At 66.6% G+C, this 56842-nt stretch carries 51 protein-coding genes and 1 tRNA gene (1 of these 52 cut by a window edge); 26 read left to right on the top strand and 26 right to left on the bottom strand.

The features are described from left to right. The 4 genes from AB4Y79_RS00260 to AB4Y79_RS00245 all read right to left on the bottom strand — a co-directional run. On the bottom strand, window positions 1-459 hold the 5' portion of the coding sequence (locus AB4Y79_RS00260; RefSeq protein WP_441857620.1) for a Ppx/GppA phosphatase family protein. The gene continues 531 nt to the left of window position 1, outside the view; the window shows 459 of its 990 coding nt (coding positions 1-459); it begins with the start codon at window positions 457-459; its stop codon lies beyond the left edge, outside the window. Between the two features lie 7 nt (window positions 460-466). After that, window positions 467-886 (bottom strand): SseB family protein, encoded by a 420-nt coding sequence (locus tag AB4Y79_RS00255; protein ID WP_441857618.1) that lies wholly within the window; start codon window positions 884-886, stop codon window positions 467-469. Between the two features lie 52 nt (window positions 887-938). Further along, window positions 939-3665, bottom strand: a complete 2727-nt coding sequence (gene topA / locus AB4Y79_RS00250) for a type I DNA topoisomerase (RefSeq protein WP_441857616.1) — start codon at window positions 3663-3665, stop codon at window positions 939-941. A gap of 123 nt (window positions 3666-3788) precedes the next feature. Next, a complete protein-coding gene (locus AB4Y79_RS00245) occupies window positions 3789-5426 on the bottom strand; it encodes a DUF7059 domain-containing protein (RefSeq protein ID WP_441857614.1) in 1638 nt (545 codons plus the stop codon). 43 nt (window positions 5427-5469) lie between these two features. On the opposite strand from AB4Y79_RS00245, the gene AB4Y79_RS00240 reads away from it, so the two are divergent. Together AB4Y79_RS00240 and AB4Y79_RS00235 are read left to right on the top strand one after the other, a co-directional pair. Next, the gene (locus tag AB4Y79_RS00240; RefSeq protein ID WP_441857613.1) at window positions 5470-5940 is read left to right on the top strand and encodes a hypothetical protein; all 471 of its coding nucleotides are present in this window, start codon (window positions 5470-5472) and stop codon (window positions 5938-5940) included. A 51-nt stretch (window positions 5941-5991) separates the two neighbouring features. Further along, the gene (locus AB4Y79_RS00235; protein ID WP_441857611.1) at window positions 5992-6552 is read left to right on the top strand and encodes a hypothetical protein; all 561 of its coding nucleotides are present in this window, start codon (window positions 5992-5994) and stop codon (window positions 6550-6552) included. Between the two features lie 8 nt (window positions 6553-6560). Here the strand turns inward: AB4Y79_RS00235 and trhO are convergent, their stop codons facing one another. After that, window positions 6561-7457 carry an oxygen-dependent tRNA uridine(34) hydroxylase TrhO gene (gene trhO / locus AB4Y79_RS00230; protein ID WP_441857609.1) on the bottom strand — a complete coding sequence of 299 codons (897 nt, stop codon included), beginning with the start codon at window positions 7455-7457 and terminating at the stop codon, window positions 6561-6563. A 104-nt stretch (window positions 7458-7561) separates the two neighbouring features. On the opposite strand from trhO, the gene AB4Y79_RS00225 reads away from it, so the two are divergent. Both AB4Y79_RS00225 and AB4Y79_RS00220 read left to right on the top strand, forming a co-directional pair. Beyond that, a complete protein-coding gene (locus AB4Y79_RS00225) occupies window positions 7562-8254 on the top strand; it encodes a GNAT family N-acetyltransferase (RefSeq protein WP_441857607.1) in 693 nt (230 codons plus the stop codon). A gap of 73 nt (window positions 8255-8327) precedes the next feature. Next, entirely contained in the window at window positions 8328-10703 is a 2376-nt protein-coding gene (locus AB4Y79_RS00220; protein WP_441857605.1) for a DEAD/DEAH box helicase, read from the top strand. A gap of 79 nt (window positions 10704-10782) precedes the next feature. On the opposite strand, the gene AB4Y79_RS00215 is transcribed toward AB4Y79_RS00220, so the two are convergent. The 7 genes from AB4Y79_RS00215 to ssd all read right to left on the bottom strand — a co-directional run bounded on the left by AB4Y79_RS00215 (window position 10783) and on the right by ssd (window position 16060). Next, a complete protein-coding gene (locus AB4Y79_RS00215; protein ID WP_441857603.1) occupies window positions 10783-11250 on the bottom strand; it encodes an Rv3654c family TadE-like protein in 468 nt (155 codons plus the stop codon). Then, entirely contained in the window at window positions 11247-11651 is a 405-nt protein-coding gene (locus AB4Y79_RS00210; protein WP_441858289.1) for a TadE family type IV pilus minor pilin, read from the bottom strand. The genes AB4Y79_RS00215 and AB4Y79_RS00210 overlap by 4 nt, the downstream gene beginning before the upstream one ends. 110 nt (window positions 11652-11761) lie before the next feature. Then, complete coding sequence (locus tag AB4Y79_RS00205; protein ID WP_441857601.1) at window positions 11762-12145, bottom strand: DUF4244 domain-containing protein; 384 nt, start codon at window positions 12143-12145, stop codon at window positions 11762-11764. Window positions 12146-12322: 177 nt separating this feature from the next. After that, window positions 12323-12931, bottom strand: coding sequence for a type II secretion system F family protein (locus AB4Y79_RS00200; protein WP_441857599.1), 609 nt, complete (start codon window positions 12929-12931; stop codon window positions 12323-12325). After that, on the bottom strand, window positions 12928-13725 hold the full coding sequence (locus AB4Y79_RS00195; protein WP_441857597.1) for a type II secretion system F family protein: 798 nt from the start codon (window positions 13723-13725) through the stop codon (window positions 12928-12930). The genes AB4Y79_RS00200 and AB4Y79_RS00195 overlap by 4 nt, the downstream gene beginning before the upstream one ends. Next, on the bottom strand, window positions 13722-15023 hold the full coding sequence (locus tag AB4Y79_RS00190; RefSeq protein ID WP_441857595.1) for a TadA family conjugal transfer-associated ATPase: 1302 nt from the start codon (window positions 15021-15023) through the stop codon (window positions 13722-13724). The genes AB4Y79_RS00195 and AB4Y79_RS00190 overlap by 4 nt, the downstream gene beginning before the upstream one ends. Further along, entirely contained in the window at window positions 15020-16060 is a 1041-nt protein-coding gene (ssd, locus tag AB4Y79_RS00185) for a septum site-determining protein Ssd (protein WP_441858287.1), read from the bottom strand. The genes AB4Y79_RS00190 and ssd overlap by 4 nt, the downstream gene beginning before the upstream one ends. 261 nt (window positions 16061-16321) lie before the next feature. On the opposite strand from ssd, the gene AB4Y79_RS00180 reads away from it, so the two are divergent. Together AB4Y79_RS00180 and AB4Y79_RS00175 are read left to right on the top strand one after the other, a co-directional pair. Beyond that, window positions 16322-18061 (top strand): bifunctional 3'-5' exonuclease/DNA polymerase, encoded by a 1740-nt coding sequence (locus tag AB4Y79_RS00180; protein ID WP_441857593.1) that lies wholly within the window; start codon window positions 16322-16324, stop codon window positions 18059-18061. A gap of 154 nt (window positions 18062-18215) precedes the next feature. Next, complete coding sequence (locus tag AB4Y79_RS00175) at window positions 18216-18404, top strand: YegP family protein (RefSeq protein ID WP_441857591.1); 189 nt, start codon at window positions 18216-18218, stop codon at window positions 18402-18404. 3 nt (window positions 18405-18407) lie between these two features. On the opposite strand, the gene AB4Y79_RS00170 is transcribed toward AB4Y79_RS00175, so the two are convergent. The 3 genes from AB4Y79_RS00170 to AB4Y79_RS00160 all read right to left on the bottom strand — a co-directional run bounded on the left by AB4Y79_RS00170 (window position 18408) and on the right by AB4Y79_RS00160 (window position 21336). Further along, entirely contained in the window at window positions 18408-19085 is a 678-nt protein-coding gene (locus AB4Y79_RS00170) for an NUDIX hydrolase (protein ID WP_441857589.1), read from the bottom strand. Then, window positions 19082-19876 (bottom strand): endonuclease III, encoded by a 795-nt coding sequence (gene nth / locus AB4Y79_RS00165; protein WP_441858285.1) that lies wholly within the window; start codon window positions 19874-19876, stop codon window positions 19082-19084. Before nth ends, AB4Y79_RS00170 begins: the two co-directional genes overlap by 4 nt. Window positions 19877-19959: 83 nt before the next feature. Then, window positions 19960-21336, bottom strand: a complete 1377-nt coding sequence (locus tag AB4Y79_RS00160) for a hypothetical protein (protein ID WP_441857587.1) — start codon at window positions 21334-21336, stop codon at window positions 19960-19962. Window positions 21337-21743: 407 nt separating this feature from the next. Here AB4Y79_RS00160 and acs point away from each other — a divergent pair, with 407 nt between their 5' ends. The 5 genes from acs (at window position 21744) to AB4Y79_RS00135 (ending at window position 28102) form a co-directional block, all read left to right on the top strand. Continuing rightward, window positions 21744-23765 (top strand): acetate--CoA ligase, encoded by a 2022-nt coding sequence (gene acs, locus AB4Y79_RS00155; protein ID WP_441857585.1) that lies wholly within the window; start codon window positions 21744-21746, stop codon window positions 23763-23765. A gap of 205 nt (window positions 23766-23970) precedes the next feature. Continuing rightward, window positions 23971-25281 (top strand): ABC transporter substrate-binding protein, encoded by a 1311-nt coding sequence (locus AB4Y79_RS00150; protein ID WP_441857583.1) that lies wholly within the window; start codon window positions 23971-23973, stop codon window positions 25279-25281. An 88-nt stretch (window positions 25282-25369) separates the two neighbouring features. After that, window positions 25370-26344: a carbohydrate ABC transporter permease gene (locus AB4Y79_RS00145; RefSeq protein WP_441857581.1), complete on the top strand. Its 975-nt coding sequence runs from the start codon at window positions 25370-25372 to the stop codon at window positions 26342-26344. Next, window positions 26341-27255: a carbohydrate ABC transporter permease gene (locus AB4Y79_RS00140; RefSeq protein WP_441857579.1), complete on the top strand. Its 915-nt coding sequence runs from the start codon at window positions 26341-26343 to the stop codon at window positions 27253-27255. The genes AB4Y79_RS00145 and AB4Y79_RS00140 overlap by 4 nt, the downstream gene beginning before the upstream one ends. A gap of 55 nt (window positions 27256-27310) precedes the next feature. Continuing rightward, entirely contained in the window at window positions 27311-28102 is a 792-nt protein-coding gene (locus AB4Y79_RS00135) for a DeoR/GlpR family DNA-binding transcription regulator (protein WP_441857577.1), read from the top strand. 3 nt (window positions 28103-28105) lie between these two features. Here AB4Y79_RS00135 and AB4Y79_RS00130 read toward each other — a convergent pair whose 3' ends face one another. Both AB4Y79_RS00130 and AB4Y79_RS00125 read right to left on the bottom strand, forming a co-directional pair. Then, window positions 28106-29134, bottom strand: coding sequence for a LacI family DNA-binding transcriptional regulator (locus AB4Y79_RS00130; RefSeq protein WP_441857575.1), 1029 nt, complete (start codon window positions 29132-29134; stop codon window positions 28106-28108). Between the two features lie 5 nt (window positions 29135-29139). Then, window positions 29140-30342: a Gfo/Idh/MocA family protein gene (locus tag AB4Y79_RS00125; protein ID WP_441857573.1), complete on the bottom strand. Its 1203-nt coding sequence runs from the start codon at window positions 30340-30342 to the stop codon at window positions 29140-29142. Window positions 30343-30524: 182 nt separating this feature from the next. Here AB4Y79_RS00125 and AB4Y79_RS00120 point away from each other — a divergent pair, with 182 nt between their 5' ends. The 5 genes from AB4Y79_RS00120 (at window position 30525) to aroQ (ending at window position 36742) form a co-directional block, all read left to right on the top strand. Then, window positions 30525-31457 (top strand): carbohydrate ABC transporter permease, encoded by a 933-nt coding sequence (locus AB4Y79_RS00120; protein WP_441857571.1) that lies wholly within the window; start codon window positions 30525-30527, stop codon window positions 31455-31457. Window positions 31458-31467: 10 nt separating this feature from the next. Then, window positions 31468-32391, top strand: coding sequence for a carbohydrate ABC transporter permease (locus tag AB4Y79_RS00115; RefSeq protein ID WP_441857569.1), 924 nt, complete (start codon window positions 31468-31470; stop codon window positions 32389-32391). 83 nt (window positions 32392-32474) lie between these two features. Continuing rightward, a complete protein-coding gene (locus AB4Y79_RS00110; RefSeq protein WP_441857567.1) occupies window positions 32475-33815 on the top strand; it encodes an ABC transporter substrate-binding protein in 1341 nt (446 codons plus the stop codon). Window positions 33816-33965: 150 nt separating this feature from the next. Beyond that, window positions 33966-36155 carry an alpha-galactosidase gene (locus AB4Y79_RS00105; protein ID WP_441857565.1) on the top strand — a complete coding sequence of 730 codons (2190 nt, stop codon included), beginning with the start codon at window positions 33966-33968 and terminating at the stop codon, window positions 36153-36155. Between the two features lie 122 nt (window positions 36156-36277). Beyond that, a complete protein-coding gene (gene aroQ, locus AB4Y79_RS00100) occupies window positions 36278-36742 on the top strand; it encodes a type II 3-dehydroquinate dehydratase (RefSeq protein ID WP_441857563.1) in 465 nt (154 codons plus the stop codon). 10 nt (window positions 36743-36752) lie between these two features. On the opposite strand, the gene AB4Y79_RS00095 is transcribed toward aroQ, so the two are convergent. Beyond that, on the bottom strand, window positions 36753-37937 hold the full coding sequence (locus AB4Y79_RS00095; protein ID WP_441857561.1) for a MarP family serine protease: 1185 nt from the start codon (window positions 37935-37937) through the stop codon (window positions 36753-36755). Window positions 37938-38133: 196 nt separating this feature from the next. Between AB4Y79_RS00095 and AB4Y79_RS00090 the strand changes: the two genes are divergently transcribed. Then, window positions 38134-38811 (top strand): Crp/Fnr family transcriptional regulator, encoded by a 678-nt coding sequence (locus AB4Y79_RS00090; RefSeq protein ID WP_011775987.1) that lies wholly within the window; start codon window positions 38134-38136, stop codon window positions 38809-38811. Window positions 38812-38885: 74 nt separating this feature from the next. Here AB4Y79_RS00090 and AB4Y79_RS00085 read toward each other — a convergent pair whose 3' ends face one another. Genes AB4Y79_RS00085 through AB4Y79_RS00075 form a run of 3 tightly spaced genes read right to left on the bottom strand, consistent with a single transcriptional unit; the run spans window position 38886 to window position 40503 of the window. Further along, window positions 38886-39797, bottom strand: a complete 912-nt coding sequence (locus AB4Y79_RS00085; RefSeq protein ID WP_441857558.1) for an NUDIX hydrolase — start codon at window positions 39795-39797, stop codon at window positions 38886-38888. Window positions 39798-39812: 15 nt separating this feature from the next. Continuing rightward, window positions 39813-40346: a RidA family protein gene (locus tag AB4Y79_RS00080; RefSeq protein WP_441857556.1), complete on the bottom strand. Its 534-nt coding sequence runs from the start codon at window positions 40344-40346 to the stop codon at window positions 39813-39815. Window position 40347: 1 nt separating this feature from the next. After that, window positions 40348-40503 carry a DUF4177 domain-containing protein gene (locus AB4Y79_RS00075; protein WP_009359196.1) on the bottom strand — a complete coding sequence of 52 codons (156 nt, stop codon included), beginning with the start codon at window positions 40501-40503 and terminating at the stop codon, window positions 40348-40350. On the opposite strand from AB4Y79_RS00075, the gene AB4Y79_RS00070 reads away from it, so the two are divergent. The 5 genes from AB4Y79_RS00070 to AB4Y79_RS00050 all read left to right on the top strand — a co-directional run bounded on the left by AB4Y79_RS00070 (window position 40502) and on the right by AB4Y79_RS00050 (window position 47721). Beyond that, entirely contained in the window at window positions 40502-42847 is a 2346-nt protein-coding gene (locus tag AB4Y79_RS00070; RefSeq protein ID WP_441857554.1) for a transglycosylase domain-containing protein, read from the top strand. The two genes, AB4Y79_RS00075 and AB4Y79_RS00070, sit on opposite strands and share 2 nt — an antisense overlap. A gap of 5 nt (window positions 42848-42852) precedes the next feature. After that, a complete protein-coding gene (locus AB4Y79_RS00065; protein WP_441857552.1) occupies window positions 42853-43797 on the top strand; it encodes a metallophosphoesterase in 945 nt (314 codons plus the stop codon). Between the two features lie 132 nt (window positions 43798-43929). Then, the gene (locus AB4Y79_RS00060) at window positions 43930-45738 is read left to right on the top strand and encodes an ABC transporter ATP-binding protein (protein WP_441857550.1); all 1809 of its coding nucleotides are present in this window, start codon (window positions 43930-43932) and stop codon (window positions 45736-45738) included. Beyond that, window positions 45735-47561: an ABC transporter ATP-binding protein gene (locus AB4Y79_RS00055; protein ID WP_441857548.1), complete on the top strand. Its 1827-nt coding sequence runs from the start codon at window positions 45735-45737 to the stop codon at window positions 47559-47561. Before AB4Y79_RS00060 ends, AB4Y79_RS00055 begins: the two co-directional genes overlap by 4 nt. 83 nt (window positions 47562-47644) lie before the next feature. After that, window positions 47645-47721 (top strand) — tRNA-Pro (locus tag AB4Y79_RS00050). 157 nt (window positions 47722-47878) lie between these two features. On the opposite strand, the gene AB4Y79_RS00045 is transcribed toward AB4Y79_RS00050, so the two are convergent. Then, window positions 47879-48109 carry a hypothetical protein gene (locus AB4Y79_RS00045; RefSeq protein WP_308929837.1) on the bottom strand — a complete coding sequence of 77 codons (231 nt, stop codon included), beginning with the start codon at window positions 48107-48109 and terminating at the stop codon, window positions 47879-47881. Between the two features lie 129 nt (window positions 48110-48238). Between AB4Y79_RS00045 and AB4Y79_RS00040 the strand changes: the two genes are divergently transcribed. After that, window positions 48239-49504, top strand: a complete 1266-nt coding sequence (locus AB4Y79_RS00040; protein ID WP_441857546.1) for a helix-turn-helix domain-containing protein — start codon at window positions 48239-48241, stop codon at window positions 49502-49504. A 50-nt stretch (window positions 49505-49554) separates the two neighbouring features. Here the strand turns inward: AB4Y79_RS00040 and AB4Y79_RS00035 are convergent, their stop codons facing one another. Beyond that, complete coding sequence (locus tag AB4Y79_RS00035; protein WP_441857544.1) at window positions 49555-50493, bottom strand: phosphoribosylaminoimidazolesuccinocarboxamide synthase; 939 nt, start codon at window positions 50491-50493, stop codon at window positions 49555-49557. A gap of 1 nt (window position 50494) precedes the next feature. Continuing rightward, window positions 50495-51811 carry a phosphoribosylamine--glycine ligase gene (gene purD, locus AB4Y79_RS00030; RefSeq protein WP_441858284.1) on the bottom strand — a complete coding sequence of 439 codons (1317 nt, stop codon included), beginning with the start codon at window positions 51809-51811 and terminating at the stop codon, window positions 50495-50497. A gap of 99 nt (window positions 51812-51910) precedes the next feature. Between purD and AB4Y79_RS00025 the strand changes: the two genes are divergently transcribed. From AB4Y79_RS00025 to AB4Y79_RS00015, 3 genes are all read left to right on the top strand, one after another. Beyond that, complete coding sequence (locus AB4Y79_RS00025; RefSeq protein WP_441857542.1) at window positions 51911-53506, top strand: molybdopterin-dependent oxidoreductase; 1596 nt, start codon at window positions 51911-51913, stop codon at window positions 53504-53506. Between the two features lie 84 nt (window positions 53507-53590). Continuing rightward, the gene (locus tag AB4Y79_RS00020) at window positions 53591-54607 is read left to right on the top strand and encodes an asparaginase (protein ID WP_441857540.1); all 1017 of its coding nucleotides are present in this window, start codon (window positions 53591-53593) and stop codon (window positions 54605-54607) included. A gap of 39 nt (window positions 54608-54646) precedes the next feature. Continuing rightward, a complete protein-coding gene (locus AB4Y79_RS00015; protein ID WP_441857538.1) occupies window positions 54647-55024 on the top strand; it encodes a sterol carrier family protein in 378 nt (125 codons plus the stop codon). On the opposite strand, the gene AB4Y79_RS00010 is transcribed toward AB4Y79_RS00015, so the two are convergent. Together AB4Y79_RS00010 and AB4Y79_RS00005 are read right to left on the bottom strand one after the other, a co-directional pair. After that, window positions 55001-55723, bottom strand: a complete 723-nt coding sequence (locus AB4Y79_RS00010) for a Pr6Pr family membrane protein (protein WP_441857536.1) — start codon at window positions 55721-55723, stop codon at window positions 55001-55003. The two genes, AB4Y79_RS00015 and AB4Y79_RS00010, sit on opposite strands and share 24 nt — an antisense overlap. A 55-nt stretch (window positions 55724-55778) precedes the next feature. Further along, window positions 55779-56540, bottom strand: coding sequence for an SDR family oxidoreductase (locus AB4Y79_RS00005; RefSeq protein ID WP_441857534.1), 762 nt, complete (start codon window positions 56538-56540; stop codon window positions 55779-55781). Between the last annotated feature and the right edge of the window lie 302 nt (window positions 56541-56842).

Below are 56842 nucleotides of genomic sequence, written 5' to 3'. Positions count from 1 at the left end.
CACCTCTGGAAGTTCGTCCTGGCCGAAGGCCATTTCAAAGGAGCCGCCGCCGATGTCCAGGTTCAGGATGGGACCGGCACCCCATCCATGCCAGCGCCGCACCGCGAAGAACGTCATGGACGCTTCTTCGCTCCCGGTGAGTTCCTGGAGGGTCACTGTGGTCTCGTGCTTGACCCGGGCCAGCACGGCGGGGCCGTTGGTGGCCTCGCGGATGGCCGACGTACAGAACGCCAGGAGGTCCTCGGCCTTGTGCCGGGCGGCGAATTCCCAGGCTTCCAGGACGAACTCGGTCAGCTCGTGCTGGCCTTCGTCGCTGATGCTGCCGTCCGGTTCAAGGTATTGGACCAGGGACAACGGACGCTTGTGGGACGCAAACGGGACCGGCTGTGCACCGGGGTGGGCGTCCACCAGGAGCAGGTGGACAGTATTGGACCCGATGTCGAGGACGCCTAGACGCATGGGGACATTATTGCTCGTCGGCGCGCTTGAAGTCGCGCCGGATGTTCGCAACACCTTCAGGGTCGATCTCGAAACCGTAGGCGGCGCCGGGGTTGATCACCATACCCAGTTCCTCGCCAAGGTTGGCGATGATGGCCGCGCCCTGGGTGCCCAGCACGTTGGGTGCGGCTTCCAGGTACTGCTGGTCCACCCGGGTGGGGTGCGAGAAAACGGCAAGGACGGGGCGGCCGTCGGCGTTGGCAAGGACCAGGGGTTCAACCTGGGAGTCCACGCCCTCGACCGTGTCCGAACTGATGATGTAGACCTCGCTGTTCAGGAAAGACAGGATGACGTCCACAGGATTGGCGTCTTCCTGTCCGCCGGTGGCGAGCTTCTCCTCAAGGTCGTTGAGCGGCTGGAGATCCGTGTGCGCGGGCTGTTCAGTCATACCGTCTACCCGATCACGATCCGGTGGCCGGCGCAAACGCGCCGGCCAGAGACTACTTCTTGGCCGTTGCCTTCTTCTTCGCCGGTGCCTTGCGGGTGGCCGTCCGTTTGACCGGTCCCTTGGCGCGCTTCTCGGCCAACAGTTCCACGGCCTGTTCGCGGGTGAGTTCCTCGAGGGAGGTGGCACGCGGAACCGTGATGTTGGTGATGCCGTCGGTGATGTAGGGGCCGAACCTGCCTTCCTTCACCACGATGTTCTTCTCCGACACCGGGTCCGGACCGAACTCGGCCAGCGGCGGCACCGCGGCACGGGCGCCGCGCTGCTTGGGCTGCGAATAGATCTCCAGCGCCTGCTCCAGGGTGATGGTGAAGATTTCCTCTTCGGACCCGATGGAGCGGGAGTCCGTGCCCTTCTTCAGGTACGGACCGAACCGGCCGTTCTGGACCGTGATGAGGTTGCCTTCGGCGTCCTCGCCCAGCGCGCGGGGCAGGCTCATGAGCTGCAGTGCCTCATCCAGCGTCACGGAATCCACGGTCATGGACTTGAACAGGGAACCCGTGCGCGGCTTTGCTTTGACCGGCTTCTTGGCCGGCTTGGGCTTGCCGTTCTTGTAGTACTCCACCGGCTGCTTGGCCAGGTCTTCGTCGGTCATCTCCGGGATGATTTCGGTGACGTAGGCGCCGTAGCGGCCGTTCTTGGCCACCACCGTATGTCCCGTGTGCGGGTCGGCACCGAGCACGCGTTCCTCCGGCGCCGCCGTCTCCATCAGCTCAATGGCTTTGGCCGCGGTCAGTTCGTCCGGCGCCAGGTCCTCGGGCACGTTGGCACGGGCCGATTCCACGATCTCACCCGTCTTCGGATCAACGACGGCGGCCGAGCTTTCCAGGTACGGGCCGAACTTGCCCACCCGCAACGTGATGTCGTCGGTGATGGGGATGGAGTTGATCTCACGGGCATCGATCTCGCCCAGGTTGTTGACGATGCTGAGCAGGCCGGGTTCGGAGTCCTCGCCGAAGTAGAAGTGCCGGAGCCAGGAAGCGCCCGCCTCCTGGCCGTTGGCGATCTTGTCCAGGTCGCCTTCCATGTCGGCAGTGAACTCGTAGTCCACGTAGTCGCTGAAGTGCTGCTCCAGCAACCGGATCACCGAGAACGCGATCCAGCTGGGCACCAGGGCGGAGCCCTGCTTCCGGACGTAGCCGCGGTCCTGGATGGTGGAGATGGTGGACGCGTAGGTGGACGGGCGGCCGATGCCCTTCTTCTCCAGTTCCGCGGTCAAGGACGCTTCCGTGAAACGCGGCGGCGGCGAGGTTTCGTGGCCTACCGCCTGGATGTCGGAGGCCGTAAGGGAGTCATCCTTGGCCACGTTCGGCAGCCGGCGCGCTTCGTCGGAGTCGTCGTCACCGCGGGTCTCGTCCTTGCCTTCCTCGTAGGCGGCCAGGAAGCCGGGGAAGGTGATGACGGTGCCGGAGGCGGAGAACTCGGCGTCCCGTCCGTCGGTGGCAACGGCGCCCAGGCGGATGGTCGCCGTCGAGCCCTTGGCATCACCCATCTGGGAAGCCACGGTGCGCTTCCAAATGAGCTCATAGAGGCGGAACTCGTCCCCGGAGAGCTGCTTGGCAACCTGGGCCGGCGTGCGGAAGGAGTCACCTGCGGGACGGATGGCCTCGTGCGCTTCCTGCGCATTGGCGGCCTTGTTGGAGTAGACACGCGGGGACTGCGGAACGTATTCCGGCCCGTAGAGCTCCGAGGCCTGGCGGCGCGCGGCCGTGATGGCCTCGTCGCTCAGCGCCGACGAGTCCGTACGCATATAGGTGATGTAGCCGTTTTCGTAGAGCCGCTGGGCCACCTGCATGGTGCTCTTGGAGGAGAAGCGCAGCTTGCGGCCTGCCTCCTGCTGCAGCGTGGAGGTGGTGAACGGCGCGGCAGGGCGGCGGGTGTACGGCTTGGTGTCCACTGAACGGACGCGGAAGTCCGCGTCCTGGAGCCCGGCGGCCAGGGACGTTGCCAGCTCTTCGTTGAGGTGGGCCACGTTCTTGGCGGTGAGTTCGCCGTTGTCGTTGAAGTCGCGGCCGCTGGCCACCTTGGCGCCGTCAACGGCGGCGAGCTTGGCCCTGAACGAGCCGGAGTCCGCGCCGAACTGGCCGGTCAGGTCCCAGTACGAGGCAGCCTTAAAAGCCATGCGTTCGCGTTCGCGGTCCACCACCATGCGGGTCACCACGGACTGCACGCGGCCGGCGGACAGGCCGCGTGCCACCTTGCGCCACAATACGGGCGAGATCTCGTAGCCGTAGAGGCGGTCCAGTACGCGGCGCGTTTCCTGGGCATCCACCAGGTCCTGGTCCACATCGCGCAGGTTGCCCATGGCGCGCTGGATGGCCTCCTTGGTGATTTCGCCGAACGTCATCCGATAGACCGGAACCTTGGGCTTGAGCACTTCCAGCAGGTGCCACGCGATGGCTTCGCCCTCGCGGTCCCCATCGGTTGCGAGATAAAGTTCGTCGGCGTCCTTGAGCGCAGCCTTGAGCTCAGTCACCTTTTTCTTCTTGTCCGCGGACACCACGTAGTAGGGCTTGAAGTCGTTGTCGATATCGACGGCGAACTTGCCGACCGACGTTTTCTTCAGCTCGGCGGGGAGTTCTGACGGTTGCGGCAGGTCGCGGATGTGACCGATGGAGGCCTCTACGATGAAGCCCTCGCCGAGGTACTTGGCGATGGTCTTGCTCTTGGCCGGAGACTCCACAATCACGAGTTTCTTGCCGGTTTTGGCCTTGCTTGGCACGGTGCTCCTACAGAAAAAGGTTGCTGGGGCAGATGAGCCCATGTTCGCCTAGTTCACCATATTTTGGGGAATCGTGCGCATTCATGTGGAAAAGACGGGGCCCGGCCGGGGGCATAAGGGGCCTTACTGTCCGGCTGTAAACGCGGCCGGAATAAGGAACCCGTCTTGCACCAGGTTGGCCACGTCGGCAAGCAGCGAGCGTTGGAATGACCCGGCCTCTCCGCCCAGGAGGGCCTCCAAAGCGGCGGCGATCTGCCCGGCGGCCAGGTCGCCGTCGCACGCGGACACGAACCCTGCCAGCTCGGTGCTCATCAGGTTGGTGCGGCGCAGGCCCGCGCCCTGCCGGAGCAGGATCACGCCCGGGTGCTCAGCGCCGGGGCGCTGGTGGCGCTCTTCCGTTACGTCCTCCGCCACGAGCAGGTGCGTGCCGGCAAGATCGTGCCCGGCCAGCCAGTCGCTGCGTTCGACGGCGGCGCCCAGGTGGGGTCCGACGGGCTGCTCGATGGGGTACGTGATTTCCTCGTAGCGGCTGATGGCAACCTGCCTGCCGGCAGCGGGGCGCCGCAGCCACACCATCCCGAAGCCGATGCCCGCCACATCCCGGGACGCGAAATCCGCAAGGTACGCGGCGTAGGCGTCCCGGTAGTGCTGCCGGTCCCGGGATTCGGAGGCGTCCTGCAGCCAGGTTTCGGCGTATTGTTCCGGGCTGACCTGCTCGCGCTGGATGAACCAGGCATCGGTGCCCGGCCGCACCCACGACTTTGGCCGCTCATCCCAGGTGGTACCGGCGGGGACTTCCCAGTTTCCCAGCATCTGGGCGGCGCCGCCCGGCGCCAGGATGCCGGGCAAGTCCGCCACCAGGGAGGCGACGATCTCATCGCCCGGCAGGCCGCCGTCGCGGTAGGTGAACTGGCCGGCCGCCACCTCGCCGGCACTGCGCGGCGTGATCACGAACGGCGGGTTGGATACCACCAGGCCGAACTCCTCGCCGGCCACCGGCTCCAGCAGCGAACCCAGGCGCAGGCTCACCCGGTCCTCAAGGCGGTCCGGATCCACGGAGAGCGCCTCGGCGTTGAGCAGGATGTTGAAGCGGGCATAGGCCAGGGCCCGCTCGGAAATGTCGGTGGCGGTCACGTGCTGGCAGTGGTGCAGCAGGTGGAAGGCCTGGATGCCGCAGCCCGTGCCCAGGTCAAAGGCGCGTTCGGTGTGCTGCCGAATGGTGGTCTGCACCAGGGTGGTGGACGCCTGCCCGATGCCCAGGACGTGGTCGTGCCGGAGCACCCCGGCCTGCTGGTGGGCCGCGAGGTCGCTGGCCACCCACAGTTCGGCGCCGCCGCTGCCGTCCGGGTTGGCATCCCAGCCGTAGGGGCGCAGATCGGCCTTTGCCGTGAAGAGGGACGCGCCGGGAACGGGCTGCAGCAGCCCGAGCTCAAGGAGCCCGTCCACGCCTGTCGCCGGCAGTGCGGCGTCGAGCGTTTCCCCTTCTTGGGGCTCGGCCAGGAGCCACAGCCGGACTACGGCGGCGAGCGGCGCCGCCGCTTCGCTGAGCTGCACTGCCTGCTCGGTTGCAAGCATCGCCGGAATGACCTGGTCCCGGTTCAGCGCCGCCGAGGCCGTGGGCCCCAGCAGCCGTGCGACGCCGTCGAGCGTGTAGTCCAGTCCGCGCAGGTCCGCGGCGAGCGCGGACAGCAGCCCGGGCAGGTCGCTGCGGGGCGCGTCGGAAGTGTTGCCGGCGGTGAACTCGTACGGGGATCTGGGCATCGCTCAAGTTTAGTCCGGCCCGGCTGCGGGGTACGGTGGAACCATGCCTTCCCGCCTCTCCTTCCTTCCGCGCGCCCGCACCGCTGCGGTCCGCCGTTCGCTGCCGGCGGCAATGGTCGCCGCAGTTCTTGGCCTCGCCGTCGCAGGGTGTTCGCCGGCGGGTTCGGTGGAGGGCGCGGACGTTCCCCAGTGGCGCGTCACGGCGCTGCCCACTGCCCCGGCGGGCACTGTGCTTCAGGATTCGGGGAAGATCCTCAACCGGGACCACCTGGTGCAGGAAGCAGCTTCCGTACCTGCCGGCAGCTACACGCTCACGGCAGTGTGTGCCGGCACCGGCAAGGCCTTCTTCGCGGTGTCCCTGGACGGCAAGGCGGTCACCGAAGCCGGGGCGGCCTGCAACGGCCGTGCCGAGACCACCAAAATCAGCCTGCCCGCCACCGGCCGGGTCCAAATCAGCAGCTCCAGCGTGGACGCACCGCTGCTCTACGCGTACCAGCTGGCGCCGGCGCAGTAACGCCGGGTTCCGGCTATGGCCCGCCGCCTGTTGCGGGCATACAGTCGGACTATGCCCAGCGTGCGGAGGATCTCCGCGCTCCGTCCCCAGGGGACAGCACGGGCGGCCAAGGCACCGAGGCCGGCGGCCGCCGTCGCCCTTGGACTGGCACTTGCGGCAGGTGCCCTGGCGGGCTGCGAATATACGTACGACGACGGCCGGGCCGGCGCGGTGCAGGGCGCCACTGTTGCCCCGGTTCCGGCCTTCACCCGCGATCCGCTGCAGCAGGACCCGGTCAGCGGCGCCGACCTCGGCGATTGGGTGTCCCGGGTGCTTCCGGACAGCGCGGCACCCAACGTCCAGGCGGATGCCGGGTTACTGGGTTCCGGCGAGGTGCGGACCGTGGCATCACCGGTCCTGGAGACCGGGACCTACACCCTGTCGCTTGCCTGCCGGAGCCAGCGCAGGGTGACGTTCACGGTGAGCACCGAGACCCTGACGCTGGTGGATCTTGGCCTTCGGTGCGGCATTAACCGCGAAAACGTCTTCTATCTGTCCACGAAGAGCGTCCTGACGGTGCGGTTGGAAGCCGGCAGTGCCGCGAATTATGCGTTCCGGCTGCGCAGGCTTTAACGCGCCGCTCAGGCTGCCGCGCAGCCTTCGGGGCAACGCAGCGTCTCCGGGCTTGAGGCACACTCGGCACAGTACAGCGTCAAGGTGCGGCAGCTGGGATTGGAGCAGTTCTCGAATTTGCTGGTGGGTGCGGAGCAGCGGACGCATTGGCCGATGGTCTTGGCGTCCTCGCTGAACTCCAGGTGCATGCGCTTGTCGAAGACGTAGAGGGAGCCCTCCCAGAGCCCTTGGTCCTTGAACGCCTCACCGTAGCGGACGATGCCGCCGTCGAGCTGGTAGACCTCCTTGAAGCCGCGGTTCACCATCAGGCTGGAGAGCACCTCGCAGCGGATGCCGCCGGTGCAGTAGGTGACCACCGGCTTGTCCTTGAGGGAGTCGTACTTGCCGGAGTCGAGTTCCTTGATGAAGTCGTGCGTGGTGGCGACGTCGGGGACCACGGCGTCCTTGAACCGGCCTATCTGTGCTTCGAAGGCGTTCCGGCCGTCGAAGAACACCACGTCCTCGCCGCCCTGTTTCTTGGCGTCCACAAGTTCGTGCAGTTCGTCGGGTTTGAGGTGCTTGCCGCCTCCCACCACGCCGTTGGCGTCCACCGTAAGTTCTCCGGGCGCACCGAAGGAGACGATCTCGTCCCGCACCTTGACGCTGAGCCTGGGAAAGTCCTCCGCACCGCCGTCGGACCACTTCACGTCAATGCCGCGGAATCCGGGGTACTCGCGGGTGGTCTTGACGTATTGCTTGACGGCGCCGATTTCCCCGCCCACCGTGGCGTTGATCCCGTCCTTGGAAATGAGGATGCGGCCGGTCAGGCCGAGCTTCTCGCAGAGGGCGCGCTGCCAAAGCCGCACGGCGTCCGGATCCGCGATCGGGGTAAAGCCGTAAAAAAGCACAATTCGGTTCAAAGCCACGTATTTAAGGGTACCGCCGGGCTGGAGGCGGGCGCGTATCACAATTCCATAAGCACTTGGCCACCCCCTGTTGCTGGTGATCGGGCTGGAATAGTCTTCATGCCATGAGTCAGGAAACCCTGGTTGAAGACATCACTGGTCTGTTTCAAGTGTGGGTTGCGGGCTGGGCCGGATGTCGCGGCTACCGGACCTCAACGGAGGGCCGGTTCCCTGCCGTGCTCCGGGCTGATACCAGCGGGGACTGGGAAGTTTTTGCGTCCGAACCGACCCCCGAAGAATTCGCGGCGCTGGCGGCCAAGACGGCAGAAGCCCCCGCGCGGGTACTGACCGTCCTCACGCACGATCCCGCCCGGTTCACTGCTTTGGCGGCCAAGCACGGGCTGAACGTCACCTCGGATTCGCAGACGATGATGATCGTGGACATGGAGACCCAGGACGCCGAGGATCCGTGGCTTTCCGACGACGACCTGAGCCTGTCCACATTCGAGCAGGATGGCGTGCACTATGCAGAGGTCCGCTCCGGGGCTGACATTGCGGCCAGCGGCAGGGTTTTCGTCGTGGGCGACACTGCGGTCTTCGACAAGATCATCACAGAGCCTGCATTCCAGCGCAGGGGCCTGGGCAGCTTCATCATGCGCGCCCTGGCGGCTCAGGCCTTCGGCCATGATGTGCGCACCGGGCTCCTGTTGGCGTCCGCGGACGGGCAAAAACTGTACTCGCACCTTGGCTGGACCACCGTTGCCCGTGTCCTGATGATCTCGGCGTCCCATGACGGGGCGGATCTTTCGCTCAGCTGAGGTTGCCGCGGCCCGGTTGTGCGTTTGGCGAACCGCGGCGATCCGGCTTGGTGCCGGGTGAAAGAATGGTGGGGTGACCCCCCATGACTCCCTGATTCCCCTGCTGGGCCGCGGCCCGGAACCGGAACAGCTCCGTCATGTCCGCACCATCCCGGCGCGCGAGGCGGTTCACGAGCCCTGGCCGGAATGGATGCACCCGGACCTGGTTGAGGCGTATGGGTCGCTGGGCATCCGGGAGCCGTACCGGCACCAGGTGGACGCGGCCAATGCAGCCCATGCGGGACAGCACGTTGTGGTGGCCACCGGAACAGCGTCCGGGAAATCACTGGCGTACCAGTTGCCGGCGCTGGACGCGATCCACCGGTCCGAGTTGAGGGTGCTGGCGGATCCCGGAAAGATCCACGACGACGGCGCCGTGACGCTGTACCTCTCCCCCACCAAGGCGCTGGCCGCGGACCAGTTGAATGCCATCCGCGCCTTGAAACTGCCCACGGTCCGGGCGGAAACCTATGACGGGGATACAGATCCATCCGCCCGCCGCTGGATCCGGGACCACGCGAACTTCATCCTGGCCAACCCCGACATGCTGCACTTCGGCATCCTCCCCAACCACGCGTGGTGGGCTGCGTTCTTCCGCCGGTTGCGCTATGTCATCGTGGATGAGGCCCACAGTTACCGCGGCGTGTTCGGGTCCCATGTGGCCAACCTGATGCGGCGGCTGCGCCGGATTTGCGCCTACTACGGGGCGGGAACGTCGTTCCCGGAGCCGGTGTTCATTGCGGCGTCCGCCACGGCTTCGGAGCCTGATGTCTCCTTCTCGCGCCTGATTGGCGCCCCCGTCACGGCGGTGTCCCGCGACTGTTCGCCTCACGGTGCTACGACGGTGGCCCTCTGGGAACCGGCGCTGACGGACGTCCGCGGCGAGAACGGTGCCAAGGAGCGGCGAACGGCCGTGGCCGAGACCTCTGACCTGCTGGCCAACCTGGTCTCCGCGCAGGTGCGCACCATCGCGTTTATCAAGTCACGACGCGGCGCGGAGACGATCTCCGCCATTACCAAACGGCTCCTCGACGAAGTGGATCCCAGCCTCCCGCAGCGGGTGGCTGCGTACCGTTCGGGGTACCTGCCGGAGGAACGCCGGGCGGTGGAGAAGTCCCTGCGGTCCGGCCAGTTGCTGGGTGTTTCCAGTACGTCGGCCCTGGAGCTTGGAATCGACATTTCCGGCCTCGACGCCGTCCTGGTGGCCGGATGGCCCGGCACTCGGGCCTCCCTGTTCCAGCAGATTGGCAGGGCGGGCCGGGCCGGCCAGGACGCGATCGCCGCCTTCGTGGCAAGCGATGATCCCCTGGATACGTACCTGGTGAACCACCCCGAGGCTATCTTCGACGTATCGGTGGAAGCCACAGTCTTTGACCCGTCCAATCCCTATGTCCTTGGACCGCACCTGTGCGCCGCGGCGGCGGAACTTCCACTGGGACCGGCCGAACTCGATCTCTTCGGCGATACCGCGGAAATGCTCCTGGACCGGCTGGTGGCCCAGGGCTACCTCCGGCGACGGCCCGCCGGCTGGTTCTGGACCCATTCGCAGAGCGCCGCCGCCATGCTTAACCTCCGCGCCGACGGAGGGGGGCCGGTCAGCATCGTTGACGCCGAGACCGGTTCGCTCCTGGGAACCATGGATTCACCCCAGACCCACTACCAGGCGCACACCGGCGCGGTGTACGTCCACCAGGGCGATACCTACGTGGTGGAGGACCTGAATGAAGACGACCACTGCGTCATGGTGCGGCGGGCCAACCCGGACTACTACACGACCGCCCGGGACGTAACCCAGATTGAGGTGCTGGAGACCCAGAGAACCATGCAGTGGGGTGACGTGACGGTCCACTTCGGGGACGTGAAGGTCACCACTCAGGTTGTCTCCTTCCAGCGGAAGGCACTGATTTCCAATGAGGTGCTGGGCGAGGAACCGCTTGAGCTGGGCGCCCGGGACCTTTTCACCAAAGCGGTGTGGTTCGTGGTGGAAAACCGTTCCCTGACGGGGGCCGGCCTGATCGAGGCGCAGTTCCCGGGCGCCCTCCATGCGGCCGAACACGCCGCGATTGGGCTCCTGCCCCTGGTGGCGTCCAGCGACCGGTGGGACATCGGCGGAGTCTCAACGGCACTGCACGCCGACACCGGGGTGCCCACCATTTTCGTGTATGACGGGCACCCCGGGGGCGCCGGGTTCGCCGAACGGGGGTTCGACAAGGCCATGGTGTGGCTGTCGGCCACCCGGGATGCCATCCAGGTCTGCGAGTGTGACACCGGTTGCCCATCGTGTGTCCAGTCGCCCAAGTGTGGCAACAAGAACAACCCGTTGGATAAGGCCGCGGCGGTAACCCTGCTGGACGTCCTGCTCAAAGACGCCACCGAAGCCACCCGCGTGGAGCAGGAAGCCAGGAGCTGACCGGGAAGTGCCGGGCTGGAGGATCGAGCGTAACGGGCTGAACGGCCACATCACACGCCGGCGTCCCGAGGAGGGCTTCTTACGGAGGAGGCCCGGCCCGTGCATGTCCGCTAGCGGCGCCCAGGAGCGACCGTTCGTTAAGCTCGGTCCGCACGTCAACCGTCTGCCCCGCACCCTGCACGCAACTGATCAGCGTTGCCGCATGGCGGGCCGACACCTCCGACGCAACGGTGCAGGGCTCCCCCGTGGTGATGCCGCGGAGGGCGTCGGCCGCGGCCAGGGCCGCCAGGTCCGCGGCCGTAGCTGCCCTGCTGGCCAACACGGCTGACTGGGCCAGCAACAGCATGACGGCCATGGCTGTCATGACCACCAGTGCCAGCCCTGCAGCCAGGACCGTCCCTGAACCACGCTCGCGGCCATCGTGCGCACCCCGCCGGCCGGACGCGCTCCCACAGTGCCCCGCCCCGGCGGCGGCTGGGTGGCGCTGACCCAGGGCCGGGCGGCACGCTCCGGCGGCAGCTGGGTGGCACGTTCCCACCCGCGTCACCGGTTGCCCTTGCCATCGGTCAGGCCCCTGCCATGACCGGTCCCGCCTGCGCCTCCGGTTCCCGGCGCCTCACTCCGCGTGGATGCGCGGGCGGTGAGGGTCCACGGAATGGACGCTCCCAGGGGCCCCGACACGCGGTCGCTGACGGTGATGCTGAACCACTCGCCATCAGCCGCAATGGACGCGGCTGCCGATCCGCCGGCAAGGGTCCTGACAGTCCGTTCCACGGCGCCGGGGTCTTCCCCCCGGGCCAGGGCCCGGGCACCGGCGCGGGCTCCTTCTTCGATCCGCAGTTGCGTCATGCCTGCGGCGGCTCCTGCCAGTAGCATGGCAAGCAGTGCCAGGACGGCCGGCAGAGCCACGGCGAACTCGGCTGTGACCGCGCCCCTGGCACTCCCCATGGCCAGCGCTTCGGCGGTGTCCGGCTTTCTCCAACTCACCACCGGGTTGGCCATCGGGGCTGGCTCGGTCCTCCGTGGGCTCCGACGGCGCCGCACCCGCAGCAGACGCGTCACGGCAAGGCCAGCGCGGTCCGGATCAGGTTCAGCAGGAAGCCGCGTACTTCATCGCTGCGAAGGATGAACACGAGCAGCCCCGCGAAGCCGACGGCCGCCAGGGTTGCGATGGCATATTCCGCCGTTGCCATGCCTGCTTCAGAGCCCAGCAGCCTGGCCCGGCGCCTGCTCCCATGGCGGGTGCGGCCCGATCCCGGGTAGAGCTCCACGACATTGCCTGGTGCGCCCGGGGAGCCGCGCCGGGCAGAACCGGCTGGCGCAGAAGGGTGCCCGGTGCCGCCGGCGCTGATCCGTTGGCGGTCAGGTCCGGTGCCGCCCTTCGCCGCTTCGGCGAGCGCAGACGTTCCGGCGGAGTAGTGGCGGTGCTGGGTGACTGACATGTTTTTCCTTTCGTTGGTGCCGGTGATTCCCGGCTGCCTCGACTCTTCCCGGCGGCGCTGCAGCTGGTAAGGGACGGGGTCTGCTAAGTGGAAAAGCCGGGCCGCCGCCCCCTTGTGGAGGAATGGACTAGGGCTTGTGGAGTACAGGAGCGCGGCGCCGGCAATGCCGGCTGCGGCCTAGGATCCCGATGGAACCAAGGCGAGCAGCACCGGCACGACGCCCAGGCAGATGAATGCCGGGAGCGAGCAGAGGCCCAGCGGGACCACCAGCTTCACGCCGAGCGAAGCGGCCCGCTTTTCGGCGGCCCTGAACCGCTCCCGCCGAAGTCTTGCCGCCTGCGCGTAGAGGATCGCGGATGAGGGTGCGCCGGTCAGCGCGGCAAACCCCAATGCGTCCCGGAGCTCCAGGACCCCCGGGAGTCGAACGGCAGAGCTGCGCCACGCCGTCTCCCAGTCGGCGCCGATGGCCAGTGCGGAGACCACCGGGCGCAGTGAGTCCCTGTACTGGGGTGCGGCCGTAGCGGCCACCAGTTCCAGGGAGCGCCCAATTCCGGCCCCGGCATCCAGCATCGCCGCCACAAGTTCGAGCATCATGGCCGTGTCCTTCAACCCGGTTCCGCGGCGGACCTCGGCCCCCGCAGCCGCCACACCCTGCTTCTCCCCCGAGGCGTCCAGGCGCAGGTGCCGCAGGCGTTGGCGCGACCGGTCGTTGCCGGAACATGCCAGCCATGCAGCCACCGTGAGGAGCAGGAACAGCGCCAGCCCCGGGGTCCATCCCGGCGTCACGGCCCGGCCTCCGCGGCCGCCGAAACGAGCCGGGCGGACCACGCCCGGCCCGCCGCGGTGAGGACCACGCCACCTACCAGTGCTGCCAGTCCCAGGGGAGTGCCCAGCAGTGTGGCCAACGGATCAACGCCCAGGGCAGCACCCAGTCCAAGTCCCATCAATGGAAGCCAGGTCAGCAGGCGGACCGTGGCTTTGGGACCCGCGAGGGCCGTTTGCCTGGCGGCATCGGCGTCGTCCGCCGCCTCCAGCTGTGCCGCGAACCTGGTCAGCACGTCAGCGAGCGGGCATCCGCTGGCTTCCGCGATATCAAGGCAGGCCGCCAGCTCAGTCCATGTTCCGGCCTCACGGTCACGGCCCGGGAATGCCGTGGGAAGCACCCGCCGAATGGCCGCCGACACCGGAGCTCCGGTAGCCGCAGCTGCACGCGCTGACGCCAGGATTGTGGTTGACCCCGGCGACAGCACGGGCACGGAGGGGTGTGCGGCATCCTGGAGCCCCTGCGCCTGCACGCCGGGGACGCCGTAAACGGTCCACAGTTCGTCCCACAGCCGCCCGGGCGTCCGTCCGCCCCTGAGCAGCGCCGCCAACTGCTGCACCACCAGGGTCAGGCCCAGCCCGCCCTTACCGCCCGAACCGCGGGCCGCCCGCCGAAACCACAGCAACATTCGGCGCCGTGGGGAACGTTGTGTTCCGGGGGCATTCCGGACCACGGAGCGCAGCCTCGCCGCCGCCTGCAGCGGCGGCCTGAGGAACAGCACAGCGGCACCCAGGACCACCGCAAGGATGAGCGTCACAGGGCTTCCCCGGGGTCCATCCCCAACCGGATGGCCAACGCAGGCCACGCCGGGCCTGGCTTTCCGGCTTCCTCGACGGCCGGCACCACGCGGAGGCCCTCCGGCCCGTCGCTGAGAAGTCCCACGCAGAGGACTTCCCTGCCCCGGGGCGTCCGGCCGAGATGGATGACCACGTCCAAGGCGCTGGCAGCCTGGAGCCGCACGGCCTCGGGTCCCAATCCGGCGAGGGCACCAAGTGCTGTGAGCCTGGCCGGGACCGCTGTCGCGGTGTTGGCGTGGATGGTTCCGCCGCCACCGCTGTGGCCGGTGTTCATCGCGCTGAGGAGCTCGCGCACTTCGGAACCCCGGCACTCGCCCACCACCAGCCGGTCCGGCCGCATGCGCAGAGCCTGCCGGACGAGTTCCCCCAGGTCCACCGCCCCACCGCCCTCAAGGTTTCCGTGGCGCGATTCAAGGGCCACCACGTGCGGGTGGACGGGGTTCAGCTCGGACGCATCCTCGATCAGGACCAGGCGTTCGTCCGGCGCGCACAGGCCCAGCAGGGTGGACAGCAGCGTCGTCTTGCCCGAACCGGTGGCTCCGCTGACCAGGAAGCTCAACCTCCTGGCCACCACTGCCTCCAGCACTGCCTGCACCTGCGGGCCGAACATTCCGGCGGAACGCAGCTCGCCCATGGTGAAGACCCGCTCCCGGCGGATGCGGATGCTCAGCAGCGTCCCCGACGTGGAAACCGGCGGCAACACGGCGTGGACACGGTAACCGCCGGCAAGCCTTACATCAACGCACGGTGAGCCGTCATCCAGGCGCCGGCCCCCGGCAGCCACGAGCCTGCCGGCCAGTGCCCGCAGTTGGGCTTCATCGTCGAACCTGACGGAGACGCGCTCGATGCCCCGTCCCCGGTCCACCCAGACGGAGCCGGGCGCGTTGACGAAGATGTCAGTGACGTCCGGGTCCCGGGTCAGCTCCTGAAGCGGCCCCAGACCGTTGAGCTCGGCGCTGATCCGCTCCACGGCGGCCAGCGAACCGGCGGTCCCCAGCAGTTTGCCGGTGGCCTGGACCGCTGCAGCCACCCGTGAGGGCGTCACGGCCCCGGCCTCGGCCATCATCGACTCGCGGACCGATTCCAGCAGCCCGGCCTCTACCGGCCTTCCCCCGCCTGCTTCCTTCGCCCGCGCGGTGCGGCCGGCCTGGTTGGCTTCCAGGATCCGGGCACTCCGCCGTGCGCCGACGCTTCCTGCCACGAGCGCGCCGCCCGTTCCCCGGTCCGGGAATCCGGGAGTTCCCGGCGGGCGCATCATGTCACCTCCCCCGCCTGCAGGTCGTCGCCGAGCCAATCGAGCACCGCAGCGGCGAAGCGGCGGATGTTCCGCCGTTTCCCCAGGTCCAGGAGGCGGCCCGTTTCCGTGGCACCTGGTACGGCGCGCAGTTCGGGGATCCGGCCCTGCACCGGCAGCCCGACGGCGCCGGCGATCAGCGAACTGTCCAACGCGGCGCCCGGGCGCCCGCGGACCAGCAGTGCTGCCTCCACCGGCGGAAGCTCCTGCAGCAGGCGTACGGCTGCCACTGTTGCCTTGAGTTGTGCCGGGACCACCACCATGATCCGGTCGCAGTCCCAGGCCACAGTATGCAGAGGCCCGGTACCCCGACCCACGTCGATGACCACCAGTTCGTAGCCACGGCGGGCGGCGTCGAGGACACCCGCGGTGGCAGCGGCGGGGACCGGGAGGGGTTGATCCCGGGTGGCAGGCCACGAGAGGAAGGAAAGGCCGCCCGCCGTGGGCAGGGAATCCACCAGTTGCAGGGGGTCGATGCTGCCCCTGGCCTCGGCGAGGTCCGGCCAGCGGAGACCCGGGGTATCCTCCGCGGCGAGCGCAAGCTCCAGTCCCCCGCCCCATGGATCCCCGTCGACCAGCAGGACGCGCACCCCCAGCCGTGCAGCTGCCTGTGCAATCCAGACGGCCGCCGTGGTGGCCCCGGCCCCGCCGCAGCCACCCGTGATCCCCAGGACCACGCCGCCCGGGTCTGGCGAACGGGACCGGCTGAGGTGGTCTGCCAGCCAGGCGGCGGCGTCCGGCAGCACGGCAACCCGTTCGGCGCCGAGGGCAGCGGCGAGGTGCCAGAGGCTGTCCCCCTCGCCGTCCAAGCCAACCATGACCGCTGGCGTGCGCCGGCGCGGTGGCAATTCCCGCACGTCACTGCCCACCAGAACGGCTGCCGCAGCGTCCCAATACCGCCCACCCTCGACGGCGTCCGGGACAACACGCAAGTGCGCACCGGCGGCCGCCACAATGCGCTCCACCTCGGAACGGAGAACATCGGAGGAGGTGATCAGCAGCACCTCGCCCGACCCGTCCGGCAGCCAGGCAGCACCTCGAAACCCAGCACCATCAGCCGCAGGCCCCGCGGCGGCTGGTTCCACGTCCGGCGGGCGCCACGAAGGTGTCCCGGAATGTCCCGGCCCGGATTGGGATGCGTTCAGCTGGTGCCTGCTCATGGAGCCACTCTGCCCACGTCCCGCGGCCCGGATAAGGGGGCACATCCTCTATGTGGACAACCCGCGTCGGGGCCAGCCTGGCAAACAGGGCAGAATTGGAGCATGTACCTGCTGCTCGCCGCCCATCCTCGCGGAGCGGCCCTCCAGCAAGTGACGCAGGCGGGACTTCCCGAGCCAGCCAACCCCGAACCCCGGCCGGTGGCACTGACGGACCTTGCCGCCGTCGTCCGCGACATGGAAACCCGGCGCCCCGGCGGGCAGCCGCCCCGCTGGATCTGGCACCGCACGCAGGACTGGTACCCCGGACTGCTCGCATCGGGGGTGGAGGTGGAGCGCTGCTACGACGTCAGCCTCTGCGGCAACATCCTGGCCTTCTCGCAGTTCAGTGCGCACACGGAGTACGCCCAACACACGGACAGGGTACCCGTTGAGGATCCGCTGCTGCCCCCGAAAGCGCTGCAGCCGCCGCGTCCCCCGGCGGACCAGGGTGCCTTGTTCGATGACCCCGGCGTCGGGGCCGCGTCCGGCTGGTCCCTCGAGGAGCTCCGTGCCGAATACGCCGCGCAGCAGGCCGCAGTGACTGCCGTGGACGCGGCGGAAAACCGCCGGAACCGGCTCCAGCTGCTGCTCGCGGCGGAGTCCGCGGGCGCCATGGTGGCAGCTGAGATGCAGCACGCAGGCGTTCCCTGGCGGGAAGACCTGCACGAACAAATACTGGCAGACCATCTGGGTCCCCGACCCGCCACCGGACAGCGTCCGCAGAGACTTGAGGCGCTGGCCGGTGAACTGCGTACCCTGCTCAATTCCCCGGGGCTGAATCCGGACTCGCCGCAGGACCTGATGCGCGCCCTGCACCGCAACGGGATCGAGGTGAAGAGCACGCGGAAGTGGGAGCTGAGGGAGTCCAGCCACCCGGTCATTGAGCCTTTGCTGGAGTACAAGAGCCTTTCCCGGCTGCACACCGCCAACGGCTGGTCATGGCTGGATGCCTGGGTGGACGGCGGCCGGTTCCGCCCCGAGTACGTGGTGGGCGGCGTGGTCTCGGGCCGCTGGGCTTCCCGCGGCGGCGGCGCACTGCAGATTCCCCGCCAGGTCCGCGGTGCCGTGCATGCCGATCCCGGCCACAAGCTGATCGTCGCGGACGCGTCCCAGCTCGAACCCCGGGTCCTGGTGGCCCTCGCGCAGGATTCCTCCATGGCGGAGGCGGCCCGGGACCAGGACCTTTACGCCGGCATCGCCGCCAAGGGCTTCGGCGGGGACCGGGCCAAGGCGAAGATGGCGCTGCTGGGCGCGATGTACGGGGCAACATCCGGTGAAGCAGGCCGGCTGATGCCACAGCTGGCGCGTACCTATCCACGCGCCGTCGACTTCGTTGAGCGGGCCGCACGGGCGGGTGAAGCCGGTGGAACGGTAACCACCAGGCTGGGCCGCAGCAGCCCTCCTCCGTCCGAGCGCTGGTTCCTGAGCCAGCGCTCGGCAACGGCTGAGGAGCAGCGGCGGGCAGAGTCGATCGCCCGGTCACGGGGCCGCTTTACGCGGAACTTCGTGGTCCAGGGCTCGGCGGCGGACTGGGCGGCATGCTGGCTGGCGGAATTACGACGACGGCTGCGCACCCTTCGGGCGGCAGGTGCGGCAGGTGCGGCCGGCGGGGCCGGCAGGCCGGAACTTGTCTTCTTCCTGCACGACGAAGTGATGGTGCACGCACCGGTTGAGGGGGTGCCGGCGTGCATCGCCGCCATCGAGGAGGCGGCCAGCGCGGCCAAGGAGCTGTTGTTCGGCCGGATTCCCGTGGAGTTTCCGGTAAGCCTTGCCGTTGTCGACTCTTACGACCTCGCCAAATAAGCGTGCCGCTGGGTCGGCAAGAAAACACGCCTTCGAGACGCAAAGTAATCTACCCGGCAGTAGCTCGACGGGTGCCATGACGGCGGTTACAGTCAAAAAGGCTGAAGCAGATCCGGCCACTGATGCAACGACGCATACCAGGAGGTCCCCGTCCATGGCGGGAAGATTTGAAATACACCGTGTTGGGGACGAGTCCTACCGGCTTCAGCTCACCGATGCCGAAGGGAAGATCGTTGCGGTTTCTCCGACCTTCCCGTGCTTGACCATGCTGCGCGACGGAATCAAGGCCGTGCGGGAAAATGCCGCCACGGGCATCGTGGTGGACTTGCGCCGGCAGGCCTGACGCCTAAACCCGCACCGGGTGCAGCCGGTTCCGGTCCCAGGGGACGGACCAGCCGAGCTGGTCGAACAGCCCGCTCAGCACAATGCCGGTGAAACCCCACACCACCACGCCGTTAACTGTGAAAGCCGGGCTGTCGAAGGTGCGGCCTGCCCGGTGGACGGTGGCCATCACCCGGTTGTCCGGGTCCAGCAGGTCCCGGACCGGGACACGGAACACCTGGGCCGATTCTCCGTAGTCCACCACCCGGACCGGTGACGGTGCGTGCCACCACCCAAGGACCGGCGTCACCAGGAAGTTGCTGTGCGCCAGGCCCAGCTCCTGGAGGGTGCCCAGCACCTCGACGCCGGCCGAATCCAATCCGGTTTCCTCCTCGGCTTCCCGGAGCGCGGCCGCCACGGCCGTCTCGTCCCGGTCGATGCTGCCGCCCGGGAACGCCACCTGCCCCGGGTGCGACCCCAGGGTGTGGGCGCGTTCCAGAAGCAGGACGTCCAGGTCTGCCGGGGCCAGCGGTTTACCGGACGCGGCCGGGACGTCGTCGAGCACGCCGAAAAGCATGAGGACCGCGGCCCTGCGGGCGCGCTCAATATCCACGGTCAGCGCGGCCCAGCGCGGGTCAGGGGGGCCGGCCGTCCCCGACTCCGCCCGGCGGACCAGCCGGGCCAGGTCTTCGCGTGCGCTCACGGGGCCCTCAACTGGGAAGCCATCCGGATTTCTGCCGCACGGTGCTGTTCGGACAGGTACTGATCCAGGAGGGCTTCGCTGCCGGGTGCAAGCTCATATTTCAGGAGCTTGGCGGCCTTGTCCGGATCCATCTCCCCCAGGCCGTAGGAGGGGCACCAGTTGGCTACGGGGCAGGCACCGCAGGCGGGCTTGCGGGCATGGCACACGCGGCGGCCATGGAAGATGACGCGGTGGGACAGCATGGTCCAGTCCCTGCGCTCAAAGAGCCCGGCTACGTCCTGTTCGATCTGCACGGGGTCCTCGGACTGTGTCCAGCCGAACCGCTTGGCCAGCCGGGCGAAGTGGGTGTCCACGGAGATGCCCGGGACGCCGAAGGCGTTACCCAGCACCACGTTGGCTGTTTTGCGCCCGACGCCGGGCAACGTGACCAGGTCCTTCATCCGGCCCGGAACCTCGCCGTCGAAGTCGTCCACGAGCCGCGTACACAGCGCGAGGACATTCCTGGCTTTGGCCCGGAAGAATCCGGTGGGCTTCAGGATCGCTTCAAGCTCCGCCGGGTCCGCTTCCGCCAGTGAGCGGGCGTCAGGCCAGCGAGCGAACAGCACTTTGCTGACCTGGTTGACGGTGACGTCGGTGGTCTGGGCGGACAGCACGGTTGCCACGAGCAATTCGAAGGGGTTGCGGAAATCGAGCTCCGCGTGGGCGTAGGGGTATTTCTCGGCCAGCGCTTTGTTGATGCGCCGCGCCCGGCGCTTCAACGCCAGCACGGATTCGGAAGAGACCACCGGCATGCCGGGAGCCTGGCCGCTGTTCGCGGCATGCCCGGCGGGGTCATTCCCGCCGGGCTTGGCCGCCCGGAGCCCGGCCATGGACGTCAGCCGCGCTCGATGTTGCTGAGGTCCCGCAGGATGCCCAGCCGGCCGTCAGTATGCTGGACCAGGAATTCGTGTCCCCGGTCCTCCAGGGCCAGGACCCACCCGCCGGGTTCAATCACGAAGGCAGGTGCCCCGGTGCGCGGATCAAAGGCGGTGCGGTGCTGTGCGACGGCGAACCAGAAAGCCTCATGGACCGGCTGTCCGTCAGTCTCGTCATGGCGGGCAGCAGGGTCCACTGTTGCGCCAATGGGCTCTTCCGTTCGGACCTGCTGGTGCACCGCGGTGGCGGCCGGTGGCTCCCATGCCGGCTGCGGGGCCCCCGCTGCCGGCACATCGCCATGCTGGGTTTCCTCCGCCGCGGGGGTCGGGGCCGGGCGGACGACGTCGGCGGCCTGGGTTGGCGGTCCGGCCTCCACCTCAGGGGTCCGGGCCGGGCGGACGACGTCGGCGGCCTGGGTTGGCGGGCCGGCCTCCACCTCAGGGGTCCGGTCCGAGACCTCGGGGGCGGTGGAAACGGGAGTGGACGGTGCAGCCGCGGAAGGTGCCGCGGTGGAAGAAACAGGGGCGGCCGCTGCGGAGGGTGCAAGTACAGCGGCCGTGGCGGGTGAGTGGGCAGAGCGGGACGGCTCGTGGCCGGCGGATCCCGGCTGGACCGCGGAAGATCCGGCCCCACCGCCGCCAAAGACGCCTGCACCCTTGATACCGAAACCGGTCTTGGCCTGGCCGGAGCCGGACTCCGGCTTGGGCGGCTTGGGGGCGCGGGGCTTCCGCGCCGGCACTGCGGCTTCTCGTGCCACGATATGGGCCGGGGCATCGGCACGGCCCTTGAAATCACCGGCGAGATACGGGATGAAGCGGCCCAGGACCGTTGCGGCGAAAAGGACCAGCGAGCCGATCAGGCCCACCAGCAGGCTGGTGACATAGCCGCCCGCAATCGACAGGAAGAAGAAGGCAACGGCGAAGGAGGCCACTACCGAGGCGAACTGGTCGATCGACAGCGACCCCACCCGGATTTTGGTGCCGGGTGCCAGGCGGCGTGCGGCGAACAGTGCGCTGGCGATCAGCGGCAGGATGATACCCAGCCCCAGGAAGAACAGGTTGTTGAGGTTCCACAGGTTGTACCGCGCGCCGAACAGGGGCAGCAGGGAAGCGACGAAGAGGATCAGGGTGCCGGCAAAAACCGCGAGGTCGCGCACGGTAAACGGACCGAGCACGGCTTGGTTGGCGTTCGGGTCAATCCTTCCCGAGCCTGCCTTCTGCCCTGGAGCGGCGCTGCCGGCAGGGGTTTGGTGGCCTGGCCCCCCGGCGGGTTCGGAGCCGCCAGGTCCCGCTTGCGTTTGCGGGGCCATTCGCTGGCCGAAGCTCTGCTGGTTCATTCTGCTCTCCTTAGCGTGGCGGCACCGGGACCGTACGGACCCGAAAACTGCGCCGTCTTGACATGCGGTCCGGCGCCGGCCGGGCGCGGTTCATGCCTGGCCGAAGTGGTCCGAAGTGAAGTCACAATTCCATCTCAGCCTAGTCAACAGCCAAGCTGATCACTAGCTGGCACGGGCCCGCCGGAGTGGCTGGAAAGTGACCGGCGGACCATTCACCGCTTAACAAATGCCGTTCGCTGCCGCATCTGTGACGGCGGGCACATCGGATGCACGGCAAGCATTAGGCTTGGATGCGGAACAGCTCTTTGCGGTATGACCGTCCCGGCTGGAGCCCAGTGCCGCGCGAACGGCGGGCCCTGCGGTGATGGCGTCCCGCGCGGCGACGATCGATGAATGATGAGGTTCATATGTCCCAGGACACCCCCAGCACCACGGCCACGGTTCCGTCCGATTCCGCCCCGGCCGCAGGTCAGCACGGCCAGCAGGGCGACGCCTTCGCGAACCTGTTGCATGAGACCCGGGCTTTTCCTCCCAGCGCCGAGTTTGCGGCGGGTGCCGTCGCCACGGCGGCCGAGTACGACGATGCGAACGCTGACCGGCCGGCGTTTTGGGCCAAGAAGGCGCGGGAGCTGCTGACGTGGTCCAAGGACTTTACGCAGGCGTTGGACTGGTCTGATCCGCCGTTCGCGAAATGGTTTGTCGGCGGGGAAGTCAACGCGGCCTACAACGCCCTGGACCGTCATGTCGAGGCCGGCAACGGCGACCGGGTGGCCATCTACTTCGAGGGTGAGCCCGGTGACACCCGCACCTTCACCTATGCGCAGCTGACCGAAGAGGTCAAGAAGGCGGCCAATGCTTTCGAGTCCTTGGGCGTGGCCAAGGGTGACCGGGTGGCCGTGTACCTGCCGATGATCCCGGAGGCCGTGATCACGTTGCTGGCCTGTGCCCGGATCGGCGCCGTCCACTCGGTGGTGTTCGGCGGGTTCTCCGCGGAGGCGCTCCGGTCCCGGATCGACGACGCCGAGGCCAAGCTGGTGGTGACCGCTGACGGTACCTACCGGCGCGGCAAGCCGAGCCCGCTGAAGCCGGCCGTGGACGAGGCCCTGGCCCACGACGGCCACACCGTACAGAACGTGGTGGTGGTCAAGCGCAACGGGCAGGACGTTGACTGGCACGAGGGCCGGGACCACTGGTGGGCGGACACCGTGGGCGCTGCATCCACGGAACACACCGCGGTGGGACACGATTCCGAGCACCCGCTGTTCATCCTCTACACCTCCGGCACCACCGGCAAACCCAAGGGGATCCTGCACAGCACCGGCGGGTACCTGACCCAGGGCGCATACACGCACAAGGCGGTCTTCGACCTGCACCCGGAAACGGACGTCTACTGGTGCACGGCCGACGTCGGCTGGGTCACCGGACACTCCTACGTCGCCTACGCCCCGCTCATCAACGGCGCCACCCAGGTCATGTACGAAGGCACCCCGGACTCCCCGCACCAGGGCCGTTGGTGGGAGATCGTGGAGAAATACAAAGTCTCCATCCTCTACACCGCCCCCACCGCCATCCGGACGTTCATGAAGTGGGGCCGGGAGATCCCGGACAAGTACGATCTCACCTCCCTCCGCGTCCTTGGCTCCGTGGGCGAATCCATCAACCCCGAAGCCTGGATGTGGTACCGGGACGTCATCGGCGGCAACAAGACCCCCATCGTGGACACCTGGTGGCAGACCGAAACCGGCGCCCAGATGATCGCCCCGCTGCCGGGCGTCACCGCCACCAAGCCGGGCTCGGCCCAGGTTCCGCTGCCTGGCATCGCGGTGGACGTGGTGGACGAGATGGGTGAATCCGTCCCGAACGGCCACGGCGGCTTCCTGGTGATCCGCGAGCCCTGGCCGGCCATGCTGCGCGGCATCTGGGGCGACCCCGAACGGTTCAAGGACACCTACTGGTCCCGGTTCGAAAACATGTACTTCGCCGGCGACGGTGCCAAGAAGGACGAAGACGGTGACATCTGGCTCCTGGGCCGGGTGGACGACGTCATGAACGTCTCCGGGCACCGGCTCTCCACCACGGAGATCGAATCCGCCCTGGTGTCCCACCCCGCCGTGGCGGAGGCCGCCGTCGTGGGCGCCTCGGACGAGACCACGGGCCAGGCCGTCGTCGCTTTCGTCATCCTCCGCGGCGATGCCGTGAACAACGGCGACGCCACCGTCCAGGAACTGCGCAACCACGTGGGCAAGGAAATCGGCCCGATCGCCAAGCCCAAGAACATCCTGGTGGTCCCGGAGCTGCCGAAGACCCGCTCCGGGAAGATCATGCGCCGCCTCCTCAAGGACGTCGCGGAAGGGCGCGACCCCGGCGACGCCACCACGCTCTCCGATCCCACGATCATGCAGCAGATCGCCCAGTCGCTCAGAAAGTAACACTGGCTTAGTATCAGGTCTCTAACCGCCGAATGGCCCCGTATTTCCCGTTATCACGGGGAATACGGGGTCATTCCCGTTTGTGACGATTCAAAAAAATCAACACGTAAAATGTTATTTAGCGTTCTTCCCTGTTCGCTTTTGCGAGGTTATAGTCAACCTATGTGAGGTGTCTCACACGCGGCTATTTTTCAAGGGAGAGAACATGGCTTCACAGTTTGATGCGTCGGCCTCCGCATTTCCGAGCAGGCGGACCATCCTCAAGACGGTCGGCGTAGGAGCGGCTGGCCTGGCCGGCATCCCGTTCCTCGCCGCCTGCACCGGCGGCAGCGCACCGTCGGCAACGGGGTCGGAATCCTCCGGCCTCACCTTCGGTTCCGGGGCCTCGGATGACGTGCCCAAGCGCGCCTACCAGGCCGTTACGGACGCTTTCACCGCCAAGACAGGCAAGACCGTCACCACCAACGTGGTACCCCACAACGATTTCCAGAACAAGATCAACTCCTACCTCCAAGGCTCCCCCGACGATACGTTCACCTGGTTCGCCGGATACCGGATGCAGTACTACGCGGGCAAGGGACTGCTGGCACCTATTGACGACGTCTGGCAGACAGTGGGCGCCAACTATTCGGATGCGCTGAAGAAGGCGTCCACCGGTCCTGACGGGAAGATGTACTTCATTCCCAACTACAACTACCCGTGGGGGTTCTTCTACCGGAAGAGCCTCTGGACCGAAAAGGGCTACCAGGTCCCCGCAACGTTCGATGACCTCAAGGCCCTGGCAACGAAGATGAAGGCTGACGGCCTGATTCCCATCGGTTTTGCCGACAAGGACGGCTGGCCGGCCATGGGCACGTTCGACTACATCAACATGCGGCTCAACGGCTACCAGTTCCACGTGGACCTCTGCGCCCACAAGGAGTCCTGGGACCAGCAGAAAGTCAGCGCCGTCTTCGACACCTGGAAGGCACTCCTGCCCTTCCAGGACCCGGCAGCCCTGGGCCAGACCTGGCAGGACGCCGCGAAAGCCCTGGAGGCGAAGAAGACTGGAATGTACCTTCTTGGTTCGTTCGTCACCCAACAGTTCACCGACCCCACCGTCCTGGCCGACATCGACTTCTTCGCCTTCCCCGAGATCGCCATGGAGGGCAGGGACTCGGTAGAAGCCCCCATCGACGGACTGCTGCTGTCCAAGAAGGGCGGAGACAACAAGGCCGCCCGCGACTTCCTGGCGTTCCTCGGCACACCGGAGGCGCAGAATGCCTACGCCAAGGTGGACTCATCAAACATCGCCACCGCCAAGGGCGCGGACACCTCGTCGTTCACGCCGCTGAACAAGAAATGCGCTGACACCATCGCGAACGCGAAGAATATCAGCCAGTTCTTTGACCGTGATGCCCTGCCGGCCATGGCCAACAACGTGATGATTCCGGCCCTGCAGACGTTCATCAAGGACGGCACCATGGACGTCAAGAACCTTGAGGCCCAGGCCAAGACCCTGTACGCAGCGCAGTAGCCCTGCCCAAGGAACGACGACGGCGGCACTTGGCGTGCGCCGTCGTCGTTCCCCTCCTGCATCCGGACCAAGCAAGGGGAAGAATCCCATGAGCAGCACCGCACAAGAACTTATCCCGCCGGAGTCCAGGGACCCGGCCGGCACGCCCTCGAAGAGGCGGCCCGGACGTGGCCGGGTACGCCGCCTGTCCAGCCGGGACAAACTGGTCCTGGCCCTCATGGTGGGGATCCCCACCCTGATAGAACTGATGCTGGTCTGGCTGCCCATGCTGATGTCCGTCGGGCTGAGCTTCAGCCGCTGGAATGGCCTGGACCTGGCCGACCTCCGCCCGGCCGGCACCGACAACTACCAGTTCATCACGCAGGACTACCCGCCATTCTGGCCCGCGGTACAGCACAACATGCTGTGGCTGTTGTTCCTCGCCCTCATCGCCACCCCGCTGGGCCTGCTCCTTGCCGTACTCCTGGACCAGAACATCCGCGGCAGCAAGATCTACCAAAGCATCTTCTTCGCCCCCGTCATGCTGTCCCTCGCCCTGATCGGCATCATCTGGCAGCTGTTCTACCAGCGTGACAATGGCCTGCTGAACTTCATCCTGGGAACGGCCGGGACGCCGCAGGCAGTGGACTGGTTCGGCGATTCGTCAATCAACATCTGGGCCGCCATGATCGCCGCCACCTGGCGCCATGCCGGCTACGTCATGCTGCTCTACCTGGCCGGCCTCAAGGGCGTGGACCCCAGCCTGAAGGAAGCGGCCGCCATCGACGGCGCCTCCGCGACGCAGACCTTCTTCCGGGTGGTCTTCCCGGCCATGCGGCCGATCAACATCGTCATCGTAGTCATCACCATCATCGAGTCCCTGCGCGCGTTCGACGTTGTCTACGTGATCAACCGCGGCACCAACGGCCTGGAGATGCTCAGCGCACTGGTCATCCAGAACCTCGTGGGCGAAGGCCAGGTGATCGGCGTCGGCTCCGCGCTGGCCGTGGTGCTCCTGGTGATCTCCCTTGTCCCCATCGTTTTCTACCTCAGCCGCACCTTTGGCAAGGAGAACAGAGCATGAGCAATGTTGCAGCCCGGCCCAGGCCGGTTCCCGCAGACGCCGGAGCCCGGTCCGGGAGCCGCCCCAAGCGGCACTACGGAACCCACATCTTCCTCACCGTCATGGCCATCGTGTGGCTGGTACCGCTCGGCTGGTCCGTTTTCACCGCGCTCAGGCCGGTGGCCTCCACCAACCAGTACGGGTACTTCAGCCTGGCCGGCGCGTTCAACTTCGACAACTTCATCCAGGCCTGGACCCAAGGCGGGTTTTCCACGTACTTCTGGAATTCGGTGATCATCACCGTCCCGGCCGTGCTGCTGACGCTGCTCCTGGCCTCACTCATGGCCTTCGCCGTCAGCCGGGTCAACTGGAAGTTCAACATCACGCTGCTCATCATGTTCACGGCCGGCAACCTCCTTCCGCCGCAGGTACTCGCCGCACCCCTGTTCGAGATGGCCAAGCACCTGACGGTGCCCTACTCGTTCAGCGATTCCGGGAACATGCTCAACACCTACATCATCGTGATCGCGGTGGACACCGCGTTCCAGATGGGGTTCTGCACCTTCGTGCTGTCCAACTACATGAAAGCGCTGTCCGCAGACCTGACCGAAGCAGCCCTGGTGGACGGCGCGGGCATCTGGCGGCAATACCGGGAAATCATCCTGCCGCTGTGCCGGCCGGCGTTCGCCGCCCTGGGCACGCTGGAGGTCATCTTCATCTACAACGACTACTTCTGGCCACTGCTTTTCATCCAGAGCGGCAACCGGCTCCCCATCACCACCGCCATCAACAACCTCCAGGGACAGTTCCTGAACAACTACAACCTCCTGGCGGCAGGTGCGGTCATCACCGTCATCCCCACCCTGATCATCTACCTGCTCCTGCAGCGCCAGTTTGTGGCGGGGCTGACTCTTGGTTCCAGCAAGGGGTAGGCAAAGATTGAACGTGAACGGGACACTCCTCCCTTAGCCGCCCGAAAGGAACTCCATGCTCCCCGCAGCACGTCACCAGGCCATCGTGGACGCCGTCCAGCGGGAAAGGGTGGTCCGTGTGTCCGACCTCGCCCACCAGCTGGGTGTCTCGCTCATGACGGTCCGGCGGGACATCGAGCTGTTGGAGGAGGGCGGCCGGGTGGAGCGGATCCACGGCGGTGCCAAGCTCCCCGGCGGGGCAACCACCCATGAGCCCGGCTTTGAACTGAAGTCAACCCAACTGCCGGCCGAGAAGCGCGCCATTGCGGCCGAAGCCGCGAGAATGGTGCATGAAGGCATGGCGGTGGGCCTCAGCGCAGGAACCACCACCTGGGCGCTGGCCCAGGAACTGGCCAAGGGGCCCCGGATCACGGTGGTGACCAACTCCGTGCGCATTGCGGACCTGTTCCACCACGGGGCGGCGTCCGGAGCTTCCCGCTATGGTTCCACCGTGATCCTGATCGGCGGCGAACGCACGCCGTCGGACGCCCTGGTGGGGCCGATCGCCACTGCGGCGCTGAAGCAGCTGCACCTGGACCTGCTGTTCCTGGGGGTGCACGGCATGGATCCCGAAGCCGGGTTCACTACCCCCAACCTGTTGGAGGCGGAGACTGACCGCGCATTCGTGGCGGCGTCCCGCAAGCTGGTAGTGGTGGCGGACCACACCAAGTGGGGCACGCAGGGCATGAGCACCATCGCCGCGCTCGAGGAAGCGGACGAGGTCATCAGCGATTCCGGCCTCAGCGCAGATGCCCGCCGGACCCTGCAGGAGCGCGTCAGCCGGCTGCGGATCGCCGCCCCGGCCTGAGTCCTACGGGCAGCCGCAGGACTGGCGGACGTGCAGTGTGGTGGGGAAGATCCGGTGCCGCGGCTTCTCGCCGCGGCCGGCTCCCACCAGCGCCCCGACGGCGGCTTCCGCCATGGACACCACCGGCTGCTCCACGGTGGTCAGCGGCGGCCAGGAGTATTCCGAGTCGGCCGATCCGTCAAAGGACGCGACGGCGATATCGCCCGGAACCGAAAGGCCCGCCTCGTGGATGGCGCGGAGGAGTCCGATGCCCTGCATGTCGGAGGTGGCAAAGATGGCCGTGGGTCGGTTCACCGATGCCAGCAGGCGCTGCCCGGCGGCGTAACCGCCGGGCCTCGTGAAGGCGCTGTAGGCGATGGGCCCCTCCGGCAGGCCTGCCTGCTGGAGCGCCTCCCGCCAGCCCAACTCGCGGCCATCGGTGGAGCCGGAGACGTTGGTACCCATCGCCAGCCCAATATTGGTGTGCCCGTGGCCGATGAGGTGCTCCACGGCGGTCCTGGCACCTGTTGCGAGATCCACGCCAACGCTGTTGAACCCGGGCGCATCGCGTTCCTGGTTCAACAGCACCGCCGGAATGTCTGCAGTCTCCAGGACTTCGAGGTCCGGTTCGAACAGGACGCTGGCGAGCAGCACCCCGTCCACCTGCCGGGCTGCGAGGTTGCGGACGTTCCGCCGCTCCTTGGCAAGGTTCCCGTCCGAGTTGCTCAGGACCAGAGCGTAGCCACGGGCGGCGGCCGCGTCCTCCACTGCGTGGGAGAACAGTGAGAAGAAGGGGTTGGAGATGTCAGGGACAATGAGCCCCAGCGTCTCGCTTGACCCCAGCTTGAGCGCCCGGGCAGCGGCGTTGGGCCGGTAGCCGAGGACGCGGATGGCGTCCTGGACTTTGGCTTCGGTGGCCGGGGCCACCTTCTTGGGACCGCCATTGACCACATAGCTGACGACGGCGGTGCTGACGCCCGCGAACCGGGCAACATCCTTGCGCGTCACCGGCCCGCGCGGGGACGGCACAGCCGAAGTGGTCATGGAGTACATGCTAGCTACCAGGTGGCGGGTGCGTCGCCGAAGTCACGGATGGGCAGTCGCGCGCCGTTTTGCTGTGCCGATTCATGGGCCACGATCCCGGGCAGCGTGAACCGGGCTGCAACCCAGGCATTGACGGGCGGCAACGTGCGGTTGTTCACCGCGGTGACGAAGTCGTCCACCAGGAAATGGTGGCTGCCTTCATGCCCGTTGGGTGCGCCGTGGAACTCCTCGGGCAGCCGCGCTGCATCGTGCACCGGGGCCAGTCCTGACACGAAGGCGTCCCGGAGTTCGGGGGCGACGTTGGCCAGCGACGGATCGTCCAGGGGAATGCTGGGCCGGGTTTCCATCTGTTCGGAGATATCGTGGACGTCCTGCTTGTCCTGCCACACGGTCACCTTCGCGAGTTGTTCAAAGCTGGCCTCGGTACCGAAGAACCGGAACCGGGATTCGCGGATGTGGGAGGGGTACCCCACGCGGCGCATTTCATTGGTGCGCATGGCGCCGCCGTCGTTCAGTTCGAAGAGCGCCGTGGCGTTGGAAAGGTCGTTGCCGAACATGCTGACGTCCTTGTCGAAGACGCCGTCGTTCCGCTGGTCCCTGACCCCGACGCAGCTGACGCTGACGGCGTGTGCCGGAAGGGCCGCGAGCACGCCGCCAATCGCGTGCGTGGGGTAGAGCATGGGCGGGTAGCTGGCGGTCTCTTTCCACCGCTCGCCGCCGCTGTACTGGTAGGCGTCGTAGAACCCCAGGTCCATGTCGTGGACGTAATCGCCCTCGGAGTAGAAGACCCTGCCGAACTTGCCGGCAGCGTGCTGCTCCCGGGCATAGACCGTCGCGGGGTTGTAGTAGCTGGTCTCGCCCATCATGTAGACGTTTCCGGTTTCCCGGACGGCGTCGATGATGCGGGCGATTTCCGCCTCCGAGACGGCCATGGGAACAGCCGAGTAGACGTGCTTGCCGGCGCGGAGCGCCCGTTCCACCAGGGGGCCATGGGTCCAGCGCTGGGTGAAGATGGCAACGGCGTCGACGCCGGAGGCCAGCAGCGCGGCGAAGTCCGCTTCCTGCCCCGCCAGGTTGTACCGTTCGACGGCCTCGGCCGCCCGCTCGGGGCGCTCATCGGCCACGTAGACGGCGTGGACACCGGGGTGCAGGTTGAACAGGTGCGCGAACTGGGAGCCGAACTGGCCCGCGCCCACGATGCCGATGGAGAACGTCATTGTCATGCCTTTCGTCAGGAGGATATCTGAGTCTTGCATCCGTTTCTACTCGAGTCAATATCCTCTAAATAGACAAAAACCCCGCTAATCAGGCTGAAATTTACCTATTGCGCGGTCGATATCTACTCGTGTAGATTGTTCCGCAGCTTGTTACTTCCATCACAATCAGGAAAGGGTCGACGATGACCACCCTTACCAGGAACGCCATCCCGGCAGAGCACGCAGTGCGCCGGCCACTGAAGCGCCGGGGACAAAGTGACCTGAAGATCGCGCTGTTCTTCATCGCTCCCGCAATGATCGGATTTCTCGTCTTCTACCTGGTGCCGACGCTTCGCGGCATCTACCTCAGCTTCACCGAATACAGCATCCTTGGGGACCCGACGTGGATCGGAACCGCCAACTATGAGGCAATCGCCAAGGATCCCCTGTTCTGGAACGCCCTGGCGGTCACCTCGCAGTACGTCCTGATCAACATCGTCCTGCAGACCGCACTCGCCCTGGGGCTGGCCCTGCTGATGCACCGGGTGGCCAAGTCAACCTGGATCCGCGGCGCACTCCTGCTGCCGTACCTGGTGGCCAACGTGATCGCCGCGCTCCTGTGGTTCTGGCTGCTGGACTACCAGATCGGCATCGTCAACTACTTCATCGAGTCCGTCGGCCTGCCCAAGGTGGCGTTTTTCGGCAGCGAGGAATGGGCCATCCCCACCCAGGCGCTCATCAACACGTGGCGGCACATGGGCTACACCGCGCTCCTGCTCTTCGCCGGCCTGCAGTCCATCCCCCACCACATCTACGAGGTGGCCAACCTGGACGGCGCCTCCCCTTGGCAGACCTTCCGCAAAATCACCGTGCCGCTGCTGCGTCCGGTGCTGGTCCTGGTCCTGATCGTCACCGTGATTGGCTCATTCCAGGTGTTCGACACCGTGGCGGTGACCACCCTTGGCGGTCCGGTAAACGCCAGCCGGGTGCTGCAGTTCTACATCTACCAAAAGGCCTTCACGGAATCGGACTTCGGATACGGCTCCGCCCTGGCAGTCATCCTCTTCGTGATCCTCGCCGTCGTGGCCTTCATCCAGATGAAGTTCCTCAAGGGCAACGAATCGGACCTGGACTAAGGACACTTCCATGACCATCGCAAAAGTTTCCGCACCCGCACGCCTTGCCGCACGCCGTCGTCCGTTCAGCTGGCGCCGCGCAGCCGCCTGGGCCCTCGTCGCCCTGGCCGTCGCCGTATCAGTCCTCCCGTTCTACTGGATCCTGCGGACGGCGCTGTCCACCAACGGATCCCTTGCCGGCAACGCCACCAACCTGCTCCCGGCAGACTTCAACCTGGGCGCCTTCAAGCGCGTCTTCGGCCTGCAGTCACCGGAGGAAGCCGTCGCCGAGGGCGGCTCCGGCGCCCAGATCGACTTCTGGATCTACCTCCGCAACTCCGTACTCTTCGCCTCCATCACCACCATCGGGGCCGTGTTTTTCAGCGCCATGGCGGCCTACGCGTTCGCCCGGCTGCGGTGGCGGGGACGGAACCTGATGTTCAGCCTGTTCCTGGCCACCATGATGGTGCCGCCGATCTTCACGGCACTGCCCAACTTCCTGCTCATCAAGAACCTGGGCCTGCTCAACACCCTGGCTGGGCTGGTGCTCCCCTACATCTTCATGACCCCGTTCGCCATCTTCTTCCTCCGCCAGTTCTTCCTGAACATGTCCCGCGAGGTGGAGGAAGCGGCCATGCTCGACGGCGCCAAGCACGTCCGGATCTTCTTCCAAATCATCCTGCCGAACGCCGCAGCCCCCATCGCCACGCTCGCCCTGCTCACCTTCATCGGGCAGTGGAACGAGTACTTCTGGCCCTTGCTGGTGGGCCAGGAAGAATCCGTCCGCGTCCTCACGGTAGGCCTGGGCGTCTTCAAATCCCAGTCTCCGCAGGGCGCGCCTGACTGGTCGGGCCTGATGGCCGCCACCCTGGTCTCGGCCCTGCCCGTCCTGATCCTGTTCGCCGCCTTCGGAAAGAAAATCGTCAACTCCATCGGCTTCTCCGGCATCAAGTAACACCCCTTCCCGCGTAACCCCCCGTCCCATCCCCGGCGCCGGGCCATGGCGGCCTGCCCGGAAGCACTGTGAAAGGAACACCCATGAAAAAGAAAGCACTCACCTCCCTCGCCGCAGCGGCGGCCGCAGTCCTGGCACTCTCGGCCTGCGGAGGCGGAGGATCCGCCGAGGCCGGCAAGGGCGAAATCAACTACTGGCTGTGGGACGCCAACCAGCTCCCCGCGTACAAGCAGTGTGCCGAGGACTTCCACAAGGCCAACCCGGACATCACCGTCAAGGTCACACAGCGGGGCTGGGACGACTACTGGGGCACCCTCAACAACGGCTTTGTGGCCGGCACCGCCCCGGACGTGTTCACCGACCACCTGGGCAAATACCCCGAATTCATCAAGAACAAGCAGCTGCTCGCCCTCGATGACTCCGTCAAGAAGGACAACATCGACACCGGCGCCTACAACTCCGGGCTCGCGGACCTCTGGGTGGGCCAGGACGGCAAGCGTTACGGCCTCCCCAAGGACTGGGACACCATCGCCCTGTTCTACAACACCAAGCTCGCAGCCGACGCCGGCGTCACGCCGGAGCAGATGGCCAACCTGACCTGGAACCCCCAGAACGGCGGCACGTACGAAAAGACGATCGCCCACCTGACCGTGGACAAGAACGGCAAGCGCGGCGACGAGCCAGGCTTCGACAAGAACAACGTGGCCGTCTACGGGCTCGGCCTCAACGGCTCCGGCTCCGGCCAGGGCCAGACCGAGTGGAGCTACCTGACCGGCACCACCGGCTGGACGCACACGGACAAGAACCCGTGGGGCAAGCACTTCAACTACGACGACCCCAAGTTCCAGGAAAGCATCGACTGGTTCGCCGGTTTGGTGGACAAGGGCTACATGCCGAAGCTTGAAACCACGGTGGGCGCCAGCATGGCGGACACCTTTGCCGCCGGCAAGTCCGTCATCAACGCCAACGGTTCGTGGATGATCGGCCAGTACACCGGCTACAAGGACGTCAAGGTGGGCATCGCCCCGACGCCCACAGGGGCCGACGGCAAGCGCGCCAGCATGTACAACGGCCTGGCGGACTCCATCTACGCCGGCACCAAGAAGCCGGAGGCCGCCATCAAGTGGGTGGAGTACCTGGGCTCCGCAGCATGCCAGGACGTGGTGGCTGCGAAGGCAGTCGTCTTCCCGGCCATCAAGACCTCGGCCGACAAGGCAGTGGAAGCGTTCAAGGCCAAGGGCGTGGATGTGACCCCGTTCAGCCAGCAGGTCAAGGACGGCACCACGTTCCTCTACCCGATCGCGGACAACTCCGCCAAGGTTGACGGCATCATGAAGCCGGCCATGGACGCCGTGGTGTCCGGCAAGGCCAAGGCCAGCTCCCTGACCCAGGCCAACGACCAGGTCAACGCCCTGTTCAAGTAACACCCCAAGCGTGGCTGCGTATGTGGTCGCAGCCACCGGCCGGGCGCCGCCTTCCTCCTCCTCGCGGCGGCGGCGCCCGGCCACCCCTTCCCGGATTTCCCTCCTGTGCGTAACTTAAGACGCAACGCTGAACACTGAAAGAGACCACCTATGGACCCCCTGTATCTCCGTTCCGCCGGCACCAGCCTGCTGATCAGCTTCGACAGCGGGGAGGCCGAGGTCATCCATTGGGGCGCCGACCTGGGCGCGGGGCTGCCGGACCTGGGCTTCCTGGCCGGACCCATCGGGCCCTCTTCGGTCGACGCCCGCGTACCCGCAAGCCTCCTCCCCCAGGCATCCTCCTCGTGGCGGGGCCGTCCCGCCCTGCGCGGGCACCGCATCACCGGCGACGGCTCCGGCTTCGACTTCTCGTCCCGCCTCCGCGTTACTTCCGTCAACGCTGAGGGCCGCACCGCCACAATCGGCCAGGCTGATCCCGACGCCGGCATCAGCGTCTCGACGTCCCTCACCCTCCACGACGGCGGCCTGCTGGAACTGCGCCACACCGTCACCAATGACGGCACCACACCCTACCAACTCGACGAACTGGCAACCGTCCTCCCCGTGGCCCCCGACGCCGTCGAACTCCTTGACCTCACCGGCCGCTGGTGCCGGGAACGCCACCCGCAACGGCAACGCATCCAGCAGGGCACCTGGGTCCGAACCGGCCGGCACGGCCGCACGGGACACGACTCGTCACTGCTCTTCGCCGCAGGCACCGAGGGCTTCGGCAACCGCCACGGCAAGGTGTGGGCAACGCACCTGGCCTGGAGCGGCAACCACGAACAGTTCGCGGACACCATCGGCGACGGCCGCACCGTGATCGGCGGCTCCGAACTCCTGGGACCGGCCGAGGTCATCCTTGCGCCAGGTGCCGGCTACACCACCCCGGCCCTGTTCGCCGCCTATTCCGGGCACGGCCTGGACGGCATCAGCGAGGCCTTCTACAGCTGGTTCCGGTCCCGGCCGCACCACGTGCTGCCCGCCGCAGCCACCGGACTGCCCGCCGGAAAGCCGCGCCCGGTGGTGCTGAACACCTGGGAGGCCGTCTATTTCGACCACAACCTGGACACGCTGATCGAGTTGGCTGATTCCGCCGCGGACCTTGGCGTGGAGCGCTTCGTGCTCGACGACGGCTGGTTCCGCGGGCGCCGCGACGATCACGCCGGACTGGGCGACTGGTACGTCGACGAGACCGTGTGGCCGGACGGCCTGACCCCGCTGATCGACGCCGTCACCTCCCGCGGCATGGAGTTCGGCCTCTGGGTGGAGCCTGAAATGGTCAACCTTGATTCGGACGTGGCCCGGGCGCACCCGGACTGGATCGTGGGTCCGTCCGCCGCGGCGCACAAGGACGGCGGCAGGCTGCCGCTTGAGTGGCGCAACCAGCATGTCATCGACCTCGTGAACCCGGAGGCGTGGCAGTACATCTACGATCGCATTGACGCTCTCCTTAGCGAAAACAACATCAGCTACCTGAAATGGGACCAGAACCGGGACCTGCTGGAACACGGTCACGCCGGACGCTCCTCCGTCCATGCACAGACGCTGGCCGCCTACCGGCTGTTCGATGAACTCCGCAAAGCCCATCCCGGCGTCGAAATCGAGAGCTGCTCCTCCGGCGGCGCCCGCGTGGACCTGGGCATCCTGGAGCGGACCGACCGCATCTGGGCCTCGGACTGCAACGACGCACTGGAGCGGCAGACCATCCAGCGCTGGACCGGCGTCGTGATCCCGCCCGAGCTGGTGGGCAGCCACATCGGCCCCACCACCTCGCACACCACTGCCCGCACCCACGACCTCTCTTTCCGGGCCATCACCGCCCTCTTCGGCCACTTCGGGATGGAATGGGACGTCCGCGGCGTCCAAGGCAAGGAGCGGGAAGAGCTCCGGCGCCTGGTGGGGTTATACAAGGAGCACCGGAACCTGATCCACAGCGGCAGCCCGGTCCACGCGGACATCGCCGATGACGCCTTCCAGCTTTACGGCGTGCTTGCTCCCACGCCCGTTACAGGTGCGACGGCGGCCCTGTTCGCCGCCGTGAGCATGCGCACGTCGGCGTCGGAGACGCCCGGCCGGATGGGCATTCCCGGGTTGGACGCGGAGCGCAGCTACCGGGTGGAAGCCGCCTTCCCCGCACCGGTGGACGCCGACTACGCCCATACCTTCATGCAGGTCCAGCCCCCGGCCTGGCTTGCAGGCGGCGCGGTAGCCAACGGCCGGTTCCTGGCCGAAGTGGGGCTGCCCATGCCCATGTTGAACCCCGAGCACGCGTTGCTGCTCAAGGTCACGGCACTCTAAACACCCATCGATTGCTCCCCACTTGTCGTTTAGACCGCCCAAAACGACAAGTACGGAGCAATCGAAGGGTTGGGGAACGTAAGAATGCGCGGCGGGCAGCGCCAGCCGATAGATTTGCAGGCATGACTGAAGCCTCCTCCACCGTCGAAGCCGGCCGCGGCACCATCCTCGTTATCAACGGCCCCAACCTGAACCTGCTGGGCACGCGGGAGCCGGAGAAGTACGGCACCTCGACCCTCGCCGACGTGGAGCAACTGGCCGCTTCCGCCGGAGAGCAGCACGGTTTCGCGGTGGAGTGCGTCCAGTCCAACCACGAAGGCGTCCTGCTGGACACCATCCACGCTGCCCGGCAGAACGCCGTCGGCATTGTCCTCAACGCCGGCGCCTTCACGCACACCTCCGTGGCGCTCCGTGACGCCCTGGCGGCGGTGCAGCTGCCCGCCGTCGAGGTGCACATCACCAACGTGCACCAGCGGGAGGAATTCCGGCACCATTCCTACCTGTCGCCGGTGTGCGCAGCGGTGATCGTGGGCGCCGGCGTGTTCGGCTACAAGCTAGCCATCGACTACCTGGCCGAGGTCCTGTAACCCGCAGCCCCTACTTCTGGATGCACTGCCCGGAGGAGACGGGTGTGGACAGGGCGGGCGCCTGCTGCGCCACCGGGTTCAGGTCGCTCATGGTGATGGCGAATCCCACCTCCGCGTCCGAGGTTGCCTTGGCAAAGACCACGCCGGCCACCTGGCCGTCGGTGGTCAGCAGCGGGCCGCCCGAGTTCCCCGGCTGCACATCCCCCGCAAGGCGGTAGATGTCTTCCGGTGACGGGTTGTTTCCGTAGATGTCCGGCACCAGCACGGTGGCGATGTCCTGCACGGTGGCCGGTTTCGACTGGAACGGGCCACCGTGGGGGTACCCGGCGAAGGCGGCCTGGCTGCCGCCGGGCAGGTCGCGGCTTAGCGGCAGCGGCTGGGACGGCAGGTTGTCCACCGCCAGGACGGCCAGATCCCGCTTGGTGTCGAAGTAGACCACACGCCCCGGCATCGCGCCGCCGTCGGGCATCTCCACGACGGGCTGCGACACGCCCGCCACCACATGCGCGTTGGTGACCACGCGGCCCTGGGACACCACGAATCCGGTGCCGGTCTGGTTCTGGCCGCATTCGTACGCCGTGCCGGCAATCCGCAGGACTGACTGGGCCGCCTTGTTCAAGGCGGGAGTATTGGTACTGGCATTGGGCACCTGGACCGGCTGGCCCTGGCCCAGGCCTTCGAACAACGTAGGTATTCCGTTGCCGATCACCGTCGAACGCAGCTCGGCCATGGTCGTCTTGACCGGGGTGGGGGTGAGGCCGTCGATGAACCGGATCACCTTGGATTCGGCCAACTGCTGCGACACGACGGGCACGCCGAGGGAGCTGACACTGAAGGCCAGCATGGACATCACCAGCGCGGACACCACCAGGTTCAGCGCCCCGCCCACCAGCCGGTCCACGGCGCGCAGCGGCCGGATCCGCATGGCGCCGCGGATTTGCCGGCCCACCATGGTGCCCAGCCCATGTCCCAGGGCCATAAGCACGACGGCGGCGGCGATGATGGCGGTCAGCCTCCACCCGGAGTCGGCAACGAAGGTACTGACCAGGGGGACGGCAAAGAACGCCGCGACGGCGCCGGCCGCGAAACCGGCCAGGCCGCCGACGGTGACCAGGAACCCATTGCGAAGGCCGTAAATCAGGTACGACAGCAGCGCCAGGATCAGGACGAGGTCCAGGACAGTCAAGCCGACCACAAAGGCTCCTTATTCAACAGTTGAACCCCCATTCTAGTGGCGGACACTGACAAACTTCTGTGGGGTACACCGCCCTCCGACGTACCCGGATCCGGGTGCTGCCGGACGTTTCGGCTGCCAAGTTCGTCACAGAACCTTGAAAATTCTGAAACAATGGCACAAGCGCCACAGCCGATACTTTTACTCAGGAGGTTTCATGGACATCGAGGTACTGCGCCGAGCACCCCTTTTCGCCACGCTCGACGACGACGCATTCCGTCTGCTGACGGACGAGCTCACCGAGGTGGACCTTTCCCGCGGCGCATCCGTGTTCCGTGAGGGAGACCAGGGCGACCAGCTCTACTTCATCGTCTCCGGCAAGGTGAAGCTCGGCCGCACCTCCCCGGATGGCCGCGAATCCCTCCTTGCCATCCTCGGTCCGGGCGAACTCTTCGGCGAAATGGCCCTGTTCGATCCCAGCCCCCGCACGGCCACCGCCACAGCCGTCTCCGAAACCAGGCTTGCCGGGCTGAAGAACGAAAGCCTCAACGCCCTGCTGCGCACCCGCCCCGAGGTCTCCGCCCAGCTGCTGCAGGCCCTGGCCCGCCGCCTGCGCCGCACCAACGACTCCCTCTCCGACCTGGTCTTCTCAGATGTTCCGGGCCGCGTGGCCAAGGCCCTGCTGGACCTCGCGGACCGCTTCGGCCGGCCGGCGACCGACGGCGTCCTGGTGGCACACGAGCTGACACAGGAGGAACTGGCCCAGCTGGTGGGCGCTTCCCGCGAAACCGTCAACAAGGCCCTCGCCGAGTTCGTCCAGCGCGGCTGGCTCCGCCTCGAGGCCCGCGCCGTGGTCATCCTGGACATGCAGCGCCTCCGCCAGCGCTCCCGCTAGGACACACGAAAAAGGCCGCCCCGAGGGGCGGCCTTTTTCGTTGGATGGAGGCTTCCAGGGCGGGCCACCGGGTTTCAGCGTTCGCGCTGGTGGTCCCCTGCCACGGTCTTGGCGGCCTCCACCTCAAGCATGAGCTTGCCGTCCTCTTCCACCAGGACCGGCTGGTAGACGTGGGGCTTGCGCTTGTAGCTCAGGTAGGCGATGCAGCCGTTGGCGGCCGCCATCTTTTCGATCATGATCTCCGAGCCGGGAACCAGCAGCTCGCCCAGGGGACGGCCCACGGTGTTGTCCTGGCCGGCCTCGTCCCCGAGTGCGGTGGTATTCCGTTCCTGCACCACCTGCGCCGCGTTGACCCATCTTCCCCACACGCCTTTGCCCTCAAGCAGCGAGGGCTCCTGGCCCAGCGGGACAGTGGCGGCAAAGTACCGGGTGTCGAACCGGCGGTGGGCAAAATCGGGGCTGCGCCAGTTAACGAGGGATTTGAGCAGGTCCGTCCGCAAGGACAGGCCGCGCTTGCCAAGCACCTGGGCAAGTGTCTTCTCCTGGTCCGCGACAGCGATGCGGGCACGCATCCACTCGGACGACGACGTGGCCTCCACGGTGTTGGACATGTCCGGCCCGGCCAGCAAAATGCCCGTCTCTTCGAAGAGTTCCCGGATGGCACCCACCACGTGGCGACGCGCCAGCCCGACGTCGACCGTCCCCATTTGCTCGGCCCAATGCTGCGGTGAGGGGCCCAGCCAGCCCAAGGCGTCGTCGTCGGCCGGGTCAAGGGAACCGCCGGGGAAGGCGAGGACACCCAACGGCGAGGAACCAGGCCGGTAACCCAGCCACGTTTCCAGGCCGATGGGGGAATCACGCAGGAGGACAACAGAAGAGGCGTAGCGCGCGGCCCGGGGAGTCCGCTCGCCGTGTTCGAGCCAGCTCTGAGCCGCCCCTTCAAGGTCCTGGGGAAGCGCGAAAAGGCGTCGTGCGAGGTGAGGCAAGGGAAGTAACCGGTCCTAGCTGAATTCGGCGATCAGTTCGACTTCTACGGGAGAGTCGAGCGGAAGAACGGAAACGCCGACGGCGGAACGCGCGTGCTGCCCGGCGTCGCCAAGGACGCGGCCCAGCAGTTCCGAAGCACCGTTGATGACGGCGGGCTGGCCCGTGAACGACGGGTCCGAGGAAACGAATCCCACCACCTTGACGATGCGGGTGATCCGGTCCAGGTCGCCGATGACGCTCTTGACCGCAGCCAAGGCGTTCACGGCACACACAGCGGCATACTTCTGCGCGTCTTCGGGGGACACCGTGGGCTCGTCGGCGAACCCTTCGGTACCGGCCGATACCTTGCCCGTAACTTCGAGTTTGCCGTTAATAAACGGCAGCTGACCTGAAGTGTAGACATGGTTGCCGGAGACAATGGCGGGGACGTAGGACGCCACCGGAGCGGCGACCTGCGGGAGGGTGATGCCAAGTTCCGCCAGGCGCTGTTCGACGGCGGATGCGGGCGCCGTTGCGGCGCCGGACCGGGCTTCTGCGGGGGTGCTCATGCTACTGCTTCTCCCTCTTCAGGTAGGCGACAAGGCCGTTCCCGTCAGGTCCGGGCACCACCTGGACAAGCTCCCAGCCGTCCTCCCCCCACTGGTCGAGGATCTGTTTCGTGGCGTGAATAATGAGCGGAATCGTCGCGTACTCCCATTTGGTCATGACAGAAAGCGTAGCCCTTGCCGGTAAAGTGGAAAACATGGCGACTCGCAACAACCCCTTATTCGACACTGCCACCACACTGGGTAAGATCCTTCTTTTCCTCGGTGTGAGCGCGATTTGCGGTGTCCTGGTGGCGGGCCTTCTGGTCCCTGCCGCTGCCGTCTCCGGCAGCGCGGCAAGCGGTTCCATCAACTTCTTCGATTCCCTCCCTGCGGAACTGAAGGTTGATCCGCCCAACCAGACCACCAGGATTCTGGCTGCGGACGGCAGTGAGATCGCCAGCGTGTACACGGAGAACCGCACCAAGGTTCCGCTGGACCAGATTTCGCCGAACATGAAGAACGCCATCATCGCTGTGGAGGACAGCAGGTTCTACGAGCACGGCGGTGTGGACACCACCGGCATCCTGCGGGCGCTGGTCGCCACCGCCCGCGGCAACAAGCAGGGTGCGTCCACCATCACCCAGCAGTACGTCAACAACGTCCTCAACGCCAACCTCGCAGCAGCCGGCGAAGAGGAACAGATCAAGCTCAACGGCGTCAACAAGGGTGTTGGCGACAAGCTCCGCGAGATGAAGCTCTCCATCGCCCTGGAGAAGGAGTTCACCAAGGACCAGATCCTTGAGGGCTACCTGAACATCGTCTTCTTCAACCGGGACGCGTACGGCATCGAGGCCGCCTCCCGCTACTTCTTCAGCACTACCGCCAAGGACCTGACCCTGCCGCAGGCGGCGCTCCTGGCCGGCCTGGTGAACAGCCCGTCCGCCTTCGATCCCATCACCAACCCGGAAAAGTCCAAGCAGCGCCGCGACCTGGTGCTGGGACTGATGAAGGACCAGGGCAAGATCACCGCGGACGAATACCAGGCCGCCGTGGCCACTCCGGTTGAACCGAAGGTCACCCAGCCCAAGCAGGGCTGCGCCTATGCCGCCACCGCACCGTACTTCTGCGACTACGTCCTGCACTTGCTGGAGAACAACCCGGCCTATGGTGCGGAGGTCAAGGACCGCCAGCGGCTCATTTACGGTGGCGGCCTGACGATCACCACAACCCTGGACCCCAAGGCGCAGGCCACGGCCCAGGAACAGTCTGATGCCGCTGCCGGCGCCAACCCCGATAAGTGGGGCGCCTCCATGGTGTCCGTGCAGCCCGGCACCGGCAAGATCATTTCCATGGCCCAGAACACGTCGTTCCTGGCCGGCCCAAGCGGCTTTAACTCCCAGTTGAACTTCAACGTTGATCAGCTGGACAAGGACGGGAACGACCTCAACGGCGTCGGCGGGTTCCAGCCGGGTTCCACCATGAAGCCGTTCACCTTTGCTGAGTGGCTCAATGAGGGCAAGACCATGAACACGGTGGTCAACGCGGCCCAGCGCGTCTACCCCCTTGGCTACCCGTGGAAGAACACCTGCGGCAAGGTCAACGGCGCCTACAACACGGCACAGAAGTCCCTGGGCGCCGCGGACGACCTCCAAAACGCCGAGCCGCAATGGTACAGGCCGCTGACCGTCCTTGAGGGGCTCTACAACTCCATCAACACGGTGACGTTTGCGTCCGCGGCACAGCTGGACTTCTGCGGCATCCAAAAGATGGTCGATGCAGTTGGCCTGCACAGCGGCCTCCCGTCGACGGATGGCAGCGAGCCGCACCCCAAGGTAGACATGATGACACTGGGCAACCTGCTGGGGTCCACCCAGACGTCACCGCTGACCATGGCCAGCGCCTTCGCCACGTTCGCGAACGACGGCAAGTACTGCGAACCGATCGCGATCACCTCGGTGACCGATGCCACCGGCAAGCAGCTGCCTGCCCAGTCGAGCAACTGCCGCGACGCCGTCAAGCCCGAGGTTGCCCGGGGCGTGAACTACGCGCTGCAGGAAGTCATGAACAGGGGGTCGGGCTCGTTGATCCAGCCCCGCCTGTCGACCAAGACAAGCTTCCCGATCGGCGCCAAGACGGGTACGTCCAACCTCAACGGCTCCACCTGGGTTGTTGGCCACACCACGGGCCTGGCTACGGCTGCATGGTTTGGTGACCCCTTGGGCAACCAGGGCCGCGCCGGCCAGAACATCACCGTCAACGGAAAGTTCTACCAGGGCATTGACGGTTACATGATTGCCGGTCCCATGTTCTCGAACTTCATGACCAAGATCGCTCCGGGGTACGGCACCAACCCGTTCCCGGCGCCGCCGAGCAACATGGTCAACGGAACCACTCCCAACTCGGCTCCCGCCCAGAGCAGCCCGCAAGCCACCCAGGCGCCTGCGGCCCCTGCAACCCAGGCACCTGCCACCCAGGCACCGGCCCCGGCCCCGAGCAAGAACGGCAACAATGGCAAGGGCTAGCACGCATGAGGATCGATAGCCTGGCAAGCCGGGCCCGTTCAATCGGGCGCGGCTTTGCCGTTGCTGCAGGTGCCGGAACGGCGGCCGGGATGGCGGCCTTCGGCTACGGTTTGTGGGAGAAGAACCAGTTCGTCGTCCGCGAGGAGACCCTGGCCATCCTCCCGCCCGGGCGCAACCCGTTCCGCATCCTGCATGTAAGCGACATCCACTTTGTGCCGGGGCAGCAGAAGAAGGCCCAGTGGCTCGCCTCCTTGGCGGACCTGCAGCCCGACCTGGTGGTGAATACCGGCGACAACCTCAGCCATGTGAAAGCCGTGGACCCGCTCCTTTCTGCGTTGAAGCCGCTGCTGCAGTTTCCGGGTGTCTTTGTTCCGGGCTCCAACGACTACTTCGCTCCAACGTTCAAGAACCCCGCGTCCTACCTGCTGGGACCCTCCAAGGCCTCGCCGAAGCCGACTGCACTGGATTGGCCGCGTCTCCGGTCCGGGTTCGGCATGGGCGGCTGGGTGGACCTGACCAACCGCCACCAGTCCTTGATCCTGAACGGCATGCGCTTCGACTTCTCCGGCGTTGACGATCCGCACCTGAACCGCGAGCGGTACGCCGGCTGGCCCCGCGGAACGGTCAACCAGGACGCCAACGACCACCTCAAGGTCGCGGTCATCCACGCCCCGTACCAGCGGGTGCTGGACCACTTCACGGAAGCCGGCGCGGACCTCCTGCTCGCCGGCCACACGCATGGCGGCCAGTTGTGCATCCCGGGGTACGGTGCCGTCGTCGCCAACTGCGACCTGCCCACCTGGCGCGCGAAAGGCCTCAACGACTGGTCAAACAACGGGCGCACGACGCCGGTCAACGTCTCCGGCGGCATCGGCACCTCGCGCTTCGCCCCGGTAAGGATCGCCTGCAAGCCGGAGGCGGTCCTGCTGACGTTGACCTCCCGAGGGTGACCAGCACATTACGGACTGCAATAACTGGGCAAGCCGGCCGGCCGGGCGGCGACCCCTGTGAATCGTCTCACCCCATGGCATAGGGTAGTTGCTAGAGGAAACTACATTCGTTTTAGAGCTTGAGAAGCGGGCATGGCCAAGCAGACTCCATTTTTCAGATCAATCAGCCGTCTTTATCCGCACGTCCGGCCCATCTTCCCCCGGCTTCTGCTGGGGCTTCTTTGTGCGCTGGCGGCAAGTATCGTTGCCCTGACCATCCCCCAGGTACTGCGGGTCCTGGTCAATACGGCATTGCAGCCGGGGGCTACCACGGACGGGGTGTGGATTTCCGCCGGCGTCATCCTGGTGCTGGGCATCGCAGAGGCCGGGCTGGTGGCGCTCCGCCGGCAGTTTGTCATCAACCCCGCCACCACGGTGGAAACCAGGATGCGGGTATCGCTCTACGACCACCTGCAGGAATTGACCGTCTCCTTCCACGACCGCTGGGGTTCGGGCCAGCTGCTGTCCAGGGCCATGACGGACTTGAACTTCCTCCGCCGATGGATGGCCTTCGGCGCCATCATGCTGGTGGTCACTACCCTCACCGTGATTATCGGGATCGTGGCCATGTTCGCCATGAGCTGGCAGCTGGCGCTGATCTTCCTGGCCGCCGCCGTGCCCATCACCATCAACAGCTTCAGGTTCCGCACCCGGTTCAGCAAAGTGGCGCGGCGCAGCCAGGACCAGGCAGGCGATCTTGCCACCACGGTGGAGGAATCGGTCCACGGCATCCGCGTGCTCAAAGCGTTTGGCCGCAGCCGTGAAGCCCTCGAGAATTTCAACGAACAAGCCGAGGAACTGCGCCAGACGGAAATCGAGAAGGCGCGCCACCAGGCCGCGTTCACCATGGTGGTCACCCTGCTCCCCGAACTGGCGCTGGGATCCGGCCTGGTGGTGGGCGTCATGCTGTGCGCCAGCGGCCAGCTGAGCATCGGCTCCCTGGTGGCGTTCTTCGCAACGGCCGCCGTCATCGCCTCGCCCGTGGAATTTTCCGGCATGCTGCTGGCCATGGCACTCACGGCCAAGACCGCCGTCGACCGCCACTACGAAGTGATGGATACGCAGAACACCATCGCCAGCCCCGCCGAAGCCCGCCGCCCGGGTGAGCTGGCCGGCGCGCTGCGCTTCGACAACGCAACGTTCGCCTTTGAGGACGCGCCGGACAAGCCGATCCTCAAAGACATCAACCTTGAGGTGCGGCCCGGCGAAACCATGGCCCTCGTGGGCATCACCGGCAGCGGCAAGAGTGCGCTCATCCAGCTGGTTCCCCGCCTCTACGACGTCACGGACGGTGCCATCAGCATCGATGGAGTGGACATCCGCGACTTCGACGTGGAGGAACTGCGCAGGATCGTCGGGGTGGCCTTCGAGGACACCACGCTCTTCTCCAATTCCGTGCGGGACAACGTCCTGCTCGGCGCGCCGGTACGCAGCGACGAGGTCCTGGAGGAGGCCCTGGACGTGGCGCAGGCGCATTTCTCCCATTCCCTGCCACAGGGCGTGGACACGCTGATCGGCGAGGAAGGCCTGAGCTTGTCCGGCGGCCAGCGCCAGCGCATTGCCCTGGCACGCGCCATCGCCGCCCGTCCACGTGTCCTGGTCCTGGATGATCCCCTCTCAGCCCTGGACGTCCACACCGAGGAACTGGTGGAAGCCCGCCTCCGCGAGGTGCTCAAGGACACCACCACCCTGATCGTGGCCCACCGGCCGTCCACGGTGGCCTTGGCCGACCGGGTGGCACTGCTGGAGGACGGCCGTATCACCGACGTCGGCACGCATACGGAGCTGCTGGCCCGCAACCAGCACTACCGGTACGTCATCGCCAGCCTGGACCGTGAGCCGCGGGACCTTGACTCCGAGCTGTCAGCGCTTGAGGACCAAGCAGAGGAAGTGACCCGATGAGCACGGCAACGTTCGGCACCGCCAACGAAGACAACGCCCACCTCAGCAAGAGCGACAGCAGGGCGGTCCGACGACGGTCGCTCGCCTTGCTGGGGTCGCTGATCCGGCCGGTGCGGGTACGGTTCTGGCTGACCATCGCCATGGTGGTCCTGTCCCAGGCAGCCCGGGTGGCAGGCCCGGCACTGATCGCCTTCGGGATCGACCATGCACTCCCGGCCCTCCGGTCCGGGGACAACCTCCCGCTGGTGTTTACCGGCGTCGCCTACCTGCTGGCGGCCATCGCGACGGCGGGCCTCACCGCCCTGTATGTCACCTCCACCGCACGGCTCAGCCAGGCCATGCTGCTGGACCTGCGCGTCCGCGTCTTCCGGCACACCCAACGGCTCAGCCTGGAGTTCCACGAGAAGTACACGTCCGGCCGGATCATTGCCCGCCAGACCTCGGACCTGGAGGCGCTGCGCGAACTCCTCGATTCCGGCGTCAGCTCGCTGGCCTCCGGGATGCTCTTCATGGCGTTCACCGCCGCCACCATCTTTGCCCTTGACTGGCGCAGCGGCCTGCTGGTCCTGGCCGCCGGCGTGCCCATGTTCTTCCTGGCCCGCTGGTACCAGAAACATTCCCAGATCGCCTTCCGCGAATCCCGCGTGGTTTCGGCACGGCTGATCGTGCACTTCGTGGAAACCATGACCGGCATCCGCGCGGTCAAGGCCTTCCGCAAGGAGAAGGAAAACTCGCAGACCTACGGAGACCTCGCCGAAGACTACCGCCTGGTCACCGTCCGCTCCATCAACCTCAACGGCATCTTCCAGCCGGGGCTGGTGCTGATCGGCAACGTTTGCGTGGCGGTGGTGCTGCTGTTCGGCGGATTCCGGGTACTGGGTGGAGACCTGGCAGTGGGCGTGCTACTGGCCCTCATCCTCTCCACCAAGCGGTTCTTCCAGCCCGTGGACCAGATGGCCATGTTCTACAACTCGTTCCAGAGCGCGCAGGCCGCGCTTGAAAAGGTGTCCGGGCTCCTCGAAGAGGTACCCACGGTCCGGCCGCCGAAGAACCCGGTCCCGCTTCCCCAAGCCACCGGTCGGATCAACTTCAAGGACGTGGAATTCCGCTACGGCGACGGGCCCGTGGTGGTGCCCCTCCTGAACCTGGATATCCCGGCCGGTCAGACCGTTGCCCTGGTGGGACAGACCGGTGCCGGCAAGTCCACCCTGGCAAAACTCATCGCCCGGTTCTACGACGTCACCTCGGGAAAGCTGACCTTGGACGGCGTGGACCTCCGCGACCTGGCCACCACCGACCTCCGCCGGAACATCGTCATGGTCACCCAGGAAGCTTTCCTGTTCAGCGGCTCGGTGGCGGACAACATCGCACTGGGCCGGCCGGAAGCAACGCGTGCCGAGATCGAGGAAGCAGCCAAGGCCGTTGGGGCGCACGACTTCATCCTGGAACTCCCCGAAGGCTACGACACCGACGTCAACAAGCGCGGCGGCAGGGTTTCTTCCGGGCAGCGGCAGCTGATCAGCTTCGCCCGGGCCTTCCTGGCGCGGCCGGCTGTGCTGATCCTGGACGAGGCCACCTCGTCCCTGGACATCCCGTCGGAGCGGCTGGTGCAGGCCGGGCTGGCCCGCCTGCTCGCCGGGACGGAGGCTGCGCGCAGGACGGCTCTGATTATCGCGCACCGGTTGTCCACGGTTGAGACGGCTGACAGGGTGCTGGTGGTGCACGACGGCCGGATCGTGGAGGACGGCACGCCTGAGGAACTGATCGGCGGCGGCGGCCGCTTCGCGGACCTGCACGGGGCGTGGAAGGATTCCCTGGTCTAAGCCGCCGGCCGCGCCCCGGGCATCCGGATTTCGCATCGGGCCCCGCCATCGGCTATCCTTGTAAAGTTGCTTTTGCAGCGGATCGGGATGTAGCGCAGCTTGGTAGCGCGCTTCGTTCGGGACGAAGAGGTCGCAGGTTCAAATCCTGTCATCCCGACCATAACGAAAAGAGGGTCTCCATTGGAGGCCCTCTTTTCGTATCTCTATTTGGTTACGCCCCCGCCGGGAACCGCCGCCAAAAGGTACGGCTCCTTAAAAGGAACAGCCCCGGAGCAACTGCTCCGGGGCCGTCCTCGCCTCCTGGATGAGGAAGCTGTTTATGCAGGGTCAGGCCAGTTGCCCACGTACGTGGTGACGGTAGTAGTAGTAGTCGTGCTGGTGCTCTTGTCCTTCTTCACCTTTGCGGAGGCGGGGTCAGGCCAGTTGCCTACTGCTACCGACACACTCGAATTATCGGCGACGGAGCCTGAGGCCAGGACAGCCGGAGCTGCCGCGGAAAAAGCCAGGGCCCCGGCCAGGACGGCCGCGGTTGCGATCTTCTTGAACATATAAGTTCCTCAATACGAGTCGGATTCGTTACAAAGCCAGCACTGTCCTTGTTGACACACATTGTAAAATATTTTCCACAGGGGCTGTCAAGCATCCATCGGCCCCACTTGTCCAAAAGGAGGATACGCGTGGGCAACGGGTTCGGAGAAAAGCTCCGCGCGGAGCGCCTTGAGCGCGGACTGACACAGGCCGAACTGGGCAAGGACCTGTACTCACCAAGCTATATTTCACTGCTGGAAACCGGCCGGCGCGAACCGACCGCGGAAGTTATCGAGGAACTTGCGCGCAGGCTGGAGCTGGCGCCGAAGGCCCTGGAGGCCTGGAGCCAACCCATTTCCGTCAGCGACGCCGAATATGTACTGGCCGGCCTCTACGCCCGGCAGGCGTGGGACCTGCGCGATTACCCCTTGGCGGCAAGCCACGCGGCCACGGCCGCGAAGATCGCCCTCGAGGGGCGGAACACCAGTGCGTGGTGGAACATGACGTACATGCAGGCCGAGTGCCTGATCAAGCAGGGCAACTGGCGGGAAGCCCAGAAGATCATGCAGCACCTGCTGGAGCATCCGATGGCCAGGGAATCGGCAGGGCTTGCCGTCCGGGCACACCAGATGCTCGCCGGAATCTACCAGGGACAAGGCCAGCTGAGCCTCGCGGTGGACCAGGGAATCCAGGCGGTGGACCTGTGCAGGCAGCTGCCCAAGGGATCCACCCTGATCATCAACGCCCACCACGCCCTGATCGGTGCGCTGGCCGAAAGCGGACGGCTTGATGAAGCCTGGGGGTATTGCCAGGCCATGATCGAGCACGTGGACGAATTCTCGATGAGCCAGCTCGCCGGCGAGGTGGCCTGGGTGGTGGGAAACGTCGCCTTCATGCGGCACGACTACACGGAAGGCGTAAAGCACCACGAGCGGGCAGCCCGGTTGCTCTCCCCTGCCAATGACATCGGGCTGTGGGCCCGGTTCAACAAGGCATCAGCGGCGGTGCGGCTGTCCTCCGGAATCGTCGAGCCGGAAACCCTGTCCGCAATCGAACGTGCCGAGTTGGCATTGTCGATCGTAGGTGGAAACAAGTCCGACCAGCTGGAGGTGGCGTTCATCCGTGCCCGCTGGCTGTACCTGACCGGGGACATCGTGGCCGCCGTCGAGAAACTCCGCGAAATCCACGCCGAGCGCGCAAGCCTCGCCAAGCACACGGCCGGTGAGGTCTCACTTCTCCTGGGCAAGTCGCTCAAGGCTGCCGGTGACACCGACGAAGCGCTGGTCCACCTGGAGGAAGCCCAGAAGGCCTTTGCCGCGGCAGGCGCCCAGGACCGGGTCCAGCAGGCTTTGGACGCGATCCTTGAAATCAAGCTGGCCCAAAAGCGCGCGGCAGCGGCGGCGAAAGCCAGCTGACCAAGCCAGGCGAAACCCGCGTCAACGGGTCCACCTGGCTTAGCCACGGGTCAGGAGAATTTCTTTCCGGTGATCTTCTCGTACGCTTCGACGTACCGGCTGCGGGTGCGCTCCACCACGTCGGCGGGCAGCGCCGGTGGCGGGGTGTCGGATGACCTGTCCCAACCTGACTCGGCCGAGGTCAGCCAGTCCCGCACGTACTGCTTGTCGTAGGACGGCTGGGCCTGCCCCGGCTTGTAGGTTGCCGCATCCCAGAACCGGGAAGAATCAGGGGTCAGCACCTCGTCGCCCAGGGTGATGGACCCGGAGACGGCGTCATAGCCGAACTCCACCTTGGTGTCCGCCAGGATGATGCCGCGTTCCCGCGCCACCTTCTCCGCCGTCGTGTAGATCTTCAGGGTCAGCTCGCTCAGGCGGGCAGCGATGTCATCCCCCACCAGCGCCACCACGGCGTCATAGGTGATGTTCTCGTCGTGCTCGCCGATCAGTGCCTTGGCCGACGGGGTGAAGATGGCGTGCTCCAGCCGGGATCCATCCACCAGCCCCTCCGGAAGCGGGATATCGCACACCGTCCCGGACGCCTTGTACTCCAGCAGCCCGGAACCCGTGAGGTAGCCGCGGGCAATGCACTCCACCGGGAACATGTCCAGCTTCTTGCAGATCATGGCCCGGCCTTCCACTGCGGCAGGCACGCCATCGTCCACCGTGGACCCGAGCACATGGTGCTCAACGCCCAACTGGTCGAACCACCAGAGGCTCAGCTGGGTGAGGATGCGGCCCTTGTCCGGGATCTCGCTGGAGAGCACGTGGTCATAGGCGCTGATGCGGTCGCTGGCCACCACCAGGACGCAATCCTGGCCCAGGCGCTGAACGATCGATTCGTCGGCCGGTTCGTAGAGGTCGCGCACCTTGCCGGAGTAGACGTGCGTCCATCCCGGCAGGTCCAGGGTGTCGGCGGCGTAGCCGCGGTTCTCTGAAGTTCCACTCATGTCAGGCCTTCGCTTTCACTACGGGCAGAGATCCGGTGGCGCCGTACGGCACTTTGATTTCCCCGCGGGCGGCCTTGCGGCCAATGTCGCTGCGGTACTGGGAGCCTTCCAGCTGGACCAGCTCGACGCCGTCGTAGGCTCGTTCCCGAGCCTCCACCAGGTCGCTGCCGAGGGCGACGACGGCCAGGACGCGGCCGCCGGCCGAGACCACCTTGCCCTCGTCATCCAGGGCGGTCCCGGCGTGGATGACGTGCACACCCTCGAGGGCGTCCACTTTCTTCAGCCCGCGGATGCGGTCACCGGTGCGGGGAGTGCCAGGGTAGTTTTCGGAGGCCACGACGACGGCGACGGCTGACTCCTTGGACCAGCGCAGCTCTTCTGCCTTGTCCAGTTCGCCTTTGGCGGCGGCCATGAGCAGCGCACCCAGGGGGGTCTTGAGCCGGGCGAGGACCGCCTGCGTTTCGGGGTCGCCGAAGCGGACGTTGAATTCGATGACGCGGGTTCCGCGGGAGGTGAGGGCCAGCCCGACGAAGAGCACGCCCACGAACGGCGTGCCGCGGCGCGCCATTTCGTTCACGGTGGGCTGCGCCACCCGGTCAAGGACTTCCTGCACGAGGCCCTCGGGGGCCCAATCGAGCGGGGTGTAGGCGCCCATGCCTCCCGTGTTGGGGCCGTCGTCGTTGTCGAAGATGCGCTTGAAATCCTGGGCAGGCGAAAGGGCTACCGTGTTGTGCCCGTCGCAGAGGACAAAGAGGGAGACCTCGGGGCCGTCCAGGAACTCCTCGATCACCACGGTTCCGCCGGCATCGAAGCAGGACTGGGCGTGAGCCAGGGCTTCGTCCCGGTTGCTGGTGACCACCACGCCCTTTCCGGCGGCCAGGCCATCGTCTTTTACGACGTAGGGCGCCCCGAAGGTGTCCAGCGCGGACTCGGCTTCCTCGGAGTTGGTGGCCACCATGGCCATGGCCGTGGGAACGCCTGCCTCCGCCATGACCTCCTTGGCGAAGGCCTTCGACGCCTCAAGTTGTGCTGCTGCCTTGCTGGGGCCGAAAACGGGAATGCCGGCGGCACGCACGGCGTCGGACACGCCGGCGGCCAGCGGAGCCTCGGGGCCCACCACCACGAGGTCAACGGTGAGCCGGACAGCCAGTTCGGCAACAGCCTGGGGATCGTTGCCGTTGATGTCGTAGGTGGGCACCAGCTTGCTGATACCGGCATTGCCGGGCGCCGCGTGGACTTCGGACACGTTGGGGTCGGCAAGCAGGGAGCGGACAATGGCGTGTTCGCGGCCTCCGGGGCCAATGACGAGTACCTTCACAGTCTCCAAGGGTACTTTGTGCACCCTTCCCGCTCCTAAGCTGTGACCTTCGCGGCCCGCCCCGTCAATCCGGATTCCCCGCCGCTCCGAACAACCACCATGACAAAGCTTCGGAACCGCATGACAGGACCCTCCGCACTGGCCGCGCTGGCAGGTGTGGTGGCAGCCGCCGTCGTACTTGCCGTTGCGGAGCTGATCGGCGCATTCTTCACCGCCAGGGCAACCCCGCTGTTCGCGCTGGGGTCGACCTTTATCGACTTCACTCCGCCCCGGCTGAAGGACTTCGCAGTCACCACGTTCGGCACGAACGACAAGGCGGCGCTGTTCGTGGGCATGGGCGTGACCATCGCGCTGCTCGCCTGCGTCCTGGGCATCGTGGCCTACCGGAAATGGGTGCTGGGCGTCCTCGGCGTCCTGTTCATGGGCGCCGTGATCGTTGCATGCGTCGTGACCCGCGCGGGCGTCAGCGGGGTGGACGCCATCCCGTCCGTGCTGGGAACAATCGCGGGCCTGGTGGTCCTTCGCCTGCTCATGGCGCCCCTGTGGCGGCTGAAGGAGAGCAAACCCTGGCCGGAAGCGCCGGCGGACCAGGCAGCCGACGCCGATGCCCGGCTTGGGCACGAAGGATCCAGCCGTCGTCGTTTCTTCGCTGCGGCCGGGATCACCGCCGTGGCAGCCGGCATCGCCGCCACGGGCGGCCGGTTGCTGGGGGCGGCGCGCAACAACGTCGCCAAGGCGCGCGAAGGGCTCACGCTGCCCGCACCTGCCAAGGCCGCAGCCGCCGTTCCCGCCGGCGTGCAGTCGCCCGTCCCGGGGGTAACGCCGTGGCTGACGGACAACGCCGATTTTTACCGGATCGACACGGCGCTGAGCGTCCCGGAAATCAACGTCAACGACTGGGAACTCCGCGTGCACGGTCTGGTGGAGCAGGAAGTCACCCTCACGTTCCAGGACCTGCTGGACGCCAGCCTGATCGAATCGCACGTCACGCTTACCTGCGTCTCCAACCCGGTGGGCGGCAACCTCGCCGGAAATGCCAAATGGCTGGGCATGCCCATCCGCGACGTCCTTGCCCGGGCCAAGCCCAAGGACGGGGCGGACATGGTGCTCTCCAAGTCCATCGACGGCTTCAGCGCCTCCACTCCCCTGGAGGTCCTGCAGGACGGGCGGGACGCCATGCTGGCCATCGGCATGAACGGCGAGCCGCTGCCGTTGGAGCACGGCTACCCGGTGCGGATGGTGGTCCCTGGGCTCTACGGATTCGTCTCCGCCACCAAATGGGTGGTGGACCTGGAGGTCACCCGGTTCGCGGACAGCAAGGCCTACTGGACTGAGCGGGGCTGGTCCGAACGCGGCCCCATCAAGACGATGGCGCGCGTGGAGGTTCCCAAGTCCTTCGCCAAGGTTCCCGCCGGAAAGGTTGCCGTGGGCGGCACGGCCTGGGCCCAGACCCGGGGAATCACCAAGGTGGAAATCCAGATCGACAACGGGGAATGGACAGAGACGGTCCTCTCCACGGAAGCCTCCACCGTAACCTGGCGGCAGTGGTCCTACGAGTGGGATGCCACGCCGGGCCCGCACTACATCAAGGTCCGTGCCACCGACGGCACCGGGCAGGTGCAGACGGACCAGCGCGCCGATCCCGTCCCTGACGGTGCGTCGGGCTGGCAGTCCGTGATGGTGACCGTCCAGTAGGGCGGCAGCCGGCTGCGCCCATGGGTGGAGGCAGGTGGCCCGCCGGTGGCCTCCCATCCGCAGGCTGGACCATAGACTGGCACTATGCCGCATAATCCGCATGCCACCTTCACCGTTGACTCCGCCGTCGAACTGGCCGTGATCGAACGCAGCGGCTTCGTGGAGTCGCGGCACATAGGAGCCGCCGTGCTCCTTGCGGCCGACGGTTCGGTGGTCACCGAGCTTGGCGACATCAACACGCCCATCTACGCCCGGTCCACCCTCAAGCCGTTCCAGGCGCTGGCCTCCATGCAGTCAGGCGTACCGCTGCGGGGCGCCCAGGTGGCCATCGCGTGCGGCAGCCACACCGGTTCGCTGGACCACATGGATGTGGTGGCGGGCATGCTCAAGGCGGCGGGCGTGCGTGAAGACCAATTGCAGTGCCCGGAAGCCTGGCCGGAGGACGAAACGGCCCGGAACTGGCTGGTCCGTTCAGAGAAGGGTAAGTCGCGGCTGGCGTACAACTGTTCCGGCAAGCACGCGGCCTTCCTTTGGGCGTGCACCGAGAACGGCTGGGACACGCACAGCTACCTGGAGCCCAACCATCCCTTACAGCAGCGCGTTCGCAGCGTCGTCGAGGAATACGCCGGCGAGCGGATCGCCCACCTGGGCATCGACGGCTGCGGGGCGCCGGTGGCCGCGGTTTCGTTGAAAGGGCTGGCGCGCGCCTACTCCCAGCTGGCCAAGGCCCCCGGCGACCACAGCTTCAGCGCCCGGGCCGCCACGATTGCAACGTCAATGCTCGACTACCCCTGGGCGGTGCAGGGCCGGGGAGAGGCCAACACCCTGGTGATGGACGAGCTGGAAATCATCGCCAAAATCGGTGCCGAAGGCGTCCTGGCGATGGCCACACCCCAAGGCGTCTCAGTGGCCGTCAAGATCCTTGATGGAAACGTCCGGGCAACCTCGCTGGTGGCCCTCACCCTGCTCGCGGCCGCCGGTGCCGTGGAGATCCCCGGAGTCGCCAGCGCCCTGGAAAAAGTGGTGGCACCGGTGCTTGGCGGCGGCCGCCCGGTAGGGAAGATCCGGCTGGGTCCGGCAGTTTCCGCGCTCCTGGACTAGTGGCAAAACCCCTGACAACGCCAAAGGAAGAATGAAAGCATGGCCACAGCCCGCCGCCGTATTGATGTCCACGAAGGCAAAGCAGCAGTGACGGCATGGCTGGAAGGCGCCGGTTCGCCGTCCGGCGCTCCCCTGCCGCGGACCGTCCTGGCCACGGCCGTGCGGTATTCCCTGGAGGAAGTGACCGCCCGGGCGCCGGGAAACTCCGTGGAGGTGCGCGTGCCGCCGTTTGGCGTCACCCAGTGCGTGGAGGGCCCGCGGCATACCCGTGGCACCCCGCCGAACGTGATTGAGTGCGACGCCGGCACCTGGCTGGCGATGGTCACCGGCCAGCTGGCGTGGGCAGACGCAGTCGCTGCGGGCAAGGTGGCAGCCTCGGGCCTGCGCGCTGACTTATCGGCCCTGCTGCCCCTCTAGTCCTGCTTCAACGCCCGAGTGCCTGCCGCGGGTGGTGACGCGCGGCCCCGCGGAGGACTCCGCCGCGGAGATCCGGGCCGGGTGCGGGACCGAATTCTGCAGCTTCGTGGACAGGGCAGCCACTACGGCGAAAGCAAACGCCGCCACGGCAATCAGGACCGACATCACCGCAACCGTGGCGTAGCCGGCTGTCCGCGGGTCCAGGAACGGATAGGGGTACCAGTCCACGATGGGGCCGCGGATCAGGCTGTAGACCAGGTACAGCAGCGGAAAAGCCAACCACACCAGGGATGTCCGGACCGGAATCCGCTCCCGCGGGAGGTCCACCAGCCAGTCGATCACCATGACGGTGGGAACGGTGTAGTGCAGCACCACGTTCACCCACGGGATGGGGGTGTTGACGTCGATGTCGCTCAACAGCAGGCTGTATGTGATCCCGGTGATGGTCATGTACACGGTGGCCGCGCCACGGAGGAGCTCAAGCCACCGCGGGCTCTCGCCCTTCCAGGCGAACCAGCCGGAGATCCCAAGGGTCACGAAGGCGATGATGTTGGACTCGATCGTGAAGTAGCTGAAGTAGTTTGCGGCGCTGGCGCCCGGGACGTTCTGCACCAGGTGCAGCAACTGGAACATCACCGCCACGAACCCCAGCAGCGCGAACCAAAAGCGGAAAAGTGCAAGTCCCCTGTTTGCAGTCATGTGCCGATCCTAGGCCCTGGGCGGACGGCCGCCCCGCCACGGCTGTCCGGCGTGCCTACCCGCGGCCGATGAAGGGCATGCCGGCCGCGGTGACCACCACGGAGCCGACGCTGGCCGAAGCAGGCATGTTGGCCATCATCAGTACTGCGCGCGCCGCGTCCGCCACCGGGAACATCGGTTCCACCTTGCGGCTGCCGTCCGCCTGCAGGGGCCCGGAACCGACGCCGATGGTGTCCATGATGTCGGTGGCCGTGTTGCCAATATCGATCTGTCCGCACGTGATTCCGTAGCCGCGGCCGTCCAGCTCAATGCTTTTGGTCAGCCCGGTTATCGCGTGCTTGGTGACTGTGTAGGCCACGGTCCGCGGCCGCGGCGAGTGGGCGGAGATCGATCCGTTGTTGATAATCCGGCCGCCCTGCGGTTCCTGCGCCTTCATGGCCCGGACCGCGGCGGCCGCGCACAGCATTGACCCGGTAAGGTTCACTGCCACCGTGGCGTTCCAGTCTTCCAGGCTGATTTCGTCCACGCCGGCGGACGGGCCGAACACCCCGGCGTTGTTGAACAGGACGTCCACGCGCCCCCACTCTTGGCGGACGGCCTCGAAAAGCCGTTCGACGTCGTTGGGCCGGGTGACGTCGCAGGGCACCACCAGGGCGTCCGGGCTGCCGTCCGCCGCCTCCTTCAGCTGCGCCTCGCGCCGGCCTGCAAGCGCCACGCGGTAGCCGTCGGCCAGCATCTGCCGGGCGACCTCCCGGCCGATGCCGGACCCGGCCCCGGTGACGACGGCGACGCGGACGGCGGGGTGGGGAGTGTTCATTCGGTTGTCTATGGGGCTGCTAATCACGTTCGCTTCGCCTGATCCGGTCATAATTGCATACTACTTCCCCGGTACCATAATCTCGAATAGCAAAATTGTTTTCTCACAATACGAAAACAAGCCTGATGCATTTCGACGATGAAAAGAGGCTGCCGTGGCTGCAGGAGAAGATACCTCCCATATCCTCAGCGGGTTGACTAACCAGCTGCCTGATCGTGATCCGGAAGAGACTGCCGAGTGGGTTGAGTCCCTGGATGCGTTGATCAGGGAACAGGGCACCGAGCGTGCCCAATACATCATGC

This window comes from Pseudarthrobacter sp. YAF2, from assembly GCF_052113345.1.
Taxonomy (GTDB): domain Bacteria; phylum Actinomycetota; class Actinomycetes; order Actinomycetales; family Micrococcaceae; genus Arthrobacter.
This window is presented reverse-complemented; position numbering and strand designations above follow the sequence as displayed.

Excerpts from the sequence above, each read along its gene's own strand:
- AB4Y79_RS00255 (WP_441857618.1), bottom strand. The coding sequence starts at position 886 with ATGACTGAACAGCCCGCGCACACGGATCTCCAGCCGCTCAACGACCTT.
- AB4Y79_RS00245 (WP_441857614.1), bottom strand. The coding sequence starts at position 5,426 with ATGCCCAGATCCCCGTACGAGTTCACCGCCGGCAACACTTCCGACGCG.
- AB4Y79_RS00240 (WP_441857613.1), top strand. The coding sequence starts at position 5,470 with ATGCCTTCCCGCCTCTCCTTCCTTCCGCGCGCCCGCACCGCTGCGGTC.
- AB4Y79_RS00235 (WP_441857611.1), top strand. The coding sequence starts at position 5,992 with ATGCCCAGCGTGCGGAGGATCTCCGCGCTCCGTCCCCAGGGGACAGCA.
- AB4Y79_RS00225 (WP_441857607.1), top strand. The coding sequence starts at position 7,562 with ATGAGTCAGGAAACCCTGGTTGAAGACATCACTGGTCTGTTTCAAGTG.
- AB4Y79_RS00210 (WP_441858289.1), bottom strand. The coding sequence starts at position 11,651 with ATGGGGAGTGCCAGGGGCGCGGTCACAGCCGAGTTCGCCGTGGCTCTG.
- AB4Y79_RS00205 (WP_441857601.1), bottom strand. The coding sequence starts at position 12,145 with ATGTCAGTCACCCAGCACCGCCACTACTCCGCCGGAACGTCTGCGCTC.
- AB4Y79_RS00190 (WP_441857595.1), bottom strand. The coding sequence starts at position 15,023 with ATGATGCGCCCGCCGGGAACTCCCGGATTCCCGGACCGGGGAACGGGC.
- AB4Y79_RS00180 (WP_441857593.1), top strand. The coding sequence starts at position 16,322 with ATGTACCTGCTGCTCGCCGCCCATCCTCGCGGAGCGGCCCTCCAGCAA.
- AB4Y79_RS00175 (WP_441857591.1), top strand. The coding sequence starts at position 18,216 with ATGGCGGGAAGATTTGAAATACACCGTGTTGGGGACGAGTCCTACCGG.
- nth (WP_441858285.1), bottom strand. The coding sequence starts at position 19,876 with ATGCCGGTGGTCTCTTCCGAATCCGTGCTGGCGTTGAAGCGCCGGGCG.
- AB4Y79_RS00160 (WP_441857587.1), bottom strand. The coding sequence starts at position 21,336 with ATGAACCAGCAGAGCTTCGGCCAGCGAATGGCCCCGCAAACGCAAGCG.
- acs (WP_441857585.1), top strand. The coding sequence starts at position 21,744 with ATGTCCCAGGACACCCCCAGCACCACGGCCACGGTTCCGTCCGATTCC.
- AB4Y79_RS00150 (WP_441857583.1), top strand. The coding sequence starts at position 23,971 with ATGGCTTCACAGTTTGATGCGTCGGCCTCCGCATTTCCGAGCAGGCGG.
- AB4Y79_RS00145 (WP_441857581.1), top strand. The coding sequence starts at position 25,370 with ATGAGCAGCACCGCACAAGAACTTATCCCGCCGGAGTCCAGGGACCCG.
- AB4Y79_RS00140 (WP_441857579.1), top strand. The coding sequence starts at position 26,341 with ATGAGCAATGTTGCAGCCCGGCCCAGGCCGGTTCCCGCAGACGCCGGA.
- AB4Y79_RS00135 (WP_441857577.1), top strand. The coding sequence starts at position 27,311 with ATGCTCCCCGCAGCACGTCACCAGGCCATCGTGGACGCCGTCCAGCGG.
- AB4Y79_RS00130 (WP_441857575.1), bottom strand. The coding sequence starts at position 29,134 with ATGTACTCCATGACCACTTCGGCTGTGCCGTCCCCGCGCGGGCCGGTG.
- AB4Y79_RS00125 (WP_441857573.1), bottom strand. The coding sequence starts at position 30,342 with ATGACGTTCTCCATCGGCATCGTGGGCGCGGGCCAGTTCGGCTCCCAG.
- AB4Y79_RS00120 (WP_441857571.1), top strand. The coding sequence starts at position 30,525 with ATGACCACCCTTACCAGGAACGCCATCCCGGCAGAGCACGCAGTGCGC.
- AB4Y79_RS00115 (WP_441857569.1), top strand. The coding sequence starts at position 31,468 with ATGACCATCGCAAAAGTTTCCGCACCCGCACGCCTTGCCGCACGCCGT.
- AB4Y79_RS00110 (WP_441857567.1), top strand. The coding sequence starts at position 32,475 with ATGAAAAAGAAAGCACTCACCTCCCTCGCCGCAGCGGCGGCCGCAGTC.
- AB4Y79_RS00105 (WP_441857565.1), top strand. The coding sequence starts at position 33,966 with ATGGACCCCCTGTATCTCCGTTCCGCCGGCACCAGCCTGCTGATCAGC.
- aroQ (WP_441857563.1), top strand. The coding sequence starts at position 36,278 with ATGACTGAAGCCTCCTCCACCGTCGAAGCCGGCCGCGGCACCATCCTC.
- AB4Y79_RS00090 (WP_011775987.1), top strand. The coding sequence starts at position 38,134 with ATGGACATCGAGGTACTGCGCCGAGCACCCCTTTTCGCCACGCTCGAC.
- AB4Y79_RS00080 (WP_441857556.1), bottom strand. The coding sequence starts at position 40,346 with ATGAGCACCCCCGCAGAAGCCCGGTCCGGCGCCGCAACGGCGCCCGCA.
- AB4Y79_RS00070 (WP_441857554.1), top strand. The coding sequence starts at position 40,502 with ATGACAGAAAGCGTAGCCCTTGCCGGTAAAGTGGAAAACATGGCGACT.
- AB4Y79_RS00075 (WP_009359196.1), bottom strand. The coding sequence starts at position 40,503 with ATGACCAAATGGGAGTACGCGACGATTCCGCTCATTATTCACGCCACG.
- AB4Y79_RS00065 (WP_441857552.1), top strand. The coding sequence starts at position 42,853 with ATGAGGATCGATAGCCTGGCAAGCCGGGCCCGTTCAATCGGGCGCGGC.
- AB4Y79_RS00060 (WP_441857550.1), top strand. The coding sequence starts at position 43,930 with ATGGCCAAGCAGACTCCATTTTTCAGATCAATCAGCCGTCTTTATCCG.
- AB4Y79_RS00055 (WP_441857548.1), top strand. The coding sequence starts at position 45,735 with ATGAGCACGGCAACGTTCGGCACCGCCAACGAAGACAACGCCCACCTC.
- AB4Y79_RS00045 (WP_308929837.1), bottom strand. The coding sequence starts at position 48,109 with ATGTTCAAGAAGATCGCAACCGCGGCCGTCCTGGCCGGGGCCCTGGCT.
- AB4Y79_RS00035 (WP_441857544.1), bottom strand. The coding sequence starts at position 50,493 with ATGAGTGGAACTTCAGAGAACCGCGGCTACGCCGCCGACACCCTGGAC.
- AB4Y79_RS00025 (WP_441857542.1), top strand. The coding sequence starts at position 51,911 with ATGACAAAGCTTCGGAACCGCATGACAGGACCCTCCGCACTGGCCGCG.
- AB4Y79_RS00020 (WP_441857540.1), top strand. The coding sequence starts at position 53,591 with ATGCCGCATAATCCGCATGCCACCTTCACCGTTGACTCCGCCGTCGAA.
- AB4Y79_RS00015 (WP_441857538.1), top strand. The coding sequence starts at position 54,647 with ATGGCCACAGCCCGCCGCCGTATTGATGTCCACGAAGGCAAAGCAGCA.
- AB4Y79_RS00010 (WP_441857536.1), bottom strand. The coding sequence starts at position 55,723 with ATGACTGCAAACAGGGGACTTGCACTTTTCCGCTTTTGGTTCGCGCTG.
- AB4Y79_RS00005 (WP_441857534.1), bottom strand. The coding sequence starts at position 56,540 with ATGAACACTCCCCACCCCGCCGTCCGCGTCGCCGTCGTCACCGGGGCC.